The organism is Brevundimonas sp. UYEF29 (genome assembly GCF_040546195.1).
In the GTDB taxonomy this organism is placed as follows: domain Bacteria; phylum Pseudomonadota; class Alphaproteobacteria; order Caulobacterales; family Caulobacteraceae; genus Brevundimonas; species Brevundimonas huaxiensis.
This window is the reverse complement of sequence record NZ_JBEPNH010000003.1, coordinates 223811-279897: the sequence shown is the minus strand read 5'-3', so window position 1 is coordinate 279897 and position 56087 is coordinate 223811. Positions and strand designations below refer to the sequence as shown.

Sequence of the window (56087 nt, the reverse complement as noted above, 5' to 3'; positions counted from 1 at the left end):
GGGGTGCAGCACTGGCGAGGAAGTCTACTCCCTAGCCATCCTGTTCCGGGAGGAAGGGCTGTATGATCGCACCCTCTTCTATGCCACCGACATCAATCCCGATGCGCTCCGCGCAGCAGAAGCCGGGGTCTACGCCCTCGATCGGCTGCGCAAATTCACCGAGAACCACCAGAAGTCGGGCGGACGTTCGTCCCTGTCCGACTACTATACGGCCGACTACGGGCGGGCCGTCTTCGACCGTAGCCTCAGCGCCCGGGTCGTCTTCTCCGATCACAGCCTCGTCACGGACGCGGCGTTCGCCGAGATGCAACTGATCTCCTGCCGCAATGTCATGATCTATTTTGATCGCGCCCTGCAGGATCGCGCCATTGGCCTGTTCAAGGACTCCCTACCACGCGGAGGCTTCCTCGGCCTCGGCTCCAAGGAAAGTTTGAGGTTTTCGGCCCACGCCGGCGAATTTTCTGAGTTCGTCCCCCAGGAAAAGCTCTACCGAAGGCTAGGCGCATGAGTGTCCCATCACAACGCGCGGTGGTGATCGGCGCTTCCGCCGGCGCCGTCCAGGCGCTTTTAGCCATCCTTCCCATCCTCCCAGCGGACTATCCCTTGCCCATTCTGATCGCGGTCCATGTCCCCCCGGATCGAGGCAATGGTCTCGTGCCGCTGCTTCAAGCGAGCTGCGCCCTTGCGGTGCTTGAAGCCGAGGACAAGGAAAGGGTCCTTCCTGGAACCGTCTATTTTGCGCCCCCCGATTATCACCTTCTGGTCGAGCGAGATGGCGGGCTGGCCCTGTCCTCGGATGAGCCGGTCAACTATTCTCGCCCATCGATTGACGTTCTCTTCGAAAGCGCCGCCGACGCCTATAGAGCCGGCCTGATCGGTGTCGTGCTGACGGGCGCCAACAACGACGGGGCCGCCGGCCTGAGAGCCGTTATGGAAAGGGGTGGCGAGGCCTTCGTCGAACGCCCGTCAGAGGCCTATGCGTCAGCGATGCCAGAAGCCGCTCTCGCGGCCTGCGCGGGCGCAACGGCCATGAGTCTGGCGGACATCGCAAACTATCTGGTGGAACTCGAAGCCGCATGACGACCCTCGACACCCCGATAAAGGTTCTTCTTGTCGATGATCTCGAGGAAAATCTCCTCGCGCTTGAGGCTTTGCTCCAGCGCGAAGGTCTCCACCTGCTCAAGGCGAAGTCCGGAGATCAGGCGCTGGAGCTGCTCCTTGCCGAAGACGTCGCTCTCGCCCTCCTAGACGTGCAGATGCCTGGCATGGACGGCTTCCAACTGGCCGAATTCATGCGCGGCAACGCCCGGGTCCGTCATGTCCCCATCATCTTCGTCACGGCGGGCAGCGCAGAACAGCAGCGCCGGTTTCGCGGCTATGAGGCCGGCGCGGTCGATTTTATCCAGAAGCCGATCGAGCCTGATATCCTGCGAATGAAGACGGAGATCTTCATTGAACTCTATCAGCAGCGTGAGCGGATACGCCTGCAACGAGACGAATTGGACGTGCATGCGACGGCCTTGAGCGCCGCAGATCAACGCAAGAACGAGTTCCTGGCGGTCTTGGGTCATGAGCTACGCAATCCCCTCATGGCCCTGAACGCAGGGCTGAAGTTGCTCGATCGCGCCGGCGAGCCAGATCAAGCCGCCGTCATCCGGGAGCGGATGGCGACCCAAGTGTTTCACCTCTCGCGGCTTGTCGAGGATCTGCTTGACGTTTCGAGGATAGATCAGGGCAAGATCGCCCTGCGCCTCGAACGGGTGCAGTTAAAGACCGTGCTGGACTCCGCGATCGATACAAGCCGTCCCAGGATCGACGCGGGTGGGCATGCCTTCACGTTTGACCTACCGACGGAAACCGTATGGGTCACAGCCGACTTCACCCGCCTATCGCAGATCGTCAGCAATCTGCTGACCAACGCAGCCAAATACACCCCGTCGGGCGGGACGATCCAGCTCCGGGCGAACGCCGGGCCCGACTACGTCGAAGTCGCCGTCTCCGACACTGGCGTCGGCATTTCCAAGGATATGCAAGCTCGGGTCTTTGAGCTGTACACGCAGTTGAAGGGGCCCGACGATCGATCCAGCGAAGGCCTTGGCATCGGTCTCGCCCTGGTCCGCCAACTGGTCGATCTGCATAAGGGCGACATCCGCGTGGAAAGCGACGGTCCGGGCGCCGGCAGCTGTTTCACCATACGGTTGCCGCGTTCAGCATAGCATCGACCGTCGGAGTAGGCGCGGCTATTGCCAAACAATGCGGCAGTGAATGTCTGGGACTGGCGCCCAGAAGTTCATTATCTGGAAGCAGGCGTCACGACAGGCAGGCGACCTCAGAGGAGGGGGCATGCGACAGTCTGACCTGTTCCTACAACCGAAGCCCTCAGGGAACGCGCCGTCTAATCGGCCCCAAGGCGCCGCTTAAGCCCAAGCTCATCTGGTCCATCCGACAACAGTTGAGTGTGGCTAGGAGATTTCGCGACCTCGCCGTGTTCAACTGCGCGTTGGATTCGAAACTACGCGCCTGCGACCTGGTCCGACTTCGCGTGAGCGATGCGGCGAGAGGCGGTGTTCTCCGTCAGCGGTCGGTCGTCATCCAACAGAAGACCGGGAGACCTGTGCCCGTTGAGATCACCGAGCCTGCGCGTGATGCGATCGCTGCTCGCCTGAGTGTGCCGCGCCAGCCTGAAGACGACTGGCCGTTCCCAAGCCGGAGCCGGTGCGGCCAGCACATCGGCGCCAGGCCGTATGCTGGGCTGATAGACCGATGGCGCCGTTGATTGACCTAGAGCCCTAAGGGTACGGCGCTCACAGCCTTAGACGCACTAAGGTCTCGCTCATTCACAAGAATGACAGGCAATCTTCGCGCATGCCAGCTCCTGATCGGCCACAGGAGATTGGAGAGCATAGTCAGATATCTCGGTATCGAGGTGGATGACGCCTGGGAGATGTCAGAGCAAATCGACTTGTGACCCTAAGCCGGGCCCTGAAGCAGGCCCGGCGATGGTCAGCTTTGGGTGGGAAGCGGATGTTAGTGGGCAGGCGCCGAGAGGCCGTACCCTCCTGCGGGCGCCGTCTCGGCCACCCTCGACATTCCCGCGATCATCGGTCGCCCTCTCGAGATCGCATCGCGGACCGCCGGAAGCGTGAGTGACGCGCCGTGCGCTTCCTTACTTTGCCATGCCTCTGTGATCCAAATCACCTCCGGCTCTAGCGGGTCCAAAGCAACGATGTAGCTCAAACAGCCCGGCAGTCCGCTTACACCCTCGATGAGGACTCTGACCAGCTCGTCGCGATGACCTGGCTGCGCTGTCATTTTGCCGATCAAGCCGTACATCGATGAACTTTCCATGTCCGCAGCAGACGCGCGAAGCGGTGAAGTGACGGCCAAGCCGACGCCAGCAACGACGATTCTGCGGCTGATTTCCATCGCAATACGTTAGCTGGCCGATAGATCGAGACAAGCGGATAGTTCCGCAACGGGTCGATTTCGGTCCTGGGCTTTGGCGCCGAACGCGGATGTTGGCCGTTAGGCCGGAAAGCAGTCGCCCTTGACGCCAAATCGGGGTGATTAGTGGACGTTCCTCATCGAAACAACGGGGCGTGGAACCATAGCCTCTAGAAACGACCGGTAACCGGACGGGCGTTGCCGCATTAAGGGAACGACGCCTTGTCGATCCTCCGGAGAGCCATGCCCGATCCCTATATCCTCATGCTGTTTGTGGTGGGGGCGCTGGTCGCGCTGGTGGCGTGGCTGCCGCTGGTGTTCCGGCGCGCGCCGCTTTCGCTGCCGATCGTCTGCGTCGGGCTTGGGGCCGCGCTGATCAGCCTGCCGCAGGTAGGGTTCGATCCGCTGCCGCAGACCTATCCCGAGATCACCGAGCGGCTGACCGAGTTCGTGGTGATCATCGCCCTGATGGGGGCAGGGCTGAAGATCGACCGGATCTTCAATCCGAGGCGATGGGGCGTGACCTGGCGGTTGCTGGGCGTCACCATGATGCTGTCGATCGTGGCGATCGTGCTGCTGGGATGGACGGTCCTGGGGCTGGGCCTGGCGGGGGCGATCCTGCTGGCCGGCACGCTGGCGCCGACCGATCCTGTGCTGGCGTCGGACATCCAGGTGGCGGCGCCGGGCGAAGGGCGTGAAGACGAGGTGCGGTTCGGCCTGACGTCCGAGGCGGGGCTGAACGACGGGTTGGCGTTCCCGTTCGTGAACCTGGCCATCGCCCTGGCCCTGGTGGCGGCGGGCCAGAAGGACGACTGGTTCGTAGAGTGGCTGACCGTCAGCGTGCTGTGGGAAATCGGCGCCGGGCTGGGCATCGGCTGGGCGATCGGCTGGCTGTTCGGCTGGCTGACCTTCACCATTCCGGTCAGCACGCGACTGGCCGCGACGCGCGACGGGTTCATCGCCCTGGCGGCGACCTTCATCTCATACTCGGTGACGGAGATGCTGCACTGCTACGGCTTTCTGGCGGTGTTCATCACGGCGCTGGCGTTCCGGCACGCCGACCGGGACCACGATTTCCAAGTCGAGATGCACGACTTCATCGAGCAGATCGAGCGTATGGCGATGATGGTGGTGCTGGTGCTGTTCGGCGGGGCGCTGGCGTCGGGCCTGCTGGCGCCGCTGCGGCCGCTGGATGCGATGGTGGCGTTGGCGATCGTGCTGGTGGTGCGGCCTCTGACCGGGATGATCGGCTTCATCGGCTGGAGGCGGCCGATGCGCGAGAAGCTGATTCTGGCCTTCTTCGGGATCCGGGGCGTGGGGTCCTTCTACTATCTGGCCTATGGGCTGAACGCCGCGCCGTTCGAGAGCGACGACCGGCTGTGGGCCATCGTGGGGCTGATCTGCCTGATGTCGATCCTGCTGCACGGGATCACGGTCACGCCGGTGATGCGATGGTTTGACCGCAGCGAAGGCCGCGATCCGGATGCAGAGGCGGATGGGGTGCAGGCCGAAACGTCGGGGCGAGGAACGTCAGCCTGACTTTGTGACCAAGGCCGATTGGATCAGGCACCTCAAATGTCCGCTACGGGTGGTTAGCGGTCATCGACTGGCGGTAGCCTTCGCTTAGCTTCCGAGATGAGCCACTCCACGACTTCAAGGGGGATGCTTCCTTTATCAAACGTCGCCAAGGTCATCTGACCGTTTGCGTCAGCGTAGAAAACCTCTGCCAAGGGCGCGTGTTCGATCACCCCATCCGACAGTTCGAGGAACATGCCGTCACGCTGGACATCACTGCCCATGGTCAGTTGAAGGATCCAGCAGGCGACTTTGACATGCGAATACCCCAGATCGCACTAGCCTAATCGGCTGGGCCGATGTCCGCCTCGGGTGGGAAGCGGACATCGTCCCAACTTTCAATCAATGAACTCGGTAATGCATAGCGACCGCGCCGTTACTGAAAGGCTTGGTCGAGAGCAGTTCTAGTCTGCGTGTTGCGGACAAGCCGGCGTGATAAAGGGTCGGACCGTGCCCTGCGATCCTTGGATGAACGACGAGCTTGTATTCGTCGATCAGATTCAACCGATCTAGTTCCGTCGCCAGCTTGTCGCTGCCGAGGAGCACGCCAGCCGGCGTAGCGTCCTTCAGCGCTTGCACCGCCGCATGTAAGTCGCTGCCAAGATGGTGGCTGTTTGTCCACGGGAACGTCGTACGAGTCGTTGACGCCACATACTTTGGTTTGTCTTCCAGCTTGACCGCCCACTCGCGGATCGCCGCAGGTGCATCCACCTCGCCACTAGCGACGGTAGGCCAGTATCTCTCCATCATCTCGTAGGTCACACGACCCCAGAGCATCGCGCCGTTCTCGTCCATCAAGCGGGTAAAAAAGGCGTGCGTCTCGTCGTCGGCGATGCCTTCCTGATGGTCGACGCAGCCATCTAGAGTGAGGTTGATGCTGAAGGTCAGAAGTCCCATGAGGCTAGCCTATGCGATCTTGGCTCGAGCTCAACGTCCGCAACGGGTTGGTTTGCGAAGCAGCCATCGCCCCCGAAAGAGGACCTCTGATCCACGCACGGAATGTCGTCTTTCCGGCATGGTCCGCATGACCGCTCCTGGCGCATCTGCGACATTTGCGACACCAGCGAATGATGGCGCCTCGCGCCACGTCAGCTCGGTCGTCAGATTTGAGCTATTCGAGAAGGCTTCCAGGGGAGACAGCTAAGGCCTCCGCCAGCCGGCCTAGCGCACGGACGGTAGGATTCCGCGTCCCTCTCTCAAGATCACTCAGGTAGCTTCTTTTCATGTTAGCGCGAAATGCGAGTTCTTCCTGCGAAATGCCGGAAGCAGTTCGCAGGGCGCGAACATTTCTACCTAGTCGCACCACCAAATCCATGGTGACAGCAGACCGCCGGGCCACTCTGAACGCTGTCCACCAGGCGTGTCATTTTGACCTGGCATCGGGTGTTAAGAGATCGCGAGGATCGACTCTAAGTGCAATAGCCAACCTCTCGAGCGCATTCACGCTGGGTTTTCTTCGCCCGAGCTCAATCCCGCTGAGATAGCTCCGCTTCATGCCAGCTGCGAACGCAACCTCCTCTTGCGAAAGATTGCGGTCGTTTCTGATCCGGCGAACATTCCTGCCCATGAGATCGGTGAGGCTCATTCAGCCTAGTGATCGCGTCAGGACTCTTTTAGCTGTCCCTCAAACGTGTCAAAATGACCCCTGAACGTGTCGTGGGGGTTTTCCGAGTGGTGCCCAGTTTTGACAGATCGGTAGCAGAGGATGCAGCTTTAGCTGCTCTCTATCGACGGTATAGCGACTGGCTCCGCGGCCGTTTGCGGCTTCGCTTTGGTGCCGAGAACGCAGAAGACCTTGTCCAAGAAGCCTATCTTCGCATCGCGCCCTACCAAGCTCGCGGAATCAAATCGCCCAAATCGCTCCTTCTGCGCATCGCCTCCAATCTGGCCCTGGACGGCATCGCGCGTGACACTGTCCGCCAGAAGCATCAACACGAGGCGGTAGCCCACGCCGACGCCTTCGACAGCCCCCACGAAACCCTCCTCCTGAAGGAAATCGTCCGCTCTATCCCCGAAAAAGACCGCGAGGTTTTCCTGCTTTCTCGCTTCGGGGGTTTGACTCACGCCCAGATCGCTGCGCGACTGGGAGTTGCGGTCAAAACCGTCGAGTGGAGGATGGCGCGCGCCCTCAAACACTGCGACGATCAACTGCGCCGCTGATCGGAGGGGCCCGCGATGAGCGCGAGTCAAACACCAGCGACCCCCGCTGACCGCGAGGCTGCGGAATGGTTCGCGCGTCTCAGCGCCACCTCTGTGTCGACCGAGGCGCTGCATGACTTCTTCGAATGGCGCAAAGCGCCGGAGAATGCGGCGGCCTACAAGCGGCAAGAGCAGAACTGGGACCGCTTCGCGCGCCTGAAGGGCGACCCCGAGATCGACGCCATGCTCTCGGCGGCCGGCCAGCCCAAGCCGCGCACCGGCCCGTCCGGCCGCCTGATCCTCTCCGGCGTCGTCGCGCTTCTAATCGCGGGGCTGGGCGTGGGGGTCTATTGGACGCTCAACGCCGCATCGACCTATGGGACCCAGGTCGGCGAGCAGCGCTCGGTCCAACTGGCCGATGGTTCGGTGGTGCGGCTGGATACGAATAGCCGCATTCGGGTCAAACTCTCTGGGTCCGAGCGCCAGATCGACCTGCTCGAAGGTCAGGCGCTATTCGAGGTCGCTCACGACGCCCGCCGACCCTTCCGTGTGCACGCGGACGCCATGACGGTGACGGCCCTGGGCACAGTCTTCGATGTGCGCCTCGACGGCGAAAACGCGCGCGTCGTTCTGGTCCAGGGCAAGGTCAAGGTCGAGGCGCCTGGCGGATCGGATCAGGTCCTGCTGCCGAACCAGACGGCGCGAACGAGCGGGCAGGGGGCCAAGACCCAGCCGATCGACGCCGCTGTCGCCACGAGCTGGGCGGAGGGTCGGCTGACCTTCTCCAACACCCCGCTCCAGGCTGCGGTCGCCGAGGTGAACCGCTACCTGACGGACAAGATCGAGATCGACGCCCCGGGCACCGTGCAGACGCCGATCAGCGGCGTCTTCCGGGCCGGGGATCGGGCGGCCTTCGTCTCTGCGGCTTCGGACGTGTTCGATCTGGAGGCCGTGGCTCAGCCGGGAGGCGCGATCAAACTCGTCCCGCGCCGGACAAAAAATCCCTGACCCTCACCAGGGTCTAGCGGGGTCTGACCCGTCCTTACCCCGACGCACTGCTGCGTCGTCGGGGAGGACATCATGACCTATCACAGTCGCAAAGGGTTCGGCGCCGCCGCCATCGCCGCCTGTATCGCAACCGTCGCCGCGCCGGCTTCGGCGCAGAGCGAGCGGACCTTCACCATTCCCGCTGGTCCGCTGGAGGCGGCGATGGGGCAGTTCGCCGCCCAGTCGGACCACCAGATCCTGTTCACCACCGAGATGGTCGCCAACCGCCGAACGGGCGGTGTGTCGGGCCGGATGACGGTGACCGAGGCGCTGGACCGGCTGTTGGTCGGCAGCGGTCTGTACTGGCGGCAGACGCGGCCCGGCGTCTTCACCCTGCGCCGCGCCAATGGGACGGGCGCCGAGACGGTCGAAGTCCTGACGCCGCCAGCTGCGCTCGACGACATCATCGTCACCGGCAGTCTGCTGAAGGTGTCCGGCGAACTGGCGTCGCCGGTTCGGGTCCTGGGCCGCGACGAACTGGATCGCAGCGGCCGGGCGACGGTGGCCGAGGTGCTGACCGACCTGCCGCAGAACTACGCCGGTTCGGGCACGCCGACGGCGTCCCTGGCGGGGGCGGACAGCGGCGGCTCCAACTCCAGCGTCGCGACCGGCGTCAATTTGCGGGGGCTCGGCCCGGATTCAACGCTCGTCCTGATCAACGGGCGACGCATGGCCGGGACCGGCTATCGCGGCGAGTTCGCCGATCTATCGGCCCTGCCGTCGGCGGCGGTCGAGCGTGTGGACGTCTTGTTGGATGGTGCATCCGCTCTTTACGGCTCGGATGCGGTCGCCGGCGTGGTCAATATCATCATGCGCCGTCGCTTCGACGGCCAGGAGAGCCGGGTCCGCGCCGCCGCCGCCCAAGGTGGGGCGGAGGATCTGATGGCCTCGCATCTGATCGGCAAGACCTGGTCCAGCGGCGGCGTCCTGGCGGCCTATGAGTACCAGCATCTTCAGCCGCTGAGTTCCCTGGATCGGTCCTATACGCGCGACGGCGACCTGCGGCCGTTCGGCGGCTCGGACTGGCGCTCCATCTTCGCCGCGCCCGGCAATATCGTGGACTACAACGCCGCGCTCGGCGCCTATGTCGCCTCTTATGGCCTGCGACCCAACGCCAGCGGCCGGGTCCAGACGCCGGCGGATTTCACGGCGGGGAGCCCGAACCTCGACAGCGTCTCCCAGGGCGTGGATCTGTCGCCCAGCCAGGAACGCCACAGCCTCTATACGCGGGTGACCCAGGCGGTCGGCGATCGGCTGTCGCTGGCGGCGGATGTCCGCTTCAGCACGCGGGACTACGCCTTCGCCACCACCCCGGCCTCGACCGTCTTCCAGGTGACGTCAGCCAATCCCGTCTTCGTCTCGCCGAACGGCCAGTCGGCCCATACGCTCGCCTATTCCTTCCATGACGACCTGGGCGCCAGCCGTTACACCGGCACGTCGCGCAGTCTTGGGGTGAACCTCGGCGGCGACTATGACCTGGGGCGAGGATGGTCGGCGGACGCCTATGTCTCCTATGCCGAGGAGCGGGGCGAAAGCCGTCTGCCCGGTCAGATCCATGCGGGACGGCTGGACGAGGCCTTGGGCAATGTCGCGGACAATCCGGCGACGCCCTATGTCGCCAGCCGCGACGGCTACTTCGATCCGTTCGCCGCAGGCGGGCTCAATACGCCGGAGGTCCTGGCCTTCGTCACCTCAGGCTTCATCAACAGCCTGGATCGCAGCCGCGCCACATCGGCCAACCTCCTGCTGGAAGGGCCGGTCGCGACCCTGCCCGGCGGGGAGGTCCGGCTCGCGATCGGCGCCCAGGTCCGGCGCGAAGCCTTCAACACGCGATCGAGCAGTTTCACCTCGGGCGCCGCGCCGCGCGAAAGCGCGCCGGGCGAACAGTCGCGCGATGTGAGCGCCGTCTTCGGCGAGGCGCGCATCCCCTTTGTCGGCGAAGCCAATGCGCGGCCGGGCGTCCAGCGGCTCGAACTGTCCGTCGCCGGTCGGTTTGAAGAGTATGACGACTTCGGATCGACCACCAATCCCAAGATCGGCCTAGTCTATGCGCCGATCGACGCCCTGACGCTGCGGGCGAGTTATGGGACCTCCTTCCGCGCCCCGGCTCTGCCGCAAATCTTCAGTCGCACCTCCGTGGGGGCGACCCTGGTTCCGACCCCGGCCGGAACCCGCCTGCTGTCCATCTATCTGTCCGGCGGCAATCCCGATCTCGAGCCGGAGACCGCCGACACCTATACGATCGGCTTCGACTATCGTCCGGACAGCGGCCTGCGGCTGAGCGCCAACTATTTCGACACTAGGTTCTCGGACCGGATCGCCCAGCCGGCGCGCGAGGGTTTGGCGAATGTGTTGACCGATCCGGCGTTGGCGCCCTTCGTCAGGACGGTCGATCCCGCCAACAATGCCGCCGACCGGGCGCTGATCCAGGCCTATATCAGCGCGCCGGGATTCTCCCTGGGCAGTCTGTTTCCGCCAGAGTCCTATCGGCTGGTGCTCGACGCCCGCTGGGTCAACGCCGCCTCGGTCCAGGTCCGGGGCTTCGATCTGGAAGCGGCCTATCCGCTGGAATGGCGCGACCAGACCTTCCGCCTGTCGGCTTCGGCTTCCTACCTTCTCGATTATCTGAACCAGACCACCCCGGCGGCGCCGCGTGAGGATCTGGTCGGTCTGGTGGGCTATCCGTCCGATCTTCGCGCCAAGGCGGGCGTGGACTGGTCGAAAGGCGACTGGTCGGCCGGCGCCTATGTGAATCATGTCTCGGACTATCGCGACCGCAACGGCCGCGCGATCGAGAGCTGGAATACGGTGGACGCCCGCCTGGCCTGGACGCCTTCCGTGCATTGGGGCCAGGGGCTGACCGCGACGGTCTCGGTCCGCAATCTGTTCGATAAGGATCCGCCCTTCTACGACTTCTCTTCGGGCTTTGGGTTCGATCCGGCCCAGGCGGACGTGCTTGGCCGGGTGGTGGCGCTCCAGCTGATCAAGCGCTGGTAGGACGCCATGTCCCGCCTGTTCTGTCGCTGCCTTCTGGCGGCGCTGGTGCTCTGCGCCTTTCCGGCCCTGGCCCAGCCGCGCCCCTTCACCGTCCACGAGCTTGTTCGGATGGAGGATGTCGGACGCGCCGCCGTGTCACCCGACGGTCGGACCGTCGCCTATGAAACCTTCGGACCCTGGGACCAGTCGTCCCGCTTCGATCTGGGCCCGAGGTCGAACTGGACCACGGGGCGGATCCATCTGTCCCGAATGGATGGCGGACCCTCGCGTCTTTTGCTGGCGGACCTGCCGCCAGGCCAGGTGCTGGGCGACTGGTCGCCGAGCGGGCGCTATCTGTCCGTCTTCGGCTTCAACGCCGGGCGGTGGGAGGCGGGCGTCTATGATGTCGCCGCCGATCGCCTGCGCTGGACGGGGCTGAGCCCGGAGCTGTCCTTCGAAGGGGCGCGCACGGTCTGGATGGCGGGCGACCGGCTGCTGCTGCCGGTCCGCCCGGGCCGTCCCTCGGCCTGGTCGATGCGGCATGACGGCTACGCCCGCGACGACACCGAAGGCCGATGGGCGGCGCGGGACGGGGGGCGTCTGTCCGTCACCACCCTGGAAACCCAAGGTGGGGTCGCGACCTCGGATGAGGCCCGCCCGACGGTCGAACTCGTCATGGTCGAGGCGGCGTCCGGCGAGACGCGGACTCTGGCGCGCGGCCCGATACTCGATGTCGCGCCTTCGGCGTCAGGCCGCTATGTCGCCGTGCTCGAACGGGGGGAGGGGCTGCCGCCGGAAGAGCCACTGGTGCAACTGGCGGCGACCTGGCGCAGCCGGCTTCGACTCATCACGGTGGAGACGGGCGCGAGCCGGGTGTTTGGGGCCGATCGGGATGTCGCCGCCAACCTTCTGGACTGGTCCCCAGAGGGCGATCGCCTCCTGGTCTGGGCACGCCGCGACGGGACGGCGTGGCGAGACGGAGACCTGTGGCGATGGGACGCCGACACCGGCGCCGCAGACCCTCTCCTCCAAGGACGCCTAGATGCGATCGGCGCGCGCCCGTTCGACCTGACCATGGCGATCCGGGCCACCTGGATGGGCGCGACGCCGGTCGTCTTCGCCGGTCTTGCCGGTGCGGATCGGCGCGACTGGTACGCCCTCGAACGCGGCGCGCCGGTCGCCCTTACCGAACCCTTGGCTCAGCCGACTCCGAGTCTGTCGGCTGTGGCTTCGGATCATCTGCTGACCGTCGCCGACGGCGCCGTTTGGCGGCTACGGCCCGAGGCTCAAGCCGACCGGCTGACCCCGCCGGATCTCAAGGTCCAGTCACGTCCGGCGCCTGACGTCTATGCGCCTCAGCGCCAGCAGTTGAACCGCTATGCCAGACGCGACTGGGCGCCGGTTTTCGATGACGGCGGCGGCGCCTGGATCGTCAGCGGGCACGGGGCGCGTCGCGTCTCCGTTCCCCAGCCCGGCGCCCACTGGTGGGTGGAGGGGACGGCCACGGCCGCCATCATCGAGCGCCGCGCCCAAGGGGTGACGCGTCTGGCGCTGGAAGGCGCCGAGGGGGCGATTGATCTGGCGACGGCGAATGCGAATTTCGCCGACCTCGCCTTCGCCGAGATCGTCGATGTGCCGCATCAGGATCGACATGGACAGGCGGTTACGAGCCGGCTCTTCCTGCCGCCGAATACGCCGATGTCTCAGATCAAGGGCGTGGTCGTGGCGGTCTATCCGGAGTCCCGCGCGACGAGCTGGATCTATGATCCCGGCGTCTTTCTCGCCGGGCTCAACCCGCTGGTTCTGGCCTCGACCGGCTATGCGGTGCTCTGGGCCGCCATGCCCGACGCCCCGGCCGCCGATCGGGCGGACGCTTTCGCACGCAATGTCGATCTGGCGCTGGACGCCGCCGGCGCCACTGTTCCCGGTCTTCCGATCGCGCGTTCGGCGGTGATCGGCCATAGTTTCGGGGGATATTCGGCCATGATGATCGCCTCGGCCACGCGGCGTCACAAGGCCTATGTGTCGTGGGCGGGACCGTCGGATCTGGCCGTGGCCTGGGGGGAGTTCCAGGCGACCGAGCGGTCGGCCCTGACCGACAACCTCTATTTCCTCTATCGCGCCGGCTGGGCCGAGACGAGCCAGGGCGCCTTGGGCGGTCCGCCCTGGGCGAAGGCGAAGACCTATGCGGCGGCCAATGTCCTGAACCGCGCCGACCGGATCGCCGACCCTTTGCTGATCATCGCCTCAGACCGGGATGTCGTGCCGATGTCCTCCGGAGAGCTGATCTTCTCGGCCCTGCATCGTCAGGGCAAGCCGGCGCGTCTGGCGACCTATTGGGGGGAGGGGCACTGGAATTACAGTCCGGCGAACATGATCGATGTCTATCGCGAGATTGCGGCCTGGCTGGATCGCGCCCTGGTCAAGGAGACGACCGACCCAGGGTCTCCAGCCGGGATCGCCAGGTCCGAAGCCAGCTTTCCATCGTCGCCGCCACCATGATGTCGCGATAGCCGCCGCGCCAGATCAGCTGCTCGGCCGACAGGGCCTGGTCGGCGCGGCGCCGGTCGATCAGACCGCGCCCGACCAGTTCGCCGTCCAGCAGCCAGGGCCGCAGGACGTCGAGACTGCGGGCGATCAGCCGGCCGTAATAGGCGGTGAGGTCGCCCTTGGATCGCCGCGTAGCGATCTGGGGCGTCAGGCGCGCGGCGAAGGCCAGGCGGGCGAGACCGCGGTCTCGGCCCAAGGTCAGTACGTCGGCCGGGAGGGCCAGGCAGGCCTCCATGACGGGCTGGCTCAACAGGGGATGGCGGATGTCCGCGACCCGGGTTTGCAGGGAGGCGGCGCTGAAGCCTGCGCCGTCCAGCATGCCGACGATCTGCAGGCGTTTGGCCGGGCCGATGGTCGGGGCGGCCTCAAGCCAGGGATGGGGCGCAAGCGTCGGCGCGTCCGGGGCGAGAAAGCCGGCCTGGGGGTCGGACGGCCGGGCCCGTCGGCCGGCGACCACGGAGAAGATCGACCGGCCCTCCCACCGCGCGACGGCGGGCAAGGTCGATGAGACCAGGGCCCGGAGGCCGCGCCTTTGCCTTAGGTCGGCGAACACCTCCTCGCCGAAGGCTTGGAAAAAGACGGCGTCGCCGCCCTTGCCCGTCAGGACGGTTTCGATGCCCAAGGCCTCTAAACGCTCGGCGGCGATGCCGTCGTTGACGGGGTCCATGGCGTTGAAGCCGGGGCGAAACGCCGAAGACAGGCCTTCGAGATCCTCTTGCGGCGTCGGGCCGTTTCAGCAGATCGAGGGTGACGCCGAGCCGCTCCGCCAAAGGCAGGGCGAAGGCGCGCTCGTCGGACTCGGGCGCGGCGCCGTAGCTGTGCAGCCAGGCCCTGACGGGGGGATCCAGCCGTGCGAGGCTGGTGGCGACGATTCCGGAATCCAGGCCGCCGGACAGCTCCGCCGCCAGGACGCCGGCGCGCTTGGAGAGCTGGGACACGGACTCGTCGACGACTTCACGCAACCCGTCGCCGGCTGCGTCCAGCGTCAGGTCGGCCGCCGTATCGACGAAGGCCGACGGCCGCCAGACCTGTTGGGCGACGGGACGATCCTCCAGGAGCAGACAGCCGCCCGGCGTCACGCTGTCGACGCCGTTCAGGAGGCTGACATCCCATGTCCGGGTCGGATCCTGCAGCACCCCCGCGACCCGGGCGTCGTCGATCTGCAGGGCGGGTCGAACGGCGCCTAGCAACCAATCCGGCAGGTCTGAGGCAACGATCCAGTGATCGGCCGTCTGCAGGAGAAGAGCGTCGAGCGCCCCGGAAGGATCGCGCAGGACGGCGGCCAGCCGTCCATCGTCGCGCAGTCGCAACGCGACATACCGTCCCCAAACCTGGCCGATCAGATCGGCGGCGGACTCTGGCGCTCCCGCCATCCCGTCGCGACGGGGAAAGACGTCGCCGACCAGGCGCCAGGCGCCCATGGTCTGAAAATCGAGAGCGGCCCCCTGTCCGACCGCGAGCACGACCGATCGGCTCAGCGGGATCGCGCGCCAGCCTCGCGCTGCCGCGGCCGCGGTGAACCGGTCGATGCGGTCGGTCGTCTCCACACCGGCCTTGGCGGCGATAAGGGTGAAGGGCGTCATCAGACGACGAGGATGGGGGTGTATCGCGCCACGCGGTGCAGGTCGTCGCCAATGACCGTGTCGCCGATCTGAAGCCAGCAGTGGGCGGCGAACGGCCAGGTGCGCACCCCAAAGACCCAGTCGGCGCACACGCCCAAACCCCGAAGATAGTGCAGGAGCATGAAGCTGCGATGCAGGCACACCTCCTGTCGCGGCGTCCAGGGCAGACCCGAGCGATAGGCGGAGACCATGGCTCGGATGTCGCCGCTCGGGGGCGTCGGCGTCGGACGTTTGATCCGTCGCGCGCGTCCGACGAGTTCCGAAAACGCGCGGCCGTGATAGCGGCGGCTGCTCAGGATGGCGCTGATCAAGAAACCCAAACCCGCCCAACTTCCCACCACGTCAAAGGGCGCGACGGCGGTCTGGGCGGCAAGCGGCCGTTGGTGCGAGGTCGTCGCGGGCGCCGCTTGCGCCAGGCCCGCCGCCGCGAGCAGCTCAAAGACCTCGGGACCGTCTAGGACCACTCGACCGTCGCCGTCGTCCCTGATGAAAACCGCCGCTCCGACGAGGCAGAGATAGGCGTCCTTGCGGACATCGAGGGCGACGATGTCGTCATCGATCCAGGCGAAATGCACGTCGTCTGATAGGAAGGCTTGCATGGAAGAGGCCCCATCAGGCGGCCGCCGGTTAGGGCGGCCGCCTGGGCGTCAGCCGACCGAATGGGCGGGCTGCATGTTCAGTTCGATCTGCTCGCCGGGGAAGCCTTCCGTCAGGCGACGGGCGGTTCCGAGGATCACGATGCTGAAGGACGTCATGGTCAGTCTCCATTGTGAATGCCGAAAGCGGCGAGGGGCAGGAGACGGCGAGCGTGGCGTATATTGAAGCTATATCCGGAATATATTGAAACGCGGGGGCGGCCCGCGGCCGCCCCCGACGCTCAACCGACGGCGCGCGTCGGCTGCAGGTTCGGCTCGATGTCGGGGCCGAACGGTCCGCCATGGGTCAGGGTCTTGGCGCTGCCCAGGACGACGAGCTTGAGGGGGGTGGTCATGGTGGTCTCCTTTTTTCGCCACGGGATGTGGCCCGAGCAGTGAGACCCCGCATGATCGGGAGATGAAGCTATATCCGAACTATATTCATCGACCGGGTTTGGGGCGGCGGGATTTTAGAGACTTCGCTCCATCTGCAAGCCAGCGCTTCGCCTCTGCGTCCCGCTCATCGGCATCCTGGATCAGCCGCTCGAAAAGAGCTTCCACCGCCAGGATCAGGGTTCGGGGATCCTGATCGAGGATGCGATCCCCCATGACGTCGTCATAGTGCTGGAGCCCGATCATCAGGATGGTCATCAGCTTGTTCTCGGCCGTGCGGCGCGCAAAGTGCGGCGAGCCGATCATCAGGGCGCCGAGGAGGGCGAACTCGTCGCTCCCGGTCACTTCGCAGAAGCGATGGATATATTCGAGGTTGGGCTTGTTCCGACCGGCTTCGAAGTGCTGATAGGTGCGAACGCCCATGTTCATCCGCGCGGCGACCTCCCGGGTGCTGAGACGTTTCAGGCGGCGAACGGCCTTTATCGCTTGAGATAAGAGGCGTCCGTCACGCAATGGGTCCGGCGGCGTCCTGGACATCCGTGTTCCTCCTTCGCGGGTCCTGTCTCTCAAGCTTGAGGGTTGGCGATCAACGCTCAGTTGCGATCTTCAGGACTTATTCGCAACAGGTCGAGCAGCCGAAATAGTCAGTGGCGAACAAAACCTGCGCAGGTGTGCGAACAAGATCGGGCGGAATGCCGGCTTAGGACGTCGAAAGACTGACGGCGACCGTCAGCACACGGATAGTCCCGAGATGAACGGTGATTCGAGGCCCCAATGGTGCGTAATCGCGATCCCTTCTCGACCGCTCTTGAGGATCTGCGGGGCCGGCTGACGTCAGGGGTCTACGGCGGCGGTGCGCCGGTCGTCATCCTGGATGAGGCGAAACGCCTCAAGCTTTCGACGACCCCGGTGCGAGAGGCGCTCGCCTGGCTCAGCGGCGCTGGCTTGGTCGAACATGTCTCTACGGGCGGCTATCGGGCGTCACGCATCGAAGCCGGCATCGTGCGCGACCGCTACCGTTTCCGCCGCGACTGCCTTCATCTCAGCCTCGGGAATTTCACCGGGCCGTCCACGCCCACGAACCCACTGACGAGCCCTGAAGGCCTGTTCGACTGGATCGTCGGTCGAGGCGGCGACCTCGCGCTTGGAGACGCCTATCACAGGGTCGCGTTTCATCTGGAGCGGCTGAGAACGGCCGAACGCCAAGTGCTCGGGGATCCGACTCCCGCCTTTGCGGCCATGTCGCAAAGCCTGATCGACGAAAGGATCGACGTCCTCGACGTTCTGGTCCGGGAGTACCATCAAGAGCGGATCGGGGCCGCTGTCGCGATCGCCTTCGAAGCGGACCAGCCGCCGCTCGATCAGGTCTGAGGCGATGCTCACCCGGCATGCGGACATCGATCTGACCTCGCTTCGTTGGTCGATGGCTGTGGCGCGATCAGGCGGTTTTCGTTCCGCAGCCGCGTCTCTGGGCGTCGAACAGTCGGCGATCAGCCGGCGCGTTCGTCGATTGGAGGATGATCTTGGCGTCTCGCTCTTTCATCGCAGCACGAAAGGCGTGTCGCCCACCAATGCCGGCCGGCGCTTCCTGCGGCGCGTGGAGATACTTCTTGATAGTCTCGGACTGGCGGTGGCCGACGCCCGACTCGCAGGTTCAGGGCAGGTTGGACAGCTGCGGATCGGCCTGACCTTCTCGTTTCTGAGCGAGGCCCTTTACCATCTGATCGACCGCTTTCATGGCGCGCACCCTGACGTCTTGATCGAAATGGTCGAAGGGCGGGCCGAAGAGCATCTCCAGGCCGTCGCGGACCAACGTCTGGATATCGCAGTACTGCCGGGCGGCATGACGGTTGCGGGGTTGGACATATCCATCCTTTGGCGTGAACCCCTCCTTGTCGCCCTTCCTCGCACCCACAGACTGGCGGGAATCGATGTCCTTCAGCCGGATGACCTCAGCGGAGACAGAGTTCTGGTGAGCGCGGGAGATATCGGTCTCGCCGTCTTTGAGGCGCTTGGCAGCCATTCGGGAGGGCTGGACATCGTCGTGCAGGAGGCGGGGGCGGTCCTTTTGCTCGAGCAGGCGCGCATGGGACTTGGCGTGACCTTGATTGGATCCGGATCGCTCAAAGGTTTGAGGCTTGAGCCCGATCTCGTTCTGCGCCCCTTATCGCTCAAGGCCGTTGCGCCATTGGCGGTTGCTGCAGCTTGGTGGGCGGGGAACGACAACCCGGTCTTGCGACGGTTCGTCAGCGCCGCCAGACGGCGATGAGTCTCGCCTAGCCCGGGGCAGTTCGGCCCAAGGTCCCGCTGCCCCCCTCCTGGCTTCAGATGATCTGCGCGGCCTGAATGATTTTCACAAAACTTGTCTTTCGTGATCGATATTCGCAACAGGTGATAGGTTTTCACAAGTTGACCTAGGTCGCCTTCAGGCCCTCGTCGATATGCCGATGGCGCAAATCGCACGGCTGCAGAGGTTCCTCGCCCAGAACGGCGGACGCGCGTCCCAACGAGTGCGCACGCGAGCGTTCGCCGCTTTCACAGACGAAGAAAGCTGTCGGATCGAGCGGATATTCGCTGAGACCTTCGGTGAAACCGACGCCCGGACCGTAGTCTCCGGCTTGAACGATCAGCTGCCCTTTTGGACCTGGATCTGGCCGGTCGGTTTCGAGGAGGGACGGAGAGCGATGCGGCGTCAACGCTTCGCCTTGGCGCTGATGAAGCTGCGATCCGTGGCCATGAATCGGCTCAGCATCGGTCCGACCAACTGGGGCGGCGTGAACGCTTGACCTTCGGCCTCGGCCAGCACCTGGGCGTAGAGGGTCAGATCCCGGTGGACATCGGCTGAAAGCTCGAGTGTCAGTTTCACCGGGGTATCATCCTGCAGACCGGCGAGTTTCAGCTTGGACATGATCAGTCTCCCTCAGACGGCAGCGACAGACCGTCCGTCAGAATGATGTGGAAGGGGGAGCCGGGCCGCACGGTCAGGCGCGGCGGAATCGCCAAACCGCGATTGAGTCCGTCCCGCCCGACCTGGTCGATGCTTCGGCCGGCGCCTTCTCTCAAGGCCCTGACGATCCGGTCGTCGTCGTCCCCCTCTGTTGCGGCCGTGCTGATTGACAGAAGGGTCGTGAGGCCCGCGGTCCGAAGCCGCTCGCCCCAGCGATTGTCGACCCGATCCTCGAGCCCCGCGTAGCCCGCCGGGTCGCTGGCTTCGGCTCCGGTCAGGCCAAGACTGCGGCCCTCGGGTGTGACCAGTCGGGTCCACACGATCCGCAGGCGCGACTGGCCATAGACCACCTCGGCGTCATAGGCGCCGATCAGGCGCGACCCGCGTGGAATGACGATGCGCCGCCCTGTCGCGCTGTCGCGGACATCTTCGGCGACCTGGCCCAGGACCGCACCGGGCAAGTCCGAACGCAGCCCCGTGATCAGGACCCCCGTGATGATGACGCCAGGCCACAGGGCGGCGGAGGTCGGGGCCGTCGCCGACACCGTGGGCGTGGCTCCGCCGGACGCCGCCGCGTCCGCCGTGGGGATGTTGCGGGCGGCCTGAAAAAACAGACCGCTCGTCAGTGCGGCCTCGCGGGCCTGCGCCATTTGCTCACGCCGTCGGCGAGCCCCCTGCGCGGCTTCGGTCTCCGCCGCCGAGGGTCGGGATGGGGCGTCCTCGCGGTTTCCGTGCGACCAGTCGTCCGCCTGTCCTGCGGCGAGGATCGGTCGCCCCAGATCCCCGGGTAGGGGTGGACCGAGCCGCGGGCCTGCATAGTCTTTCGGCAGGGCGCTGACGCCCTCGGACGGCGCGGCGGCCGGACGATAGAGGTCTTGCGGCGGCGTCGCTCGGGACGGCGCGCGCAGGGCGACGGCGAATATGAGAGATCCCGCAAGAGCGGCGACGCCGCCGCCGATCCACACGGCCTTTCGCGACAGCCGCATCACCTCCGGTGGGGCAGGCCGCAACCGCATGGCCTTGACGACATCCGCAGGGGCGTCCGACGGCGTCGTCATGGGCGCGATCCCGACCGCAGGATGCGCACGACCCGGTCCTTGCGGCCCTCGACAAGCCTCAGTTCGGCGCGGTGGAACAGGCGATCCACGACCATCCGGCCCGCTTCGACACGGTAGTTCACCAGGGTGACGCCGCCGTCGGCGCTCGTCACAAACAAAGGCGGCAGCCGGGTTTGATCGATATCGGATCCGAAGCTGATGAAGACCTGGCGGCCGTCGTCAAACACGTGGACGGGGCGCCAGGCGACGGCGGGGCCTTCGATGCGGTAGTCGAAGTTCAGGGCGGCCAGGTCGACGGCCGGCTCCCGCTCGCGCGCCTCGGCCGTCACCGCCGCGCGTTCGACCGCCAGAGCCTCCTCGTGCGGATAGCGCCAGGCGACGGCCGCCATATAGGCGTCAGGCCGAGCCTGGAGTTCCAGATGATAGGTGCGGCGATCCGTATGGATCACCAGATTGGTGGCGAGATCGGAGCGGGTGGGTTTAAGCAGCACATGGGTGCGCAGCCGCTCGCCGGCGCCGCTCGTGCTTTCGCCGATGATCCAGCGCGCGGTGTCGCCCGCCGCGATCGCCCCCTGATCGGAGAGCCGCTCGCCCGGCTGGAGGGCGATGTCGGTTACCCGACCCGGGGCGGCGTAGACTTGGAAGAGGGCGTAGGGCGCAAAACTGTAGACCTGAGCGGCCTGATCATAGTCAGGCGCGCTCGGCTCGACACGGGCGGCGGCGTTCGCGTCCGCGATGCGGACGTCGGGGGAGGCCGTTTCCGGCGCGCGCGGCGGCAGGATCCGAAGATTGGGGACGCCCGGTGTCGACGCCGGATCGTCCGATGGCGAGGCGAGGGGCGATGCGGGGGGGCGCGGCGCTGTTGAGGTTTGGACGAGGCGGGCGGGCGCAAACGACGCGGCGTGCGCGGATACGCAACCGCCGGCCGTCAGAGCGGCCAGGATCGCCGAGGCGGCGAGACGGTTCATGAGGACAACTCCTTGGACCAGTTGAGGGCGACGACATAGATGCCGAGCGGATTGCGCTTGAGCGTCTCAGCCGACCGCGGGGGCTGGAGGGCGACGGTCAGGATGGCGGTCCAGCGGCCCGTTTCGGCCAGTTGCCCATCGACGAAGCGGCGCTCGATCCAGGCCACCCGGAATGAGTCCGGCGAAGCGCGGATGACGCTGGAGATTTCGACCGAGACCTGGATGCGGCCGATCTCGGCGAAGGGATCGTTGCGCCGGGCATGATCCGACAGGGCCTGGGCGCCGGAGTCGGTCGCATAGTCATAGGCGCGCAGCCAGTTCTCGCGGACCACGACCGCATCGGCGGAGATGCTGCGCACCTGTTCTATGAATCGGCCGAGATGCCAGGCGATCTGCGCATCGTCGGGCCGGGCCCCGGCCGAAGCGGGACCGACCGCTACCGCTTCGCCGCGCCCATCGACCTCGACGATCCAGGGGGTCACCACGCCGCGCGCGGACTGGACGACCAGGGCGGCGGCCAAGCCGCCGGTGGTGGCCACGGAGAGGAGGGCGATCAGACGCCAGTTGCGGGCCTGGACGCGGGCCGAACCGATGCGGTCGTCCCAAGCCTGCGCCGCGCGCTGGTAAGGCGTCGTCGGGGCCGGTGTCTCGCCGTAATGGGCGGACGCCCGTTTGAAAGGGGTCATCAACGATCCTCCGAAAGGGAAACGGATCCGCCGCCGCCGCCATGGTCGCCGGAGCGGATGACGTGGACGGCGGTCGTCAGGCCGCGGCTGATCGCCTGGCGCTGCTCCATCGCGCGCGCCCAGTCCGGCTTGGCGGTTGAGGGCGACGGTGAAGGCGCAGGGCTGCTCGACCCCTTGGCCTGTGGGTCGGACGGCGGTGTCGGCGAAGCGTTTGCGGTCGAGCCTTCAGGCGGCGACGATGAGGCGTCCTGCGGCTGGGCGGCTGTGGAGGCCGCAGCGCTCCCGCCGGGGTGCGGTGTCGCGCGAGGGCTTGGCGTCGCGCCTTTCGCGGATGTCCCGGCTCCGGACCCGCCCCCAGACGTTGGCGGTGGCGCGCCGCCCGGTTTGGGCGATCCGCCGGATAGTCCTGATCCGCCAGGGCGTGTCGCGGGCGCGCGCGACGCCGCCGCGCCGGCGCCGGTTCGACCCGCCAGCGTCGATCCGCCCGCAGCGGCCAGGCGTGCGCCGGCGACCCCGGCCATGGCCAGGCCGCCGACGGCGAGCCCGGCGCCGACCGCCGCGCCAGCGCCCAACTGTGGGGCGCCCGAGACCAGGCCGGTGGCGATGCCCGGGCCGAAGATGCTGAGCCCCATCAGGGTCAGGGCGGCCAGGGCGATGGCGAGGACATCCTCAAGGGTCGGCGCGACGCCGGCGAAGTCGCGCGTGAAACTGTCGAACAAGGTCGAACCGATGCCGACGATGACGGCCAGCACCAGGACCTTGACGCCGGAGGCGATGACATTGCCGAGCACGCGTTCGGCCAGGAAGGCGGTGCGACCGAACAGGCCGAACGGGACGAGGACGAAGCCAGCCAGGGTGGTCAGCTTGAACTCGATCAGGGTGACGAAGAGCTGCACCGCCAGGACGAAGAAGGCGATGACCACGATCAGGAAGGCGACCATCAGCACAATCACCTGAACGAAGTTTTCGAACAGGCCTGGAAAGCCGGACAACTCCGCGGCCGCTTCCAGCAGAGGCTTGCCTGCGTCCACGCCCGTCTGGGCCAGTCGGCCGGGCCTCATGAAGTCCGCCGCGGACAGGCCGGATCCCGACGCCTTCAAGCCCAGGCCCGAGAAGCTGGCGAAGACGATGTCGGCTAGACGCTGGAAATTGCCGATCAGGAAGGCGAAGAAGCCGACGAACAGGGTCTTCTTGACGAGGCGCGCAAGGATGTCGTCGCCCGGGCCCCAGGCCCAGAACAGGGCGGCGAGGGTGACGTCGATCACGACCAGGGTCGAGGCCAGGAAGGCGACTTCCCCGCCCAACAGGCCAAAGCCGGAATCGATGTAGCGGCCGAAGACCGCAAAGAAGCGGTCGATGACGCCGACGTCGCTCATCGCCCCGCCTCCGCAAGGGACTGGTCGCCCCGGTCGTTCCCCGTTGCGCTCGCGCCGAAGAACCATCGGCGCTGTTCGGTCCAGGCCGTGTGGCAGTCCGGGTCGGCCCCGCCGGCCTCGCCGAGGGCGCGGCAGCGCGCCAGATCGGCGGTCGGGGAGGGTGACGGTTTCGGCCGGGGCGTGGGGGCAAGCGCGCCGCCCGCCGAAAGCGCGGCGCAGGCGAGGGCGGCGATGGCGATGACGGCGGCCGCCGCCCCCATTGGATTGGCGCGTCTCATCGCGGAGTCTCCTCCGCACCCATGAAGCGCGAGAAGCGAACTCGGGCGTCGGCGCGAACGGCGGCGCGATCGGCCGCCTCCAGCGCCTGGGCGCGGCCTTGGGCGGCGAGGAGGGCGGACAGATCGGACAGCTGGCGCGTCTGGAGGGCGAGGAGTTGATTGCCGGCTTGGGAGGCCTGAAGCGCGCCGACCGCACCCTGGCTGGCCTCGACCAGGCGGCGCATCTCGACCTGGGCGCCGTCGAGCCCGCCGACCACTTCGGCCTGAACCTGAAGCGCCCCCTGGAACCCCGCGACGGAATCCTCCCACCGGGATCGCGCCCGCGTCACCAGCGCCTGGTCGTCGGTCGTGAGGGCGGCACGCCCGTACCGGGTCGCAAAGGCTTGGTCGATCTCGGCCACATTATAGGCGAGACCCTTGGCCTCCTCCATCAAGGTGCGGGTCCGGTCCATCTGGCTCTGCAGGGCGGCGAGCGAGGACGTCGGCAAGGCGGTCAGGTCCCGCGCCTGATTGAGGAGGGCCTGAGCCTCGTTCTGCAGGGACTGAATCTGATTGTTCACCGACTGAAGGGCGCGCGCGGCCTGGAGCAGGTTCTGGGCGTAGTTGGCGGGATCATGGACGGCGACCTGAGCGGTCGCGGGCGCCGGGAAGGCGGCGATCCCGCCCAGGCCGAGGGGGACGGTCAACTGGACCACGGCGAGCAGGGGGGCGGATCGTGAGGGGTGGCGGATCATGGTGTCGGCTCCTGGGGGGTGAAGGGGGACCGGGGGGCGACGACGGGCAGCAGATCGGCGGCCCAGGGCAGGCCGCGATGGCGAAGCCAGGCATTGGCGAAGTTCGCCGGTCCGAAGTCGGCGAGCAGGCGCGCGATCACGCCCTGGTCTTCGCGCGACGAGGCCGCGCAGAAGGCGAGCGCGACCGGCCCCAGCCCCAGCTCGAACAGTCGGTCGCCCACGCGGGACTGGGTGTAATAGTCGCGCTTGGGCGTCGCCTGGGCGAGGATGTCGATCTGGCGGTCGCTGAGCCCGAAGCGTCGGTAAACGGCCTGGATCTGGGGCTCGCGGGCCCGGGGGTTCGGTAGGAAGACGCGGGTGGGACAGCTCTCGATCAGCGCCGGCGCCAGGGCGCTGTCGGCGATGTCGGCCAGGGACTGGGTGGCGAAGACGACCGAGGCGTTCTTCTTGCGCAGGGTCTTCAGCCACTCGCGCAACTGGGTGCCGAAGGCGGCGTCCTCAAGCGCGAGCCATCCCTCATCGATGATGATCAGTGTGGGGCGACCGTCGAGGCGGGCTCCGATCCGGTGAAAGAGATGGGCCAGGACGCTCGCAGCGGCGGCGGTCCCGGCAAGGCCTTCGGTCTCGAACACCTGAACGGGGCTCACGCCGAGATGTTCGGCCTCGCCGTCCAGCAGGCGGCCCCAGGGGCCGGCGATCGTATAGGGCGCGAGGGCCTGTTTGATCGCCTGGGATTGGACCAGGGCGGCCAGGCCTGAAAGCGTCCGCTCCTCGGCGGGCGCGCCGGCCAGGCTGGCGAGCGCGCTCCACAGCCGATCCTTGAGGTCCGGGGTCACAACGACGTCCTCGCGCGCGATCAGGTCGGCGAGCCAGGCCGCCGCCCAGGTCCGTTCGGCGGGATCGTCGACGCCTTCCAGCGGCTGCAGGCTGAGGCCGTCGCCGTCGCCGTCGGCGCTCAGCGCTGCGCCCAGGTCGTGATAGTCGCCGCCCATGGCCAGGGCGGCGGCCCGGATCGACCCGCCGAAGTCGAAGGCGAAGACCTGGGCGGCGGGGTAGCGTCGGAACGACAGCGCCATCAGGGCCAGCAGCACGCTCTTGCCGGCGCCCGTCGGGCCGACGACGAGGGCGTGGCCGACGTCGCCGACATGGGTCGAAAAGCGGAACGGGGTCGAGCCTTCGGTGCGCGCATAGAAGAGGGGCGGTCCGCCGAGATGAGGATTGTCGCTTGGGCCGGCCCAGACCGCCGACATCGGCAGCAGATGGGCCAGGTTCATCGTCGAGATCGGGGCCGAGCGCACATTGGCGTAAAGGTGGCCTGGCAGACCGCCCAGCCAGGCGTCGACGGCGTTGAGGCTTTCGACGGTGCAGGTGAAGTCGCGGCCCTGGATCAGTTTTTCGGCCTCGCGCAGGCGCGCGTCGGCCACGGCGGCGTCCTCATGCCAGACGACCAGGGTGGCGGTGACGATCGCATAGCCGACGCCGTCCGCGCCCAGATCCTGCAAGGCTTCGTCGGCGTCCTGCGCCTTGTTGCCGGCGTCGCTGTCAACCAGGGCCGAGGCTTCCTGGGTCATCACCTCCTTGATCAGGCCGGCGATCGACTTGCGCTTGGCGAACCACTGACGACGGATGCGACCCAGCATCCTGGCGGCGTCCGTCTTGTCCAGGCACAGGGCGCGGGTGGACCAGCGGTAGGGGAAGGCGAGACGGTTGAGCTCGTCGAGCAGACCCGGCCAGGTCGCCGTCGGAAAGCCGGTGATCGTCAGGACCCGCAGATGCGCCTCGCCCAGCCGCGGCGCCAGGCCGCCCGTGAGGGGACTGTCGGCCAGGAGGGCGTCGAGATGCATCGGCGTCTCGGGCGGCCGCACCCCCTGTCGCCGGGGCGAGACGGCGCCATGAAGAAAGGTCAGGACGCCGGCGTCGTCCAGCCAGGCGATGTCGGGCAGGAACCCTTCAATCAGGGCGAACAGGCGGTCGGTGCGGTCGAGGAAGACCGACAGATGCGCCCGACCGTCCGCCATGTGCTCGGGTCGCCCGTCATAGAGCCAGCGCTCGACGCGGCGAACGTCTTCGGCCGGAGGCATCCACGCGAACGTCAGGACATAGGTGCTTTCGTAATGGGCGCCGTCGGCCTCAAAGGCTGCGCGCCGTTCGGCCTCCACTAGGGCGGAGACGGGATCGGGAAAGCGGCTGTCGGAATAGTCGGCGGCGGGGTCGCGCCGCGCCTCGACGAAGACGGCCCAGCCCGAGCCGAGCCGTCGCAGGGCGTTGTTCAACCGGTGGGCCGCAGCCGCCAGTTCGGACGGCATGGCCGAATCCAGATCCGGCCCGCGAAACCGCGCTGACCTCTGGAAACTGCCGTCCTTGTTGAGGACGACGCCGGGCGCGACCAGGGCCGCCCAAGGCAGAAAGTCGGCCAGGCGGCGTGGGGCGCGGGCGTATTCTCTGAGGGCGAACATCTCAGGCGTCCAGGAAGGGCGGAAGACGCAGGTGGCGGCGGGCCACCTCGACGAAGTCCGGGTCGCGGCGCGCCGCCCAGACCGCCAATCCATGACCGACGATCCAGACCCCCAGGCCGACGAGCCAGAGGCGCAGGCCCAGGCCGAGCGCGGCGGCCAGGGTGCCGTTGACCATGGCCAGGGTGCGCGGGGCGCCGGCCAGCAGGATGGGTTCGACCAGCGATCGGCGGAGCGGAGCGGTGAAGTCTTCAGGCAGGATTTCGGCCATCAAACCAGAGCTCCGCCGCCGAAGGAGAAGAAGCTGAGGAAGAAGGAGGAGGCGGCGAAGGCGATCGACAGACCAAAGACGATCTGGATCATGCGACGCGCGCCGCCCGAGGTGTCGCCGAAGGCCAGGGTGAGGCCGGTGACGATGATGATCATCACGGCGATGATCTTGGCGACGGGGCCTTCGATCGATTCCAGGATGGACTGCAGCGGGGCCTCCCAGGGCATGGAGGATCCGCCGGCGAGGGCCGGGGAGGCGGCGGCCAGGACCAGGACGAGTTGGATGGTGGCGGCGGCGCGGCGGGACAGGCGGATCATGGATGGCTCCTTCATCGGAAAGCTTCAGGGTTCGAGATGGGTCAGGCGGTAGGCGCCGGCGGAGGACAGGCCGTCGACGGCGGCGAGCTCGACCAGTCGGCGGGCGTCGCCGCGACCGGCGAGCACGGCGATCAGATCGATCGTCTCGGCGATCAGAGCGCGCGGCGCGGTGACGACCGCCTCCTCGATCAGCTGTTCGAGCCGGGCGAGCGCGCCCGTGGCGGAGCCGGCATGAAGGGTGCCGACGCCGCCCGGATGGCCGGTGCCCCAGGCCTTGATCAGGTCCAGGGCCTCGCCGCCGCGCACCTCGCCGATCGGGATCCGATCCGGCCTCAAGCGCAGGGCGGAGCGCACGAGGTCCGAGAGGCTGGCCGATCCGGCCTTGGCGCGCAGGGCGACGAGATTGGGCGCGGCGCACTGAAGCTCGCGGGTGTCCTCGATCAGCACCACCCGGTCGCCGGTCTCGGCGATCTCGGCGAGCAGGGCGTTGACCAGGGTGGTCTTGCCGGTCGAGGTGCCGCCCACGACCAGGATGTTCTTGCGGGTGGCGACCGCAAGGCGAAGATGATCGGCCTGGGCCTTGGTCATGACGCCGGCGGCGACATAGGCGTCCAGACGGAAGACGGCGACGGCGGGTTTGCGGATGGCGAAGGTCGGCGCAGTCACGACCGGCGCGATCAGGCCTTCGAACCTCTGGCCGCCGGGGAGTTCGGCCGAGATCCGAGGCCGTTCGGCATCGACCCGCTCGCCGACCTGATGGGCGACGAGTCGAATCAGCCGTTCACCGTCCGCTGGGGACAGACGATGGCCGGTGTCGGCCAAACCGACACCGAGGCGATCGGCCCAGATCCGGCCGTCGGGGTTGAGCATCACCTCGACCACGTCGTCCTCGTTCAGCAAGTCGCCGATGGCGACGCCGAGCGCGGTCTGCAGCATCCGCAGGCTTCGGTCGGCGATCATGGCGCAGGCTCCGTCGTTGGGGATCGCAACGCGATCTCGGACGGGCGATTAAGAGGAGCGAAATTCCCTCGGCCGCAACAGTCGAGACGGGGGCGTAGGGCGGGGGCGTAGAATGACTTGCGGGCTTCGGTTTTAGCCCTGCGGAGACCGCGTGTCCGACCGCCCGGAAGCGTCCCAGGCAATCGGCGACGGGCCGACTCAGCCTCTGGGCGCCTATGACCGAAGCCGAACTCAACGACCGTCTCGACGCCATGGCGCTGGCCGCGAAAGACCAGGCCGATCTGGCGCCGGGGCTGATTCTTTTCGAAACCGATGTCTGGATCGACCGGCTGTCCGCCGTTCGGGCCACCTGCAGCGCCTTGCACGACGGGCTGCGGCATCGCGACATCCAGATCCATATTGGCGCTGGTCTCGAGACGTCCGTCCTGACGCGGGCCGCGGCCGGCGGGCGCGGCGAGCCCTATCGCGCGCTCGGCCCGCGACCCCAGGCGTGAGACGGCGCTCACCGTCACCGCCCTAAGACCGAGGCGGTTGAGCCGGCCCGCCTGAGACCGGGACGCCGGGCGCCGATCCGGCGGGTGAGGCGGGATTCGCCTGCGCTCAGTCCGGCGGAGTCGGCGGTGTCGTCGCCCCGCCCGAAGGCGTCGCCTCTTCGAGCACCTCCCTGGCGAAGGCCCGGCCGTTCGCCAATCGCCGTCCCAAGGCTTCGACGAAGCCGGCATAGCGTTCGCGGCCCTTGGCCCGAGCGGCCGCTTGTGCACCCTCGGGCAAGGCGGGGGTGGCGGTCAGCCAGAACCGGATGAACAGGGCCAGCATCTCGACGGCAATCCCGAGATCCCGCTCCAGCCGATCCGTGCGGCGATCCAGCCGATCGAGCCTGCGGCTCAGAGCGGCTTCCTTCTGATCCGAGGCGTCGGGCGTCAGGAAGCTGGCGATGGCGGCTTCGGCGACCGTGGACTTGGGCGCCCCGCGGGTCTTGGCGTAGGTCTCAAGCGCTTTGAGGAGGTCCGGGTCGAGATAGACAGTGAGGAAGGGTTTGCGCATGGCGAGCCTCAGAGCGGAATGCCGTCGTCGGGGTCGAGCGCCGCCTGACGCGCGACCCGCCGCAGATCGGTGTCGGCAGCTTCGATCACGGGGGCCTCGTCGTCTTCGATGAAGAGCGCATCGGTCGGGGCGGGCGGGGTGGTGGGCACGGGCGGGGGCTCCAGGTCCGGCTCCTGGCGCGGGCCACCCTCGGCGGCGGCGTCGCGCCAGGCGTCCGCCGCGCCCGCCAATGTCGGGCGGCCCGCCTCGTCATCCCCGCCCAGGCCTGGTCTCGGCGCATCGCCGTCGGACGCGGTTAGGCGTGGGGGAGGGGGCGGCAGAACCCGACGGTTCAACTCGCGATCTCGGTAGTAGCGGGCCTTGCGGGCGCGAATCGGGGCGCAGCCGGAGACCAAAACCAGGGCTTCGTCGGGCGGCAGCTGCATCACCTCGCCGGGAGTCAGGAGCGGCCGCGCGGTTTCCTGGCGCGACACCATCAGATGACCGAGCCAGGGCGACAGACGGTGGCCGGCGTAGTTGCGCATGGCCCGTAGTTCGGTCGCCGTGCCCAGGGTGTCGGAGATCCGCTTGGCGGTGCGCTCGTCATTGGCGGCGAAGGCGACACGGACGTGGCAGTTGTCGAGAAGGGCGTTTGAGGCGCCGTAAGCCTTCTCGATCTGGTTCAGCGATTGGGCGATCAGGAAGGCCTTGATGCCATAGCCGGCCATGAAGGCGAGGGCGGTCTCGAAGAAGTCGAGCCGGCCGAGCGCCGGAAACTCGTCGAGCATCATCAGCAGCCGCCGGCGCCGCTGACCCGCCTCCAGGTCCTCGGTCAGGCGGCGGCCGACCTGGTTGAGGATCAGGCGCACGAGAGGTTTGGTGCGGCTGATGTCGGAGGGCGGCACGACCAGATAGAGGCTGACGGGCCGATCGCCGCCCACGAGGTCGTCGATGCGCCAGTCGCAGCGCGCCGTCGCTCGCGCCACGATCGGGTCGCGGTAGAGACCGAGAAAGCTCATGGCGGTGGACAGGACGCCGGAGCGTTCGTTTTCGCTCTTGTTGAGGAGTTCCCGGGCGGCGGCGGCCACGACCGGATGAGGGCCGTCCTTGCGGTGCTGGGCCGTCATCATCCGCCGAAGCGTGGTCTCGATCGGCTGGCGGGGATCGGACAGGAAGGCGGCGACCCCGGACAGGGTTTTGTCCGGCTCGATATAGAGGACGTGGAGGATGACGCCCACCAACAGGGCGTGGCTGGTCTTCTCCCAGTGATTGCGCCGTTCGAGCGCGCCTTCGGGATCGACCAGGATGTCGGCGATGTTCTGGACGTCGCGCACCTCGCGCTCGCCCAGACGCACCTCGGCGAGCGGGTTGTAGGCGCTGGAGGCGGGGTCGGTCGGATCGAACTTGATCGCCGGACCGAAGCGGGCGCGCCAACCGGCGGTCAGGGTCCAGTTCTCGCCCTTGATGTCATGGACCAGGACGGAGCCGGGCCAGGTCAGCAGGCTGGGCACCACCAGGCCGACGCCCTTGCCCGACCGGGTCGGCGCAAAACACAGCACATGTTCGGGGCCGTCATGACGAAGATAATGGTCGTCGAGCCGACCGAGCACCACGCCGTCCTCGCCCAGCAGCCCGGCCGCACGGGCGTCGGTCGTTCCCGCCCAGCGCGCGGTGCCGTAGGTGGTGGCCGCCTGCGCCTCGCGCGATCGCCACACCGCCATGGCGAAGGCGCACGACACGGCGAGGGCGACGCCGGACACCACGACGCCCGCGCCTTCGAGGAAGATGTCCGGGGCATAGGCGTCATAGACGAACCACCACCAGAAGAAGGCGAAGGGGGGGTAGATTCGCACGTCGCCGACAGCGAACCAGGGCGCGCCGAGCGCGGCCTGGTAACCGAGCCGCCAGGCCGTCCATTGGCCCGCACCGATGACGCCGGCGAGGACCAGGGCGAGGACCAGGCCGATCTGGCCCCAGAGAATGCGTCCGGCGGACATGGGCGGTTCCTGTGCGGAGGGTCAGACCGAGGGGCCCCGGCTGCGGTTGGGGACGGGAGGCGCGCCGGGGCCGCTGCGACCGCGAAGTTCGAACGGCAGGGCCTGGCCGATATGGCGGTCCATGGCCGGACGCCAGGGCACGAGGGTGAACCCCAGGCCGTCGTCGAGCAGGGCGAACCGGCCCGAGGCCAGGATCAGACGCCGGCGATAGACGGCGTCTTCAGAGGCGAGGGCGTCCGGGCGATAAGGCTGGCCTGTCTCGTTGGAGAGACGGGCGGCGGCGGCCTGGAGCTCGCGCGCGGACAGTTTGGCCAGCAGATGAGGGCGGGGCGTCACGCCGTCAGCGGTGCGCGTCGCCAAACCCTGGGCGACCAGCCAGTCGCCTCGTCGTTCGAAGGCCTCGGCGACTGCAGCGCCGAATCCGGCGCCGAAGGCCGGCCGGTTCGGATCGACGCGGAGGCGATCGAGCCAGGTTGCGCCGTCCGCCTCGACCTGACGGTCCAGGGCCAGATCGGTGCGGACGCGCAGATGCTGATGGCGCAGGCCCGCGCCCTTGGCCGGCGCCGCCTCGACGATGGCGCCGATGGGGGGATCGGGCAGGGCGGCGTCATGGACGGTGCGGTGGTGGAGGCTGCCGTCGAGCCCTTCGATCAGCACATAGCCTGTGCCCGTCAGTTCGTCGTCCAGACCGCGCGCGGCCACCCGTCCGATCACCGTCTGGGTGGTCTCCTCGGCGGACCAGACCGGCGGGGTGAAGGCGCGTCCGTCCGCCGTCATCGCGTCATGCAGGCGGGCGATGAAGTCGCCTTGGCGCGCCAGGGCCTTGAGCGTCGGCTCGGCCTCCGGCGACAGGCGCCAGCGTCCGACGCCGGCGGGCCGCGCCAGGCCCAGGGCCTCGAGCTTGCGAAGCCGCGCCAGCCTTACGGGCGAGGGCGCCGGCGCCGCCTCGCGACCGACCGGCCGCAGGTCGATCAGGCCGTCGTTGCGCCCGGCCTCCGCAGCGAGGAGGCGGTCGAGCCGGGTCCAGCGATCGGCCGATGCGTCCTTGGCCAGGCCTCGGGCGATCTCGCGTTCGCTGCGGGGACCGAGCTCGCGCTCGACCAGGGCTTCGGCGCGGCCGCGCAGACCCTGGGCGATATAGTCGCGGCTGATGACCAGATCGGCGCCGGTATCGTCGACGCCGCGCACGATCAGATGGACATGGGGATGGGGCGTGTTCCAGTGATCGACGGCGACCCAGTCGAGGCGCGTGTCGAGATCGGCCTCCATGGTCTTGACCAGGTCGCGGGCGAAACTCCGCAGATCCGCTATCTGGTCGGCGTCTTCGGGCGAGACGATTAAGCGGAAATGATGCCGGTCGTCTCCGGCCCGTTCGGCGAACCCCTTGCGGTCCACGCCGTCGGCCTCGGCGTCGAACAGCTGGCCTGCAGCGCCGTCGCGTGTGGTCCCGTCGCGCACCAGATATCGCAGATGGGCGCCAAGGGTGGCGCGACCGGCCGCCTGCCGCACCACCCGCGCCTTGATCACCACGGTCCGGCGGGCGGCGACGTGGCGGGCGAGCAAGGCGGCGGGGCGACCGCGGCCGAAGGTGCTGGGCCCGGCGCCGGGCGCGCGTCCTGAGCCGGAGCCGCGTCCGCCGGCGCGCTGGGTCGCCGCCTTGATCTGGTTGAGGGCGGTGGGCAGGCGCGAGACGCCCCGATCACGGATTCGGCCGGGCGTCGGCTCGAACTCCTCGTCGCGGCTCATGACGCCCTCGACAAGGTGCGCATTTTCCAACGATTTCCGTCGGTTCGGTCTCCCCGCAAGGTGCGGCTTCGACGCGCGCCTTGCGCCAAGCGGTTGAAACGGCGAGGAAATCCCACCCCCACCCCAGGCCGCACCTTGCGGCTTTTATCTTGCCCTCCCTGTCTTTCGGGCTTTCTGACCACCTTGGGGTTCATTCCCGGTCACCCAGAGGAAGCGACCGAGCCGTCGACGGCGCCGCGCCGATGGAGGCCGCCATAGGGGTGGGGACGGCGGCGGCGGCGGCGGGGGCGGCGAGCGACGCCGGCGCCGCACGACGGACGAACAGAGGCGAGGCATAGGGATCAGGCGGCGTTGTGGGCGGCGTAGGCGAGGGATTCCCGACGCCCGAGGCCGCCTCGATGCGCCCCTTCCGCGCGAGCGCGCGACGCACGCGCTGTTCGTAGATCCGGGTCTCGGCGGGCAGGGCGCGGCCGGTGCGCAGATGCTCGGCGTAGCGCCCTGGGCCGGCGTTATAGGCGCCCAGGACGCCGCCCGAGCCGAAGCGATCATGCAGATGGCGCAGATAGGCGGCGCCGGCGAGTATGTTGTCGCGCGGGAGAAAAGGGTCGGCGCCGAGGCCGTGAAGGCTGCGCATCTCCGCATAGGTGGCGGGCATCAGCTGCATCAGGCCGAGCGCGCCAGCCGACGAGACCGCGTCCGGATCGAAGGCGCTTTCGGCGTGGATCACGGCCCGGATCCAGGTCTCTGGCACGCCGAAACGATTGGCCGCCTCGGCGATCAGCGCCTCGTAGGGTTGCGAGGACGACGCCCGATCCGTCGTCCAGTCCGACGGCGACGCGGCGTGGACCGGCGCCGGGGCGAGGGCGCCCGGCGCGGTCGCGATCCCGGCTATCACCAGGATCAAACCCCAAGAGCGGCGCCTCATCGGCCCGATCCATTCAGCCACAGCGGCGTCACCAGGCCGAGAATTCGCGTTCGGGAGACCGGCCCGAAGTATCGGCCGTCGAGCGAGTCGGGGTTGTCGGGCGCCAGCAACAGGAGTTGGTCCGCGCTCAAGGTCCGGCAGCCCGACCAGACCGGCAGAAGGCGGCCGGCTCGATCGGTTCGCCGCGCTTGGGCGACGATACGGTCGTCGATCGTGAGGGTCTCGCCTTTGCGGCAGACGACCGAAGGCGCGACGGCGGCGACGGGTTTGAGCAACGGCAGGCCGTCGGGGAGATAGCGGCGATGCGCGAACAGCCGGGCCTGGTCCGGCGTGGGGCGATAGGCGACGCGCGCGCCGACGGCGAGGGGCGCGTCGGGGAACAGCCGATAGAGGCCGATCGGCGCGCTGGCGCTGGCGTTCCAGATCAGGCGCGGCGTCGGCGGCGCGACGACGGAAAAGGCGACGGCCGCGACGCCGACGGCGGCTGCGCCGAGGATCGAGACGCGGCGAGCCGACGCAGGACGCGCGCTCACGAGCGACCGTCCCCGCCCAGAACCTGGCGCAGTTTCAGGGCCCGGTGTCGCGCCGTGCTATAGGCCTGAGGTAGAAGTCCGGCGGTCATTCGGTTGTGGACGTGACGCCAATGATCCGGCGCGACCGCCTCGAGCGCGACGCCGGTTTCCGCGACCGCGTCGATCACCGCCAGGGCGTGACGGACACGCGCCCAGCCGTTCAGCCGCAGCAGGCTGACGGCGCCGGGCGTGACGCCGGGGATGGCGGTGCGGGCCGCGCCGCGCTCCACCGCCTGCAGGATATCCAGCCTCGCGCCCACGGCGCCGCGCGGGCCGCAGGCCCAGCGGACATAGGCGAAGACGGCGCCCGGCGCGAAACCGACGAACTGATTATGGGCGCTGACCCTGTGGGTCTCGACCACGGCGCCGAAGCGGATCCAGCGTTCGGCGCGGCCTTCGTCGTCGATCAGTTCGACCCAGGTGAGGGCGTCGCGCGCGACGGAAGCTGTGTCTGCGACGAGCGCGAGCGGCGGTGCGGGACGGGGGGCGCGCACCGGATCGGACCCGTCCGACTTGCGCGGCGGGCCGCTCATCGCCGCAGTCCCGAGGACGAACCGACCGTCGATCCCGGGCGCCGCGCGGGCAGAACCGGATCGTCTACGGCCGCCTCCGTCGAGGTTCGCGCGCCGCGATCGGCCCAGGCTTGAAGGTCGGACAGGGCATAGACGACCCGGCCGCCGATCTTGCGATAGATCGGGCCGGTGCCGTAGCAGCGGTGTTTCTCCAGGGTGCGGCCGGACAGGCCAAGATGGCGAGCGGCCTCGGGGGTGCGCAGAAAGCGCGGCGGCATGGGGGTGACGGCGTCGGTCATGGCGGTCTCCTGAGACGGGAGGCGCGGCGCTGAGCGGCGACGCACCGGACGCGCGCAGGATTTCGCGAGGCGGCGTGTGCGGGTAGACGGCCGGCGGGCATCGGCCGATGCCGGGCGGGCATCGGCCGTGTGGCGCGCCTCAGCCTGGATGATCGAGCGTTCCGGCGAGGGCGCTCAACAGGGCGACGGCCCGCTCGGCATGGGCGGCGGCGGCGACGATGAACCGTTTGTCGTCGCCGAGCACCTTCAGCCAAGAGGCCAGATAGGCGGCGTGGTCGGGGCGGGGTTCGAGCGACAGGCCCAGGTCGGCGCAGAGGAAGGCGGCGCCCAGTTCGGCCACCAGTTCCTCGCGCGCATAGGCGCTGTCGCCGAAACGGACGAGGCCGCCCAGACGGTCCAGCCGGCTGGCATGGCCGGTCCAATGGATCAGTTCATGGGCGAGGACGGCGTAATAGGCTTGGTGGGTTTCGAAGCGTGCGCGGTGCGGCATGCGCACCCGATCCTCGCGTGGCAGATAACAGGCGGTGTCGCCGCCGTGTCGAATGTCGGCGCCGACGGCGCAGAGGAAGTGTTCGGCCCGCGCGTCGCGCACGGGTTCGGGGAGCAGCGCCGGCGCAGGATAGCGGGCCTCCAGACCGTCGATCTGCTCGAGGTTGAAGACGGTGTAGCGTTTCAGGAAGACGGCGCCCCTGGCGTCAGCGGCGGGGCGGACGTCGTCCGACGCGGCCGCGTCTTCGGACGGTGACGCGGGACCTTCGCGGCATCCGGCGAAGACGATGCGTGTTCCGGTCTCGCCGCGTCGGACGCAGCCGCCGAGCGCGAGGGCCCGACGAAAGGTCATCCAGGTGGGCCGTTCGAAGCCCTGATCGGCGGCGCTGGCCCACAGGAGGAGGACATTGATCCCGTGATAGGGCTGGCCGTCGTGGCGTCGGGGCCGTTGGGCGGCGCCGGTCCAGGCGCGGGTCCAGGGGCGGACGCCGCGTTCGAGATCGGCGAGGATGGCGGTGGTGATGTCGGCGTGGACATCGGGGCGAGCGGAAGGGGTTGGACGGGTCATGACATCCTCTCCAGACAAGGGTTGAAAGGGAGGGCGGCGGCGCCTCGGCGCCGCCGCCCGTGCGCTCAGTTGCGCGACCAGATCAGGCTGAAGCCGCCGTCCACCTCGACCAGGGAGGCGTAGATCGGGGCGGGGAAGCTGGGATCGTCCAGCTTGACCGACAGATAGTCGCGGTTGGCCTGGGAGGTCTTTTTCCAGGCGGCGCCGAACTCGATGGCGCCGGAGAACATCCGATAGTCGGGGGCCTTGTCGTCGGTCTTGTCGTTCGGCCGGAGCTGGGCGTTGCGCACATTCAGGCTCAGGGTCTTGATGGCGCCCGCGTAGGCGTCGTCGTTGCGGGTGAAGGTTCCAATGGTCGCCATGTTCGTCTCTCCTTTTGCGGATCGGGCCGCGCCAGCCGCGGCCTCGATGGCGATCGGCAGGCGAGCGGACGCCGGTCCGCAGCCCCGCAGCCGCAGGCGCCACGGGGCCCGAAGCCTTGGCGAAGGACCAGGAGGCAACGTCTTTCTTGTCTCGCGAGGAGGCCGAAAGGCCGGGGAAGAAAGTCGTCGTCGACGGTTGCGAAGACCGGGGGACGATTGGACAGATCAAGCCAGGAGAGGCCGCGCGCGGCGTGATCGGGCCGTCCGAGAGAGGCGGACAAGGCGAGGCTTGGAGCCTTCATCGGCGCAGGCGACGGCGTGGATGCGGGGGGCTGACCACAGGCGCGTGTGCACCAGACCACCTGCCGGATGATGATCGCGACCGCAGGACGCGGCGCTCCGGAACCGGGGCGGCGAAGGCGGCGCGGGACCGCCGATGGGGAAGACGACCGCTCAGACGAATCGCAACGATCTACAAGGCGGATCAGGCGATCCCAGCTTCCCCGCCCCGATCTGCATCCTGCGCGGGGGACGGCGATTTCAGCCTGCTCAGGGCGAGTTGTGGTGCAGGCGGCGAGGTCGTGTCGCTGGGGCCGGGGTTCAGGGCGCGTCCGGTCCGAATAGTCGCACGACCTCGGTCCGATCCGCCTGTCGCTCGTCGGTCAGTTGCCACGCCTGACCATCGAACCAGACGAGATCGACGAAGGCGGCGTGGACGTCCTCGAACTCGAAAATCTCGCCCGGCATGACGTCGCGAAGCTGAGGCGGCAGGCGCGACAGGACGGCGATCAGCTGTTCGACGGTCATTCCCTCTCCTGTCGGCGGACATCGGCGAGGCGGGCGCGGTCGGCCTGAAGGCGCGTCGAGGCCCGCTCGGCGACTATCTGCGGGGCGCGCGGATCGTGCAATCCTTGGGCGCGTAGCATGGCCCCGGCCGCGTCAGCTATGGCGGGGGTTTACGACTGGTCTTTTGGGGGCGCGACGCGCGACGCGCGCCGCCGCGTCGGGCGTGACGGGGCCTGACGATGACGCCGCGAGGCGACGACGGTCTCCCGGCGCTCGAGGACTCGGCGCGGACGCGTGACGGGTCACGCCTGTTGGTCGTCTGGCCTGTCTTGACTGCCCGCCCGCCGGGTTTGACCGTCGGCCGGTTGGTCCGTCCGTCCGCCGGTCGGGACGGTCGGGGCGGTCGCGCACCCGCGCGGCGGGCGCACGGATGAGGCTGACCCCTTTCCGGCGGAACGCCGGATCGACCCCATCGACAGAGGACTGGCAGGGCGGCGGATAGGCGGCTGGACAGATCAGGGCCGCGCCCTCTCGGGCGCGGCCCCTTTCTCAAACCTCGCGGCGTCCTATTCCGCCGCGAAGGGATAGGCGTCGGGATCGACGGCCGCCGAATCCGCCTCGTCCTCTGACGCGCTGGCGTCGTTCGGCTCCGAGATTGTGTCCGCCTCGGCGGGTGCCGTCCGGAGCAGGATCGGCAGCCAGCCCGTGCCTTCGACCAGCCGTTCGGCGGCCTCGGCCATGTCCATCTTCCTGAACCCGGCGATCCGCTCCGGCTCGGCGGCGTCGCGGGCCTCGGCCACGGCCTCCAGCATCCGCGCCTTGGAGATGCGCGAGAAGTAGGACGCCGCCGTGGGCGACCAGACGGCGGTCATGTCCAGCGACAGGGCCGTCGCCAGAACGTCCGCCTGCGCCCACGCCGCCGGGCGCCGATCATGCGGGTCGCGCACGGCGTTGAGGCCGAGCGCCGCGCAATAGGCGAGCAGGTCAAGCACCTCCGAGCCGGGCAGGGCCGTCAAGACCGCCCACAGGTACTGCGGCTTGGCGGGCAGGCGCGCGGCCCACGCCTCGCCCTGTTCGGCGAGGGCGCGGCCCGCCGGACCCTCCATGACGCCGGGCGCGAGCCGCTCCAGTCCGGTCCGGACCAGCCGCACCTGCAGCGGCGTGGCCTGCTCATGGCCGGGATAGAAGACCTGCAGGGCCAGCGCATGGACGACGGCGGTCAGGGCGACGGTCGGCGCGGCGGCGAGCGCGGCGCGAAGACCGGCGGTGCGATGGGCCGTCAGGTCCATCACCAGCCGCTCCGAAAGCGGCGCCAGCCCCTCGTCGGGCTCGTCGCCGGGCGCGTCATCGCCGGTCCCCGTCGCCGCGTCCTCGGCCGTATCGATCCCGGTATCGGCGCCGGTCGCGTCCGGATCGGAGGGCCGCAGCGCGTCCTCGGCGCGGACCAGACCCCGCTCGAACCGCGCCAGACCGTCGTGGCCGAGGGTGACGATCAGGCCCGAGCGGGCGAGGTCGTCCGGCCGATAGGCGACGTCGGGGCCGTGGTCCTGCAAGGCCTTGTCGATCTCTTCCAGCCGGGCGTCCTGATCGGGCGTCAGGCCGTCCTCGTCCGCCTCTGCGACCAGACGGTCGTACGCCTCCGCCAGGGCGGCGACGGCCGAGATTTCCGCCTCGGACCGCTCGACCGGTTCGGGCCAGACCCGGCCGTAGCCGGTCCCGTGTGGAAAGTCGGCGTGGGCCTCGACCCAAGCCCAGCCCTCGCGCACGCGGGCGTCTTCAGCGAGGTCCGCCAGCTTTTCGGCCACCAGCCGGTCGAGCAGGGCCGCGTCCTCCAGCCAGCCGCCGCCGTCTTCGGTGAAGAGGTCTCGGAGGATCACGCCGCCCGCCGCCTCATAGGCGGCGTGCCCGATGAAGCGGGCGCGCCGGTCGTCCGCGCGGACCTTGGTCTCGGTCATGGCGCGACGGATGGCGTAGGGCGGGGCGTGGGGTCCGATCTGCTCGAACACCTGTTGCTGGCGCGCCCCGTCGTCGCTGACGCCGAAAGCCATCAGCTGGTCGAGCGAGACATCGCCTGCCCGATAGGCGGCGATCAGATCGGGCGCGACGGCGCCGAGCCGCAGCCGCTGACGCACCGTCTGCGCCGACACGCCGAACCGGGCGCCGATCTCCTCGGCCCCCCAACCCTTCTCTTCGGCGACGCGTCGGAAGGCTTCGAACTGGTCGGCGGGATGCATGGCTTCGCGGGTGACGTTCTCGTCCAGCGATATTTCATGGGCGTCGTTGGTCTCGTCCACGGTCACGCGCACCGGATGGGTCCGCTTGATCGCCTTGCGCTTGACCAGCAAGCGCAGCGCCTGCCGCCGCCCTTCGCCGATGGTGACCAGATAGGCCCCGGTGGGTTGGCCGTCCGGCTTCCGCTCGATTTCGACCACGGGCGGCTGCAAGACGCCCTTGGCTCTGATCGAGGCGGCAAGCGCTTCGAGGGTCGCCGATGCATGCGGCGTCTTGCGGGCGTTGCGCGGCGAGGCCTTCAGCCGGTTCAGCGGCACGACGAGGGTCGCGCCGAGGAGCGTTCCGGCCGCCGTCGCGGGCGTCGCCGAGGTCGGGGCGGTCTGAGGGGAGTGAGCAGTCATGTCTGCCTCCTTGGGCATGGGTTGCAGACGCGCAAGGCGCGCGCCAGAAACCCTGCCCGTCGGCGAGACCGGGGTAGCAAGGGCCAGGGCGGACCGGCCGGAGGGGGATCGCCCGACCTGCACAAGCCTGACCCTGAGGATCATCATGACGGCAATCGCCGGCGCGGAAGGCCGGGGAGACCGGCCGGTCCGGCGGCGAAGCCGCTTCACCCTGGCCCGCGCGAGGGCGGAGCCCTAAGAGGGTCCTTCTTCCGAGCCGACCATGCGCAAATCGCGCTGCGATCCGAAGCCTGGAGTGACGGGCGGCGGATTGCGTCTAATCGCGCTTGAGCGCGACGTCGCCGCCGCCGTCCTCTGATCAAGCTTGCCGTTGATGAGGGAGGTCGAACCTGTGGTCGGTGCGGGCCGCCCGGGCGAGGCGGCGGTGCGGCGGGGCTGCTCCAGCCGGTACGGGCGAGGGCGGGCGTCAGGTCTATTGGACGACCCGGCGTGCCTATGGCCTCACCGACCCGCTGCCGTCGATCTCGGCGCCGAAGTCCGGTCTGTCCAGGCGGATAACGCCCACTTCGTCCGCCCCCCGGACGACATCAGTCTTCTGCAGCGGGCCGCCTCATCTGATCATGAATCGATTGCACGCTGCTGCGCAACGCCATGCGGTCCAGGTTCGCCACATGGAGCTGCGCCAAGAGGCTGATCCGCGCCAACAGCTCCTTCAACGTCCTCCCGAACGCCCGTTCGATTTCGATGTCAGTTCCGGCAACGGCGGCCGGATCGTCGAGACCATAGTGCGCTGAGACGGGATGCCCCGGCCAGACGGGGCAGACCTCGCCCGCGGCGTTGTCGCAGACGGTGATGACGATATCGATGGGAGGCGCGCCGTCCGCTCCGAACTCGTCCCAGCTTTTTGAGCGCAGGCCCTCGGTCGGATAGCCATGATCAGACAGAACCTTCAAGGCCATGGGATGAACCTGACCTTTCGGCGTCGAGCCGGCGGAGAAGGCCTCAAAGCGATCGGCGCCGATCTTGCGCAGAACCGATTCCGCGATGATCGATCGTGCTGAGTTGCCGGTGCACAGGAACAGGACCGAGTATTTGCGATCGGACGAGGCAGGCATGGGCGGCTCCGGGCGGCTTGAACTAGCGGATGGCGATGGCTGAGAGGTCGGCGGCGGCGTCGATCGGGGTTCCGGCCGCCTTGCGTTCGGAATACCGGTCCACCAGCCGCTGCGCGTGCGGCCGGGTGAGGATGGTGAATCGGACCAACTCCTCCATCACATCGACGATGCGGTCATAGTAGGCGGACGGCTTCATGCGTCCGGCGTCGTCGAACTCCATGAAGGCCTTGGCGACGCTGGACTGGTTGGGGATGGTGATCATCCGCATCCAGCGCCCGAGCAGGCGCAGGGTGTTGACGGCGTTGAAGCTCTGCGAACCGCCGGACACCTGCATGACCGCAAGGGTCCGTCCCTGTGTTGGGCGCATGCCGCCCATGTTCAATGGCAGGTGGTCGATCTGGAGCTTCATGATCCCGGAGACTTGGCCGTGGCGTTCCGGGCTGCACCAGACCATGCCCTCGGACCACAGGGCGTGCTCGCGCAGCTCATGCACGGCGGGATGATCGTCGCCCGCCACTTGGTCGGTCAGGGGCAGGTCCGACGGATCGAAGATGCGGATCTCGCACCCCATGCGGCGCAGCAGACGGGCCGCCTCCTCGACGCAGAGACGTGAGAAGGACCGCTCACGCAGCGAGCCATAAAGCAGCAGCATGCGGGGCGGCGGATTGCCGGCGCCGAGGCCCAGCGCCGGGGTATTCGAAAGATAGGCCGGATCGAGCGCCGGCAGATGGTCGGCATCAGGCAGATCGCGAAGTCGGCTCATCCGCGCACGCGGCGCCCGTCGGCGTCGATGACGACTTCGCCATCTTCCTTGGTAAAGGGTTTCAGCCCTTCGTCGGGCAGCAGGTCCAGCACCACCTCGGACGGTCGGCACAGCTTCACGCCCTTGGGCGACACCACGATGGGACGGTTCATCAGTATGGGATGCGCTTCGATGGCGTCGAGCAACTGGTCGTCCGACAGGCCTGCGTCGCCCAGGCCCAGTTCGGCATAGGGGGTGCCCTTCTCGCGCAGGATGTCGCGCACCGAAACGCCCATCCGTTCGACCAGTTGGGCGACCAGGGCCCGGCTGGGCGGGGTCTTCAGATATTCTATGACGTGGGGCTCTATGCCGAGGTGGCGGACCAGTTCGAGCGCGTTGCGGGACGTCCCGCAGGCGGGGTTGTGATAGATGACAACGTCCATTGGGGGCTCAATCGCAGCAAGGGGCCAGTTCGGCCAGAAGAGGTTGGCACAGGTCCGCGCGGCCTTCGCAGCAATCCTTGAGCAGGAACAGCACGAGCTCCCGCAGTCGATCCAGATTGGCCCGATAGATGATCGAACGGCTGCGCCGAATGGAGGTGATAAGGCCGGCGCGGGCCAGCACGGCGAGATGGGCCGACATGGTATTGGCGGGCACGGCCAGGGTGTCGGCGATTTCGCCTGCCGCCATCCCGTCCGGCTCATGCCGGACGAGAAGGCGAAACGCATCAAGCCGCGTCGATTGCGCCAAGGCCGCGAGGGCCAGGATAGCGGGTTCGGATTCCATAATTCCAATTTAGTGGAAATGGCGTCGGCGTCAAGATGGCGTCCCCGCGCTTAGTCTGCGGTGGAAGGCGCGGTCATGGGCGTCAGCGAAGTCGCCAGCGCCCGTTGCGCGGCCAGGTCGTCGGCCCGCAGGGGGATCATGCCTCGGTCGGCGAGATAGCCGCTGGGCGCCATGGCGCCGTCAGACAAATATTCGCGTACAAAGTCTTGGAGCCCTGGTGTGACGCCGATGTGGGCCTTCTTGACGTAGATGAACATGCTGCGCGCGAGGGGGTAGGAACCGTCGGCGATCGTTTCGATCGACGGCATGACCCCGTCGATCGACGCCGCCTTCACGGACGAGGCGTTCTGATTGAGGAAGGAGAAGCCGAAGACGCCGAGCGCGCGAGGCGTACGGGTCAGGGTCTGGACGATGGCGTTGTCGTTCTCGCCCGAGTCGATCCAGTGGCCGTCCTCACGCAGCGTATGCGCCACGGCTTCGAAACGATCCTCGTCCGAGGCTTTGAGCGCGGCTAGAGCTGGGATTTTTTCGGCGCCTGCGGACATGCCCAGTTCAAGGAAGGCGTCTCGCGTACCGGACGTCGGGGGTGGGCCGTAAACCTGGATGCGATCAGTCAAAAGTGCGGGATTCACGTCGGCCCATGTGGTGGCCGCGTTGGCGCGGAAGCCGGCGCCTTCCGGGACTTCCTTGGCGAGGCCGAGGTAAAGGTCCTGGATGCGCAGATCATAGTCCGAGCCGTCACGGGCCGTGGCGACGACGATGCCGTCATAACCGATCTTGATCTCGACGATGTCCGCAACGCCGTTTGTCTTGCAGCGTTCGAACTCGCCGGACGTCATCGGGCGGGAAGCGCTGGCGACATCGGGCGTCTGAGGGCCGATCCCGGCGCAGAACGCCTGTATGCCTCCGCCGGTCCCCATCGACTCGACGCGAGGGGCGCCGCCAGGCGCGTTGCGTCCAAAGTTTTCAGCCACCCGCGTGGTGAAGGGAAAGACCGTCGATGAACCGACCGCCCAGATTTGGGTGCGCGCACGCTCGCCTGATGCGCCGTCGCTGCATCCGGTCAACAAGGCGGCGGCGGCCAGGCTTGTCAGAATGGTCCGAGGCGTCATGATCAATCTCCTTTGCTCGATACAGGCTTAGCAAGACTTTGTGACAAATTTCCAAAATGTTGGAAATCCGGAATTATGGATTGATATCCGAGGGCTCGCCGCTATGACGGCTGGGAACCAGGAGATGTCCGATGAAGTCTGTGTCGAGCGCCATTTTCTTCGTGGGGCTTATGGCTCCCGCCCTGTCGGCTCAGACGGCGATGAGTCAGCCCGCTCAGTCGTCCGACGCCTATTTCATCGCCGCCCAGGCCGATCTAGCGACGCGCCTTGTGGTCACGCCCAACACCGACCGCGCTCGCAACATTATTCTGTTTGTCGGCGACGGGATGGGGACGAGCACCCTCACGGCGGCGCGTATTTTCCAAGGTCAAAGCCGGGGCGTCGACGGGGCCTCGACCTGGACGACTATGGACCGGTTGCCCTACGCCGGTCTGGTTCGGACCTATTCTCATGACAGTCTGGTTGCAGACTCGGCGCCTAGCGCCACGGCGCTGCTGAGCGGAGTGAAGGCCCGCAATGATACGGTGGGGGTGGATCACACGGTGGCGGTCGACGACTGTGCGGGCTCTGTGGGTCATGGCGCCGTCTCCCTCTTCGAAACCGCCGAGGCAGCGGGTCTGGCCACGGGGATTGTCTCTACAGCGCGTATCACCCACGCCACGCCGGCGGCCGCCTATGCCCACACGCCGCAGCGTGACTGGGAACACGACGCAGAACTGCCGGCCGCCGCCGTCGCGGCGGGATGCAAGGATATCGCCAGCCAGCTGATCGCCTGGCCCCACGGCGACGGCTTTGAAGTCGTCCTCGGCGGCGGCCGCGCCGCCTTTCTGCCCGAGACTGCAGCCGATCCCGAAGACCCGCTCGCGCGAGGCCTGAGGCAGGACGAGCGGGATCTGATCGCAGAGTGGAAGCTCAAACATCCCGCCGGAAGCTACGTCTGGAATCGTGCGCAGTTTGAGGCGGCGACGCCGGAAAGAGGCGCGCCTCTGTTGGGGCTCTTCGAGCCGGACCATATGAAATATGAGGCCGAACGCGATCAGGATGTCGGCGGGGAGCCTTCGCTTGCGGAGATGACGCAAAAAGCGATCGCGGCGCTGCAGCAGCAGGACAAGGGCTATGTGCTCCTGGTCGAGGCCGGGCGCATCGACCACGCTCACCATGTGGGCCGCGCCGATCTCGCCCTTGCGGATACGGTCGCGCTCGATGACGCCGTCGCCGCCGCCCTGGAGATGGTCGACACGTCGGACACTCTGGTGATCGTCACCGCCGACCACAGTCATAATCTGACGATCAGCGGCTATCCGCCCCGCGAAGCGCCGATTCTCGGATCGGTGACGCGGGTCGACGGCGCCCGCTCGATCGCTTCAGACGGCAAGGGTTACGCGATTCTCAGCTATGCGAGCGGACCCGGCGCCGTCGACGGTTCGCGTGCGGACTTCGCCGACGAGGCGCATGACCAGACGCCCCATCCGGCGCTGGTGCCAATGCGGTCAGCCGCCCATGGCGGCGAGGATGTCGCTGCGCGAGGCGTTGGACCTTGGGCTCATCTGCTGTCCGGAACGATCGAGCAAAACCTGATCTATCACATCATGGTTCACGCCCTGGGCGCGGGCGCGGGCGAGGACGAAGCGATCGCCCAGGTCCAAGACTGATCGGCGGCGCGCCTCGCCGTGGGCGTCACACCGGCTGATCTCCGGCTATCCGGGCAGGTTGACGAAATCGTCGCCGACGACGCAGGTCTCCGGGGGCGGGGCGGGGTGCGGAGGCAAGCGATGAATGATGAGAATTCCCTCTGCGCCGAGGCGCTCGCACCGCCCGTGCGGGCCCGACGTTTCAACGCCTGGTCTATCGACCCCAAGAAGGCTTCAACATGATCCTCGCGGTTCTAATCTTCATCGCCACCATCACCCTGGTGATCTGGCAGCCCAAGGGTCTGCAGATTGGCTGGAGCGCACTGGGCGGAGCGGCTGTCGCGCTGTTGCTGGGCGTGGTGTCATTGGGCGACATTCCGGTGGTCTGGAACATCGTCTGGAATGCGACGGCGACCTTCGTCGCCGTCATCATCATCAGTCTCCTGCTCGACGAGGCGGGGTTCTTCGAATGGGCGGCGCTCCACGTTGGGCGGTGGGGCGGCGGCCAGGGGCGACGGCTCTTTGTGCTGTTTGTGCTCCTGGGCGCCGCGGTGGCGGCCCTGTTCGCCAATGACGGCGCGGCCCTGATCCTGACGCCCATCGTCATCGCCATGCTGCTGGCCTTGGGGTATGGGCCAAAGGCCACCCTGGCCTTCGTCATGGCGGCCGGGTTCATCGCCGATACGGCCAGCCTGCCGCTGGTGGTCTCCAACCTGGTCAATATCGTCTCGGCCGACTTCTTCGACATCGGCTTCGGCGACTACGCCTCTGTGATGATCCCGGTGAATCTGGCGGCGATCGCTGCCACCCTGGCCGTGTTGCTGCTGTTCTTCGGGCGCGACATCCCGCCGGCCTATGAGGTGGATCGCCTGGCCTTGCCGGCGACGGCGATCAAGGATCGGGCGACGTTTGTCGCAGGCTGGGTGGTCCTGGCGCTTCTGCTGATCGGCTTCTTCGCCCTCGAGCCGATGGGCGTCCCTGTTTCGGCCGTCGCCGCCGTGGGCGCTGTCATCCTGCTCATCGTCGCCGGACGAGGGCCGACGATCAGCACGACCAAGGTGCTGCGCGAGGCGCCCTGGCAAATCGTGATCTTTTCGATCGGCATGTATCTGGTGGTCTATGGGCTGCGAAACGCTGGCCTCACCGATCACATTGCCGGCCTGCTCGATCGTTTCGCAGAAGGGGGCGTATGGACGGCGGCCTTCGGGACCGGCTTCCTGACCGCCTTCCTGTCGGCCATCGCCAACAATATGCCGACCGTCCTGATCGGGGCGTTGTCGATCGACGCCTCGTCCGCGACGGGTCCGGTCAAGGAGGCCATGATCTACGCCAATGTCATCGGCAGCGACCTGGGCCCGAAGATGACGCCCATCGGCTCCTTGGCGACCCTGTTGTGGTTGCATGTGCTCGCCAAGAAAGGCGTGCGCATCGGCTGGGGCTATTATTTCAAGGTCGGGGTGGTGCTGACTATTCCCGTCCTGGCCGTAACCCTGGCGGCGCTGGCGATCCGGTTGACGCTGTGAGCGGTCTCCTGAACGTCCTTGTGCTGGGGGGCGGGCAGTCGGGCTTGGCGACAGGCTACTTCCTGCGCCGCACCGGCAGGTCCTTCGCCATCCTTGACGGTGAGGCGGGGCCGGGCGGAGCCTGGCGGCACGGCTGGGACTCGCTGCATCTGTTCTCCCCGGCGGAGTGGAGTTCGCTGCCGGGATGGCAGATGCCGCAGCGTCCGAGCCAAACCTACCCTGACCGTGATACGGTGCTCGCCTATATGGCGGACTATGAGGGCCGATACGGCTTGCCGGTCGAAAGACCCGTGGAAATCCTCTCCGTTACGCGCGACGACGGCGGCTTCGTCGTCGAAACAGACAAGGGTCAGAGGCGGTCACGCGCTCTGGTTGCCGCGACGGGGACATGGCGCAAACCCTTCGTGCCGGACTATCCTGGCGGTGATGATTTTCACGGCGTGCAGCTTCACTCGGCCGCCTATCGCAACGCAGAGCCTTTCGCTGGGAAACGCGTGCTTGTGGTCGGGGTCGGCAACTCCGGGGCGCAGATTTTGGCGGAGGTGTCGCAGGTCGCCGACGCGACCTGGGTCACGCCGCAGCAGCCGATCTTCCTGCCTGACGATGTGGACGGACGCGTGCTTTTTCAGCGGGCCACCGAGCGATGGCGCGCGGCGCAGGAAAAACGGTCGGTGGATCTACCGGCCGGCGGCTTCGGGGATGTCGTGATGGTCCCGCCCGTAAAAGAGGCGCGCGCGAGGGGGGTGCTGCACGCCGTCCGGCCTTTCGACAGGTTGACCGCCCAAGGCGTCGTCTGGTCAGACGGCGCCGAGACAGCGGTCGATGCCGTCATCTGGTGCACGGGGTTTCGTCCAGCAACCGACATCCTTAAGCCTCTGGGCGTCGTTGATGACAGCGGACGGATCAGTGCGGACGGGACGCGCTCCACAGCCCTCCCGGGGCTCTGGCTGGTGGGCTACGGAGAATGGACGGGAACCGCCTCGGCGACCTTGATCGGCGTGATGCGCACCGCCCGCGCGACGGCCAAGGAAATCGACGCCTTCATGGCTTCGCAAATCCCACCCTAGTGTCGGGTTCGTGCTTTTGGGTCCTGAGCGTAGCCACGTCGCCGACGTCGCGTTTGGGACTTGCCGACAGAAGACGGCGGAGACAGGAGGTTCGAAATTGGATGGGCTGAGGCGCATCGCTGCGATCGGTTACGAGTCTGCGGTGATTCGCAGCAATCCAAGTCGCGCGTTACATTCTTTCCACAGGCTTTCGGAAACCAATGGTTGCACCGGAACAGAAGCCACAGATAGCCCATCAATGGCAGGATCGTATTCAGGTTTTCGATTGCCCCGGTACACGCCTATGGAAACCGGATCTTGAAGAATACGTCTGACGTCAGCAGGCGTGAAACGTTTTCTTTGCCTCAGCCTTCGTCCTCTTGCGTTTAATGTTGACGCGACCTTAGCGAGATCCGGCAAAGTGACGAAGAGAGTATAAACTTCGGCACGGATTGGAGCCTCTCGAGGATGCGGTTCCAGCCTTCCCTCGCTCCACCAGTAGCCAAACGGCGCTGGGGTACGGATTCTGACGTGAGCGATTGTATGCGACTGAAGGGGCGATAAGGCTGTCGTGTCGTCGATTGATCGCCGCCACGCTGCCGTCGCGAGGATCGCGGCTGCAAAAGCTGGCGCACCCGAGCGGTCGGTGTCGATATCGTCGTCACATAGAATTAGGCGTCCGTCAGAACGCGCTAAAGCATTGGTTATATCCAGCAGGTCGGAATTGCCCTGGGCGATGACGGTGAGATCGGCCGCAATAAGAGCGGAGATGTTGCCGCACTCTAGATCCTGAATGACCTGAAGGCGTGTGGATTTGCGTCCGTCTAGCGTATCAGGACAGGCGTATTCACGAACGATCAGAAGTTCACATTTGCTCGCAAAGCCCGTGAGATTTGCGGGGACAAAAGCGGCGTCGCGGTCTCCGACAATGAACCATGCCCCCGCACGCCTTGCGCGGGGTGTTCGGGAGAAGGTCAATGGGTCGATCATTCAAATATCAATGGAGACGATAGAAGATCAACAGCGATGCCCTTGCAAGGGGTTCTTGGCGACCGACCTAGTCTGAAAGCGCTTCTAGAAAGGGCTTTGCGTAGGCGATCTCTACGATTTGCAAGGTTGAATTCCATAGTTCCAACATAAGCGAAGCAAGATTTCGAGCAGCTCCGATTGTCGTCGTCCGAGCTGAATTTTTGCATATTTGTGAATATTGATGTGACTGCGGATTAAGTAAATCGAATTATGCGATTAAAGAAATAAAAATAGATCTTTAATTTTATACGATCATGATTCTTCCAAACGTGTGTCTAATTGTCCGCATAAAGATGAATTGGAAGTAAGAACATTGGATGTCATGAGTCTATTACAATAAAAGCATAGACCCTGTGGAGGGGGTGCTGGACTGCGTCAGACTGATGCGCAGTGGCCCGTGCATATTTCCAGGGGATCTCGATGCTTCGCTTGAACAACATTCTTTTGGCTGGAACCTGCGTTCTCGCCCTCTCCGCCTGCGGCTCGGCCGAGGTGGCTTCGCCTGGCGAAGGAGACTTCGGCGGCGGCAATGGCGGTGGCGGCGGCCCGACCACTCCGGCTCCGGGTAATGGCACGCCGGCGAGCGATTGCCCCACGGGCTTCGCCAACGTCGGTCTGATCGCCAACGGCACCCTGCGAGTCTGCCAGCTTCCCCAGCAAATCCTTGGCGCGCTGACCGTGCCGTTGCGCGCGGGCACCATCTATTCGATCTCCGGCCGCACCGAAGTCGGCACGGATCGGGGGCCTGACGCCGCCGCTCCGACCGCCGGTTCGACCCAGGGCATCCTGACCGTGGAAGCGGGCGTCAAGGTCTTCGCCTCGGGCGGCACCGACTATCTGCTGGTCAATCGCGGCTCGCAAATCTTCGCTGAAGGCACCGCGACCAGCCCGATCATCTTCACGAGTCGGCAGAATGTCGAAGGCACCACGACCCCGACGTCGCAAGGGCAGTGGGGTGGCCTTGTCATCGCCGGTCGCGCGCCGACTGCCGTCTGCCCCGTGGGCGTCACGGCGCCGAACGCAGCCTGCGTCGGTCAGATCGAAGGCACCAGCGCAAACTATGGCGGCAACAGCCCCGCCGACAACTCGGGCCGCCTTCGCTATGTTCAGGTCAACTATTCGGGCTTCGAGATCTCGCCGAATAACGAGCTGCAGGCCCTAACACTGGCCGGCGTCGGATCGGGCACCACGGTCGATCACTTCCAGTCCTACAACTCGTCGGACGACGGCATCGAAATCTTCGGCGGCAACGTCAACCTCAGGTATCTGGTCATCAACGGCGCGGACGATGATGGTCTGGATACCGACACCGGCTGGCGCGGTGGCGCGCAGTTCGGCATCATCACCCAGAAGCCAACGGCCGTAACCAACGGCAGCCGTGGTTTCGAATGGTCGGCCGCGCCGTCGGGCACGACCTACTTCGCCCAGCCGAAGGTTTCGAACTTCACCATCGTGGGACGTAACGCCGCTGTGGCGGCCGACGCGATCATTACACTGAACACCGGCACGTCGCCGTCGATCATCAACTCGGTCTTCACCAACCCGACCACCTCGGCGGCGGCTTGCCTCGACATCGACGACGCGCAGACGGTGACGAATGCGCCGATCTTCCGCTCGGTCTATTTCGCGTGCTCGCGTCCTTATGAGAACGACAGCAACGTGAACGCGGCTGCGACGGAGGCGGTGTTCATTAACGCCACCAACGTCAACAACACCGCAACCGGCACGTCGACCATGACGGCCCCGGCGGGGGCGACCATGACGAACAACGGTCTGACCTTCATCAACGGCGCCAATGAGACAGCGGTCACGGCCGCCAATGCGCCTGCGCTGTATCCGTTCTTCACCTCGGTCACCTACATCGGCGCCGTCAGAAACGCTGCCGACACCTGGTACCTCGGCTGGACCTGCGGCCTGGTAGCCGGTTCGACCTGCTGATGACGAAAAGGCGGACGGGGGGCCAGTCGGGTCCTCGTCCCATTTCGCCTGCTTTCGTCACACCCCCTTCAAGGCGCAGATCATGAAGACTCTTACTCTGACCCTGACAGGGGTCCTGCTAGCCACGAGCGCGATGGTCGCGCCTGGCATGGCACTCGCACAAACCGAAAACCCTTCGGCTCCGGTCGAGCAGACCCCGGCGGCTCAGTCGCAAACCGACATCGATCAGACGCTGTCCACCGTCGATGAGATTGTGGTTCTTGGCCGGTTCATCCCCGAGCCAAACCGCGCCAGCCCCGAGGTGGCCGCCTTCCTCACGGCCGAGGACCTGCAGCGTACGGGCGATTCCACCGCCGCAGCGGCCCTGACCCGCGTCACCGGCCTGTCGGTCGTCGAAGGCCGGTTCGTCTATGTTCGCGGTCTGGGCGAGCGCTATTCCTCTGCGCTGTTGAACGGTTCCCCGCTTCCCAGCCCCGAGCCGCTGCAACGCGTGATCCCGCTGGACCTCTTCCCGTCGGACATCCTGAAGGGCGTCACCGTTCAGAAGACCTATTCCGCCAGCTTCCCCGGTGAATTCGGCGGCGGCGTCATCGACCTGCAGACCCTGTCGACGCCGACGCGGCCCTTCTTCACGATGAAGGCTTCGGTGGGTGCAGACACGGAGTTCACCGGCCGCAACAACCTGATCTATTATGGATCACGCACGGACTTCACGGGCTTTGACGACGGCACCCGCAGCCTTCCGGACGGCATCGACTTGGCGTTTAGGTCTGGCAACCGGATCCAGGCCGGCCCCAACTATACGGCGGCCCAACTCAGGACCCTCGGCCAGTCGCTGGAAAACGCTCCGCTGCGTCTTCTCCAGAAGGAGCAGACCCCGGCGAACCTCGGCTTCAGCCTGACCGGCGGCAACGCGATGCAGACGTCATGGGGCACGCTCGGCGCCGTCTTCGTGGCGGGCTATGACAACAGCTGGAAGGGTCGCCAAGGCGTGCGGCAATCCGGCCGGATCGACAGTGGTGAGCTGGTCCTGGCCGACGACTATGTCTTCCGGTCCAACGAGAACAACATCGGTCTCAATCTGTTCGGCTCGCTGAGCCTCGCGAACGACGACAACGAGATCAAGTGGACCAATTTCTACGTCCGAAACGTCACCAAGGAAGCCCGTTCGGTCGCGGGTTTCGACGATCTGGGCGGCGGCGCCTATCGCCGCACCGACTATACGGAATGGTTCGCCCGTCAGCTCTTCACGACCCAGCTGTCCGGCGATCACACGGCGGGCGCCTGGGACTTCACCTGGCGCGCGGCCTACGCCAAGACCTCGCGCGACGCGCCGTATGAGACCCAGTTCGGCTACGGCAAGAACGCGGCCGGCGACATCATCCATAATCTCCAGGCCAACCGGATCTCGTTCAGCAATCTGGACGACACCATCGTCTCGGGCGGCGCGGACGTCAGCTACACCCTGCCGCTTTCGGAAGCGCGCGAAGCCAAGTTCACCCTGGGCGTGGCGAGCAGCGACAACGATCGTTCGTCGCAGCAGCGCCTCCTGCACTTCATCGCCCCCAACGGTCTGACCCCCGAACAGCAGCTTTCGCGCGTCGATTATCTGTTCTCGGATTTCAACATCGGCTCCACGCTGCAGCTAGAAGAAATCACGGGCTCGAACGGCGCCTCGGCCTATGATGCGAATCTGAGGATCAATGCGGTCTACGGTCAGGTCGAAGCCGAGATCATCCCTCTGGTGAACCTGAACCTCGGCGTCCGCTTCGAGGACGGCAAGCAAAGCGTCAATCCGTTCGATCTGTTCGGCGCCGCGACCGGCTTCCTTCCGACCGAAATCGACGAAAGCTATGTGCTGCCAGCGGCGACGGTGACCTGGAATTTCGCCGAGGACATGCAACTGCGGTTCGGCGCGTCCAAGACAATCGGACGCCCTCAGTTCCGCGAACTGGCGCCGCAACAATATACGGACGTCGAAAGCGACAGGACCTTCATCGGCAACCCGTATCTGGTGAACACCGAGTTCCTGAACCTGGATGCGCGCTACGAGTGGTATTTCGCCCGCAACCAGTATGTGACGTTCGGCCTGTTCTACAAGGATCTGGACAAACCGGTTGAATCCAGCGTCGTCGATCAAGGCGCCAGCATTTCCCAGACCTTCATCAACGCTCCCAAGGCCATCGTCCAAGGGGTCGAACTGGAGGCCAAGAAGTTCTGGGAGTTCCCCGACAACGGCCTGCCGTTCATCGCCAGCAAGCGTTGGCTGGTCTCGGGCAACTACACCTACTCCAACTCCGAGGTTAAGGTCGAAGACGGCGACACCGTCACGACCCAGTCCAGCCTCGGCGTCGCCCAACCGGCCTCCTTCTACGTCATCGATGGAAGCCGCCTTCAGGGCCAGTCGGACCACGTCGCCAATCTTCAGTTCGGCTGGGAGGACGACGCGGCCAAGTCGCAAGCCACCATCATCGTGAACTACGTCTCCGAGCGTACCTCGGCGCGTGGCCGTCCCGGCGAGCCGGATCTGATTCAGGATCCGGGTGTGTTTCTCGACTTGGTGTATCGCAAGGACTTCACCGTGATCGGGCAGGACCTGGGTCTCGCCATCGAGCTGCGCAACCTCCTCGGCACCGACTACGACGAATATCAGGAACAGGGTCGCAAGATACGGATCAACAACTACGATCTCGGATCCAGCGCCTCGGTCAGCCTGACCGCGCGCTTCTAGAACAGTCTGTCAGGGGTCGGTCCCGTATCGACCCCTGACGTTTTTAAGACATTCCATCCGCAGACCTCGCAAGTGTCACGCGAGGTTCTCGCGGTTGTCGCATACCAGTGAAGCCGCCTTACGCCGATTGGTCTAGGAGCGTGATCTTGCCGCGCGCATTGGACGCGACGGCGAGTGTCGGGCGCGCAAACGTGATCTCTAAACTCCGCCAATGGACATCCGCGACTGCGCAGTCGGTGCGCGGTCCCGATCGCGCCGCGCATCTGCGGGTGGTGGTCGAGGCTGTCCTGATCGGCCTGCTGCTGCTTCAGGCCGGACGTCTGGTCTGGATCGTGGTCGATCCGAAGGCGCCGTCGATGGCGCCGCTCGCGCAGGCGCAGATAAAGCCGGCCGACCTCAATGTCTTTCAGCGTTTCGACGCCTTCTTCCGCACGGGCGGCCTGAGCAGCCTGGCGGATGTGACCAATGCGGACACGGCTCAGCTGCGCCTGTTCGGCGTGCGCAGCGGCGGCGCGGGCGACGGGTCGGCGATCATCGGCTTGGCCGACGGGCGTCAGGTTTCCGTGGGCGTCGGCGAGGAAGTCGAGCCGGGTCTGGTGCTCAAGGAGGTCGGACAGGACTACGTCACCCTGGCGCGGAGCCTGTCCGTCAGCCGACTGGTCTTCTCCGAAGTCCCGGTCGGGGCGCCGCCTCCGCCGCCGCCGCCGCCGGGCGAGCAGGTCGTCGGTCCTGCGGCGCCCGCGTCCGCGCCCTCCGCCCCGGCAGCCGCCGTCGATCCGTCCAGACTGATGGCCCAGGCCTCCTTGCGTCCCCGGATGCAGGGCATGGCCATCAAGGGTTTCACCGTCTCGGGTTCCGGAGACCAGTTGGCCGCAGCAGGTCTTCAGGCCGGCGACGTGATCTTGTCCGTCAACGGCAACGAACTCACCGGCCTCGACCGGATCGCCGCTCTTCGGGGCCAACTCGCCAACAGCGCCAATGCCGAGGTCCGTTTCGAACGGGCCGGGCAAGTGCAGACGACCACCATAAGGACAACTCGGTGAACCGACGCAGTTCCACCTTCCTTGCCGGCGTTCTTTCGGCGATCCTGCTGGCGCAAGGTCCGCTGACGGCGGCGCCTGCCGTGGCCCAGTCCGCCGGGCGGCAAACCCTGAACGTCCAGGGCGCCGACATCCGCGCCTTCATTCAGGATGTCGCCCGTATGACCGGGCGCACCTTCATCGTCGATCCTGCGGTGACCGGGACCGTCACGGTGACCAGCGACAGACCCCTTGGCCGTGCCGAGTTGTTCGAGGTGTTTCTGTCGACCCTGCGCGCCAACGGTCTGGTCGTGACGCCGACGGGGTCGGGCGCCTATCGCATCAGTCCCGCGACCGGTGCGGCCCAGGGGCCGTCGACCGTCGGGACCGAACGGTTCTCGACCGAAGTCTTCCAGCTTCGCAACATCGATGCGGCCTCGGCGGCGGAAACCATTCGGCCGCTGGTGGGAGCGCAAGGCCAGGTCCTGCCCAATCCCGCCGGCAACAGCGTGGTGGTCGCGGACTTCGCCGACAACCTGACCCGTATCCGCGCCCTGATCGCGCGCATCGACGTGGACCGCGCCAGCTTCGACGTCCTGACGCTGGAAAACTCCTCCGCCCGTGAGATCGCGGCTGTTCTTCAGACGGTTCTCACCCCGCCTGGCGGGCAGCCCGGGCAGGGCATGGTGTCCGTGACCCCCGTCGAAAGCTCGAACTCCGTCATCTTGCGTGGCGACCCTGCCGCCGTGGCGCGCATTCGCCCCCTGATCGAAGACCTCGACCGGCGCGCCCAATCGGCCGACGACGTCAAGGTCGTCTTCCTCGAACATGCTAACGCGGAACAACTGTTGCCCGTCTTGCAGCAGATCGTCGGCCAGCAGGTGACGGCGGCCAGCGCCAACGCCACGCCTGCGAGCCAAAGAGGCTCTGGCGGGATCGGTCAGACGGCGCCCATCGAGGCTCCGGCTTCGGCGCCGACCGTCTTGCCTGGCCAGAAGGCGACGATCGCGCGCTTCCCCGGCGCCAACGCCCTGGTGATTTCGGCGTCTGCCGACACGCAACGGATGCTGGCCG

Annotated in this window: 54 protein-coding genes and 1 pseudogene (2 of these 55 running past the window's edge); 18 read left to right on the top strand and 37 right to left on the bottom strand. The window is 67.0% G+C overall.

Annotated features, from left to right (window positions below):
* The 3 genes in view from ABIB58_RS06965 to ABIB58_RS06955 are tightly spaced (at most 20 nt apart) and all read left to right on the top strand, a layout consistent with a single transcriptional unit that may run on beyond the window.
* On the top strand, positions 1 to 508 hold the 3' portion of the coding sequence (locus ABIB58_RS06965) for a CheR family methyltransferase (RefSeq protein WP_152950508.1). The gene continues 317 nt to the left of window position 1, outside the view; 508 of the gene's 825 nt are visible here — the last part of the coding sequence; its start codon lies off the left edge, out of view; the stop codon is at positions 506 to 508.
* 20 nt (positions 509 to 528) lie between these two features.
* Positions 529 to 1080 (top strand): chemotaxis protein CheB, encoded by a 552-nt coding sequence (locus tag ABIB58_RS06960; RefSeq protein ID WP_354039938.1) that lies wholly within the window; start codon positions 529 to 531, stop codon positions 1078 to 1080.
* Complete coding sequence (locus ABIB58_RS06955) at positions 1077 to 2216, top strand: hybrid sensor histidine kinase/response regulator (protein ID WP_354039936.1); 1140 nt, start codon at positions 1077 to 1079, stop codon at positions 2214 to 2216. Before ABIB58_RS06960 ends, ABIB58_RS06955 begins: the two co-directional genes overlap by 4 nt.
* Positions 2217 to 3027: 811 nt before the next feature.
* Here ABIB58_RS06955 and ABIB58_RS06950 read toward each other — a convergent pair.
* Entirely contained in the window at positions 3028 to 3333 is a 306-nt protein-coding gene (locus ABIB58_RS06950) for a putative quinol monooxygenase (RefSeq protein WP_152951143.1), read from the bottom strand.
* A gap of 354 nt (positions 3334 to 3687) precedes the next feature.
* Here ABIB58_RS06950 and ABIB58_RS06945 point away from each other — a divergent pair, with 354 nt between their 5' ends.
* Positions 3688 to 4983 carry a cation:proton antiporter gene (locus ABIB58_RS06945; protein ID WP_354039934.1) on the top strand — a complete coding sequence of 432 codons (1296 nt, stop codon included), beginning with the start codon at positions 3688 to 3690 and terminating at the stop codon, positions 4981 to 4983.
* Between the two features lie 378 nt (positions 4984 to 5361).
* On the opposite strand, the gene ABIB58_RS06940 is transcribed toward ABIB58_RS06945, so the two are convergent.
* The 3 genes from ABIB58_RS06940 to ABIB58_RS06930 form a co-directional block, all read right to left on the bottom strand.
* Complete coding sequence (locus ABIB58_RS06940; RefSeq protein ID WP_354039932.1) at positions 5362 to 5916, bottom strand: dihydrofolate reductase family protein; 555 nt, start codon at positions 5914 to 5916, stop codon at positions 5362 to 5364.
* A gap of 214 nt (positions 5917 to 6130) precedes the next feature.
* Entirely contained in the window at positions 6131 to 6334 is a 204-nt protein-coding gene (locus ABIB58_RS06935) for a helix-turn-helix domain-containing protein (RefSeq protein ID WP_354039930.1), read from the bottom strand.
* A 48-nt stretch (positions 6335 to 6382) separates the two neighbouring features.
* The gene (locus ABIB58_RS06930) at positions 6383 to 6586 is read right to left on the bottom strand and encodes a helix-turn-helix domain-containing protein (protein ID WP_354040143.1); all 204 of its coding nucleotides are present in this window, start codon (positions 6584 to 6586) and stop codon (positions 6383 to 6385) included.
* Positions 6587 to 6657: 71 nt separating this feature from the next.
* Between ABIB58_RS06930 and ABIB58_RS06925 the strand changes: the two genes are divergently transcribed.
* From ABIB58_RS06925 to ABIB58_RS06910, 4 genes are all read left to right on the top strand, one after another.
* Positions 6658 to 7179, top strand: a complete 522-nt coding sequence (locus ABIB58_RS06925; RefSeq protein WP_354039928.1) for an RNA polymerase sigma factor — start codon at positions 6658 to 6660, stop codon at positions 7177 to 7179.
* A gap of 15 nt (positions 7180 to 7194) precedes the next feature.
* Complete coding sequence (locus ABIB58_RS06920) at positions 7195 to 8166, top strand: FecR family protein (RefSeq protein ID WP_354039926.1); 972 nt, start codon at positions 7195 to 7197, stop codon at positions 8164 to 8166.
* Between the two features lie 72 nt (positions 8167 to 8238).
* On the top strand, positions 8239 to 11202 hold the full coding sequence (locus ABIB58_RS06915; RefSeq protein ID WP_354039924.1) for a TonB-dependent receptor domain-containing protein: 2964 nt from the start codon (positions 8239 to 8241) through the stop codon (positions 11200 to 11202).
* A 6-nt stretch (positions 11203 to 11208) separates the two neighbouring features.
* Positions 11209 to 13683, top strand: coding sequence for a S9 family peptidase (locus tag ABIB58_RS06910; protein ID WP_354039922.1), 2475 nt, complete (start codon positions 11209 to 11211; stop codon positions 13681 to 13683).
* On the opposite strand, the gene ABIB58_RS06905 is transcribed toward ABIB58_RS06910, so the two are convergent.
* The 4 genes and pseudogenes from ABIB58_RS06905 to ABIB58_RS06890 form a co-directional block, all read right to left on the bottom strand.
* Positions 13604 to 14398 (bottom strand): asparagine synthase-related protein, encoded by a 795-nt coding sequence (locus tag ABIB58_RS06905; RefSeq protein WP_354039920.1) that lies wholly within the window; start codon positions 14396 to 14398, stop codon positions 13604 to 13606. The genes ABIB58_RS06910 and ABIB58_RS06905 overlap by 80 nt on opposite strands.
* A gap of 139 nt (positions 14399 to 14537) precedes the next feature.
* Positions 14538 to 15104 (bottom strand): annotated as a pseudogene (locus ABIB58_RS06900) (asparagine synthase-related protein); the annotation flags it as partial.
* Between the two features lie 209 nt (positions 15105 to 15313).
* Complete coding sequence (locus ABIB58_RS06895) at positions 15314 to 15952, bottom strand: lasso peptide biosynthesis B2 protein (RefSeq protein WP_354039918.1); 639 nt, start codon at positions 15950 to 15952, stop codon at positions 15314 to 15316.
* 477 nt (positions 15953 to 16429) lie between these two features.
* Positions 16430 to 16918 carry a helix-turn-helix domain-containing protein gene (locus ABIB58_RS06890; RefSeq protein WP_354039916.1) on the bottom strand — a complete coding sequence of 163 codons (489 nt, stop codon included), beginning with the start codon at positions 16916 to 16918 and terminating at the stop codon, positions 16430 to 16432.
* 237 nt (positions 16919 to 17155) lie between these two features.
* On the opposite strand from ABIB58_RS06890, the gene ABIB58_RS06885 reads away from it, so the two are divergent.
* On the top strand, positions 17156 to 17752 hold the full coding sequence (locus ABIB58_RS06885) for a GntR family transcriptional regulator (protein WP_354039914.1): 597 nt from the start codon (positions 17156 to 17158) through the stop codon (positions 17750 to 17752).
* A gap of 4 nt (positions 17753 to 17756) precedes the next feature.
* Entirely contained in the window at positions 17757 to 18650 is an 894-nt protein-coding gene (locus ABIB58_RS06880; RefSeq protein WP_354039912.1) for a LysR family transcriptional regulator, read from the top strand.
* Between the two features lie 145 nt (positions 18651 to 18795).
* Here ABIB58_RS06880 and ABIB58_RS06875 read toward each other — a convergent pair whose 3' ends face one another.
* From ABIB58_RS06875 to trbB, 12 genes are read right to left on the bottom strand one after another with little or no spacing between them, the layout of a single operon-like run.
* Entirely contained in the window at positions 18796 to 19077 is a 282-nt protein-coding gene (locus tag ABIB58_RS06875; protein WP_354039910.1) for a hypothetical protein, read from the bottom strand.
* On the bottom strand, positions 19074 to 19289 hold the full coding sequence (locus ABIB58_RS06870) for a DUF2274 domain-containing protein (RefSeq protein WP_354039908.1): 216 nt from the start codon (positions 19287 to 19289) through the stop codon (positions 19074 to 19076). Before ABIB58_RS06870 ends, ABIB58_RS06875 begins: the two co-directional genes overlap by 4 nt.
* A 2-nt stretch (positions 19290 to 19291) precedes the next feature.
* A complete protein-coding gene (locus ABIB58_RS06865) occupies positions 19292 to 20386 on the bottom strand; it encodes a TraB/TrbI/VirB10 family type IV secretion system protein (RefSeq protein ID WP_354039906.1) in 1095 nt (364 codons plus the stop codon).
* Positions 20383 to 21354: a P-type conjugative transfer protein TrbG gene (gene trbG / locus ABIB58_RS06860; protein ID WP_354039904.1), complete on the bottom strand. Its 972-nt coding sequence runs from the start codon at positions 21352 to 21354 to the stop codon at positions 20383 to 20385. The genes ABIB58_RS06865 and trbG overlap by 4 nt, the downstream gene beginning before the upstream one ends.
* Positions 21351 to 22040 (bottom strand): conjugal transfer protein TrbF, encoded by a 690-nt coding sequence (gene trbF / locus ABIB58_RS06855; protein WP_354039902.1) that lies wholly within the window; start codon positions 22038 to 22040, stop codon positions 21351 to 21353. The genes trbG and trbF overlap by 4 nt, the downstream gene beginning before the upstream one ends.
* Positions 22040 to 23416: a P-type conjugative transfer protein TrbL gene (gene trbL / locus ABIB58_RS06850; protein WP_354039900.1), complete on the bottom strand. Its 1377-nt coding sequence runs from the start codon at positions 23414 to 23416 to the stop codon at positions 22040 to 22042. The genes trbF and trbL overlap by 1 nt, the downstream gene beginning before the upstream one ends.
* The gene (gene trbK-alt / locus ABIB58_RS06845) at positions 23413 to 23694 is read right to left on the bottom strand and encodes a putative entry exclusion protein TrbK-alt (protein WP_354039898.1); all 282 of its coding nucleotides are present in this window, start codon (positions 23692 to 23694) and stop codon (positions 23413 to 23415) included. The genes trbL and trbK-alt overlap by 4 nt, the downstream gene beginning before the upstream one ends.
* Positions 23691 to 24428, bottom strand: a complete 738-nt coding sequence (trbJ, locus tag ABIB58_RS06840; protein WP_354039896.1) for a P-type conjugative transfer protein TrbJ — start codon at positions 24426 to 24428, stop codon at positions 23691 to 23693. Before trbJ ends, trbK-alt begins: the two co-directional genes overlap by 4 nt.
* Positions 24425 to 26884, bottom strand: a complete 2460-nt coding sequence (gene trbE, locus ABIB58_RS06835) for a conjugal transfer protein TrbE (protein ID WP_354039894.1) — start codon at positions 26882 to 26884, stop codon at positions 24425 to 24427. The genes trbJ and trbE overlap by 4 nt, the downstream gene beginning before the upstream one ends.
* Before the next feature lies 1 nt (position 26885).
* Entirely contained in the window at positions 26886 to 27152 is a 267-nt protein-coding gene (locus ABIB58_RS06830; RefSeq protein WP_354039892.1) for a VirB3 family type IV secretion system protein, read from the bottom strand.
* Positions 27152 to 27469 (bottom strand): TrbC/VirB2 family type IV secretion system protein, encoded by a 318-nt coding sequence (locus ABIB58_RS06825; RefSeq protein WP_354039890.1) that lies wholly within the window; start codon positions 27467 to 27469, stop codon positions 27152 to 27154. Before ABIB58_RS06825 ends, ABIB58_RS06830 begins: the two co-directional genes overlap by 1 nt.
* A 24-nt stretch (positions 27470 to 27493) precedes the next feature.
* Entirely contained in the window at positions 27494 to 28429 is a 936-nt protein-coding gene (gene trbB / locus ABIB58_RS06820; protein ID WP_354039888.1) for a P-type conjugative transfer ATPase TrbB, read from the bottom strand.
* Between the two features lie 215 nt (positions 28430 to 28644).
* On the opposite strand from trbB, the gene ABIB58_RS06815 reads away from it, so the two are divergent.
* Entirely contained in the window at positions 28645 to 28923 is a 279-nt protein-coding gene (locus ABIB58_RS06815) for a hypothetical protein (RefSeq protein WP_354039886.1), read from the top strand.
* Between the two features lie 106 nt (positions 28924 to 29029).
* Here the strand turns inward: ABIB58_RS06815 and ABIB58_RS06810 are convergent, their stop codons facing one another.
* The 16 genes from ABIB58_RS06810 to ABIB58_RS06735 all read right to left on the bottom strand — a co-directional run bounded on the left by ABIB58_RS06810 (position 29030) and on the right by ABIB58_RS06735 (position 44096).
* Positions 29030 to 29473, bottom strand: a complete 444-nt coding sequence (locus tag ABIB58_RS06810) for a CopG family transcriptional regulator (RefSeq protein ID WP_354039884.1) — start codon at positions 29471 to 29473, stop codon at positions 29030 to 29032.
* 8 nt (positions 29474 to 29481) lie between these two features.
* Positions 29482 to 31449: a conjugal transfer protein TraG gene (locus ABIB58_RS06805; protein WP_354039882.1), complete on the bottom strand. Its 1968-nt coding sequence runs from the start codon at positions 31447 to 31449 to the stop codon at positions 29482 to 29484.
* 21 nt (positions 31450 to 31470) lie between these two features.
* Positions 31471 to 33195: a DUF3363 domain-containing protein gene (locus tag ABIB58_RS06800; RefSeq protein ID WP_354039880.1), complete on the bottom strand. Its 1725-nt coding sequence runs from the start codon at positions 33193 to 33195 to the stop codon at positions 31471 to 31473.
* Positions 33196 to 33385: 190 nt separating this feature from the next.
* Entirely contained in the window at positions 33386 to 34120 is a 735-nt protein-coding gene (locus tag ABIB58_RS06795) for a lytic transglycosylase domain-containing protein (RefSeq protein WP_354039878.1), read from the bottom strand.
* Positions 34117 to 34653, bottom strand: a complete 537-nt coding sequence (locus tag ABIB58_RS06790) for a S26 family signal peptidase (RefSeq protein ID WP_354039876.1) — start codon at positions 34651 to 34653, stop codon at positions 34117 to 34119. The genes ABIB58_RS06795 and ABIB58_RS06790 overlap by 4 nt, the downstream gene beginning before the upstream one ends.
* Positions 34650 to 35225, bottom strand: a complete 576-nt coding sequence (locus ABIB58_RS06785) for a DUF2840 domain-containing protein (RefSeq protein WP_354039874.1) — start codon at positions 35223 to 35225, stop codon at positions 34650 to 34652. The genes ABIB58_RS06790 and ABIB58_RS06785 overlap by 4 nt, the downstream gene beginning before the upstream one ends.
* Entirely contained in the window at positions 35222 to 35503 is a 282-nt protein-coding gene (locus ABIB58_RS06780) for a helix-turn-helix transcriptional regulator (RefSeq protein WP_354039872.1), read from the bottom strand. Before ABIB58_RS06780 ends, ABIB58_RS06785 begins: the two co-directional genes overlap by 4 nt.
* A gap of 139 nt (positions 35504 to 35642) precedes the next feature.
* Entirely contained in the window at positions 35643 to 36560 is a 918-nt protein-coding gene (locus ABIB58_RS06775) for an ArdC family protein (RefSeq protein ID WP_354039870.1), read from the bottom strand.
* A gap of 65 nt (positions 36561 to 36625) precedes the next feature.
* Positions 36626 to 36922: a DUF736 domain-containing protein gene (locus tag ABIB58_RS06770; RefSeq protein ID WP_354039868.1), complete on the bottom strand. Its 297-nt coding sequence runs from the start codon at positions 36920 to 36922 to the stop codon at positions 36626 to 36628.
* 600 nt (positions 36923 to 37522) lie between these two features.
* Positions 37523 to 37729, bottom strand: a complete 207-nt coding sequence (locus ABIB58_RS06765) for a hypothetical protein (protein ID WP_354039866.1) — start codon at positions 37727 to 37729, stop codon at positions 37523 to 37525.
* Between the two features lie 545 nt (positions 37730 to 38274).
* On the bottom strand, positions 38275 to 40341 hold the full coding sequence (locus tag ABIB58_RS06760; RefSeq protein ID WP_354039864.1) for a ParB/RepB/Spo0J family partition protein: 2067 nt from the start codon (positions 40339 to 40341) through the stop codon (positions 38275 to 38277).
* Between the two features lie 587 nt (positions 40342 to 40928).
* A complete protein-coding gene (locus ABIB58_RS06755; RefSeq protein ID WP_354039862.1) occupies positions 40929 to 41456 on the bottom strand; it encodes an arsenate reductase ArsC in 528 nt (175 codons plus the stop codon).
* Between the two features lie 22 nt (positions 41457 to 41478).
* Entirely contained in the window at positions 41479 to 42219 is a 741-nt protein-coding gene (gene arsH / locus ABIB58_RS06750) for an arsenical resistance protein ArsH (protein WP_354039860.1), read from the bottom strand.
* Positions 42216 to 42641 carry an arsenate reductase (glutaredoxin) gene (arsC, locus tag ABIB58_RS06745; RefSeq protein ID WP_298745537.1) on the bottom strand — a complete coding sequence of 142 codons (426 nt, stop codon included), beginning with the start codon at positions 42639 to 42641 and terminating at the stop codon, positions 42216 to 42218. The genes arsH and arsC overlap by 4 nt, the downstream gene beginning before the upstream one ends.
* A gap of 7 nt (positions 42642 to 42648) precedes the next feature.
* Positions 42649 to 42984, bottom strand: a complete 336-nt coding sequence (locus ABIB58_RS06740; protein WP_354039857.1) for an ArsR/SmtB family transcription factor — start codon at positions 42982 to 42984, stop codon at positions 42649 to 42651.
* 50 nt (positions 42985 to 43034) lie between these two features.
* Complete coding sequence (locus ABIB58_RS06735; protein ID WP_354039855.1) at positions 43035 to 44096, bottom strand: substrate-binding domain-containing protein; 1062 nt, start codon at positions 44094 to 44096, stop codon at positions 43035 to 43037.
* Positions 44097 to 44227: 131 nt separating this feature from the next.
* Here ABIB58_RS06735 and ABIB58_RS06730 point away from each other — a divergent pair, with 131 nt between their 5' ends.
* The 3 genes from ABIB58_RS06730 (at position 44228) to ABIB58_RS06720 (ending at position 48317) form a co-directional block, all read left to right on the top strand.
* Positions 44228 to 45748: an alkaline phosphatase gene (locus ABIB58_RS06730; RefSeq protein ID WP_354039853.1), complete on the top strand. Its 1521-nt coding sequence runs from the start codon at positions 44228 to 44230 to the stop codon at positions 45746 to 45748.
* Positions 45749 to 45966: 218 nt separating this feature from the next.
* Complete coding sequence (locus ABIB58_RS06725) at positions 45967 to 47250, top strand: arsenic transporter (protein WP_354039851.1); 1284 nt, start codon at positions 45967 to 45969, stop codon at positions 47248 to 47250.
* Positions 47247 to 48317 (top strand): ArsO family NAD(P)H-dependent flavin-containing monooxygenase, encoded by a 1071-nt coding sequence (locus ABIB58_RS06720; RefSeq protein ID WP_354039849.1) that lies wholly within the window; start codon positions 47247 to 47249, stop codon positions 48315 to 48317. Before ABIB58_RS06725 ends, ABIB58_RS06720 begins: the two co-directional genes overlap by 4 nt.
* Before the next feature lie 129 nt (positions 48318 to 48446).
* On the opposite strand, the gene ABIB58_RS06715 is transcribed toward ABIB58_RS06720, so the two are convergent.
* Complete coding sequence (locus ABIB58_RS06715; protein ID WP_354039847.1) at positions 48447 to 49286, bottom strand: recombinase family protein; 840 nt, start codon at positions 49284 to 49286, stop codon at positions 48447 to 48449.
* Positions 49287 to 49745: 459 nt separating this feature from the next.
* Between ABIB58_RS06715 and ABIB58_RS06710 the strand changes: the two genes are divergently transcribed.
* The 4 genes from ABIB58_RS06710 to gspD all read left to right on the top strand — a co-directional run.
* Positions 49746 to 51263 carry a beta-helix domain-containing protein gene (locus ABIB58_RS06710; protein ID WP_354039845.1) on the top strand — a complete coding sequence of 506 codons (1518 nt, stop codon included), beginning with the start codon at positions 49746 to 49748 and terminating at the stop codon, positions 51261 to 51263.
* Between the two features lie 148 nt (positions 51264 to 51411).
* Positions 51412 to 53994, top strand: a complete 2583-nt coding sequence (locus tag ABIB58_RS06705) for a TonB-dependent receptor domain-containing protein (protein ID WP_354039843.1) — start codon at positions 51412 to 51414, stop codon at positions 53992 to 53994.
* A 146-nt stretch (positions 53995 to 54140) separates the two neighbouring features.
* Positions 54141 to 55037 (top strand): type II secretion system protein N, encoded by an 897-nt coding sequence (locus ABIB58_RS06700; RefSeq protein WP_354039841.1) that lies wholly within the window; start codon positions 54141 to 54143, stop codon positions 55035 to 55037.
* Positions 55034 to 56087, top strand: partial view of a type II secretion system secretin GspD gene (gspD, locus tag ABIB58_RS06695; RefSeq protein ID WP_354039839.1) — the start only. Its footprint extends 1061 nt past the window's final position; the window shows 1054 of its 2115 coding nt (coding positions 1-1054); its start codon is at positions 55034 to 55036; the stop codon falls past the right edge of the window. The genes ABIB58_RS06700 and gspD overlap by 4 nt, the downstream gene beginning before the upstream one ends.

Coding starts and splice junctions, on each gene's coding strand:
- ABIB58_RS06955 (WP_354039936.1), top strand. CDS start 1,077: ATGACGACCCTCGACACCCCGATAAAGGTTCTTCTTGTCGATGATCTC.
- ABIB58_RS06950 (WP_152951143.1), bottom strand. CDS start 3,333: ATGTACGGCTTGATCGGCAAAATGACAGCGCAGCCAGGTCATCGCGAC.
- ABIB58_RS06945 (WP_354039934.1), top strand. CDS start 3,688: ATGCCCGATCCCTATATCCTCATGCTGTTTGTGGTGGGGGCGCTGGTC.
- ABIB58_RS06940 (WP_354039932.1), bottom strand. CDS start 5,916: ATGGGACTTCTGACCTTCAGCATCAACCTCACTCTAGATGGCTGCGTC.
- ABIB58_RS06935 (WP_354039930.1), bottom strand. CDS start 6,334: ATGGATTTGGTGGTGCGACTAGGTAGAAATGTTCGCGCCCTGCGAACT.
- ABIB58_RS06930 (WP_354040143.1), bottom strand. CDS start 6,586: ATGGGCAGGAATGTTCGCCGGATCAGAAACGACCGCAATCTTTCGCAA.
- ABIB58_RS06925 (WP_354039928.1), top strand. CDS start 6,658: ATGACCCCTGAACGTGTCGTGGGGGTTTTCCGAGTGGTGCCCAGTTTT.
- ABIB58_RS06920 (WP_354039926.1), top strand. CDS start 7,195: ATGAGCGCGAGTCAAACACCAGCGACCCCCGCTGACCGCGAGGCTGCG.
- ABIB58_RS06915 (WP_354039924.1), top strand. CDS start 8,239: ATGACCTATCACAGTCGCAAAGGGTTCGGCGCCGCCGCCATCGCCGCC.
- ABIB58_RS06910 (WP_354039922.1), top strand. CDS start 11,209: ATGTCCCGCCTGTTCTGTCGCTGCCTTCTGGCGGCGCTGGTGCTCTGC.
- ABIB58_RS06905 (WP_354039920.1), bottom strand. CDS start 14,398: ATGGACCCCGTCAACGACGGCATCGCCGCCGAGCGTTTAGAGGCCTTG.
- ABIB58_RS06895 (WP_354039918.1), bottom strand. CDS start 15,952: ATGCAAGCCTTCCTATCAGACGACGTGCATTTCGCCTGGATCGATGAC.
- ABIB58_RS06890 (WP_354039916.1), bottom strand. CDS start 16,918: ATGTCCAGGACGCCGCCGGACCCATTGCGTGACGGACGCCTCTTATCT.
- ABIB58_RS06885 (WP_354039914.1), top strand. CDS start 17,156: ATGGTGCGTAATCGCGATCCCTTCTCGACCGCTCTTGAGGATCTGCGG.
- ABIB58_RS06880 (WP_354039912.1), top strand. CDS start 17,757: ATGCTCACCCGGCATGCGGACATCGATCTGACCTCGCTTCGTTGGTCG.
- ABIB58_RS06870 (WP_354039908.1), bottom strand. CDS start 19,289: ATGTCCAAGCTGAAACTCGCCGGTCTGCAGGATGATACCCCGGTGAAA.
- ABIB58_RS06865 (WP_354039906.1), bottom strand. CDS start 20,386: ATGACGACGCCGTCGGACGCCCCTGCGGATGTCGTCAAGGCCATGCGG.
- trbG (WP_354039904.1), bottom strand. CDS start 21,354: ATGAACCGTCTCGCCGCCTCGGCGATCCTGGCCGCTCTGACGGCCGGC.
- trbF (WP_354039902.1), bottom strand. CDS start 22,040: ATGACCCCTTTCAAACGGGCGTCCGCCCATTACGGCGAGACACCGGCC.
- trbL (WP_354039900.1), bottom strand. CDS start 23,416: ATGAGCGACGTCGGCGTCATCGACCGCTTCTTTGCGGTCTTCGGCCGC.
- trbK-alt (WP_354039898.1), bottom strand. CDS start 23,694: ATGAGACGCGCCAATCCAATGGGGGCGGCGGCCGCCGTCATCGCCATC.
- trbJ (WP_354039896.1), bottom strand. CDS start 24,428: ATGATCCGCCACCCCTCACGATCCGCCCCCCTGCTCGCCGTGGTCCAG.
- trbE (WP_354039894.1), bottom strand. CDS start 26,884: ATGTTCGCCCTCAGAGAATACGCCCGCGCCCCACGCCGCCTGGCCGAC.
- ABIB58_RS06830 (WP_354039892.1), bottom strand. CDS start 27,152: ATGGCCGAAATCCTGCCTGAAGACTTCACCGCTCCGCTCCGCCGATCG.
- ABIB58_RS06825 (WP_354039890.1), bottom strand. CDS start 27,469: ATGATCCGCCTGTCCCGCCGCGCCGCCGCCACCATCCAACTCGTCCTG.
- trbB (WP_354039888.1), bottom strand. CDS start 28,429: ATGATCGCCGACCGAAGCCTGCGGATGCTGCAGACCGCGCTCGGCGTC.
- ABIB58_RS06815 (WP_354039886.1), top strand. CDS start 28,645: ATGACCGAAGCCGAACTCAACGACCGTCTCGACGCCATGGCGCTGGCC.
- ABIB58_RS06810 (WP_354039884.1), bottom strand. CDS start 29,473: ATGCGCAAACCCTTCCTCACTGTCTATCTCGACCCGGACCTCCTCAAA.
- ABIB58_RS06805 (WP_354039882.1), bottom strand. CDS start 31,449: ATGTCCGCCGGACGCATTCTCTGGGGCCAGATCGGCCTGGTCCTCGCC.
- ABIB58_RS06800 (WP_354039880.1), bottom strand. CDS start 33,195: ATGAGCCGCGACGAGGAGTTCGAGCCGACGCCCGGCCGAATCCGTGAT.
- ABIB58_RS06795 (WP_354039878.1), bottom strand. CDS start 34,120: ATGAGGCGCCGCTCTTGGGGTTTGATCCTGGTGATAGCCGGGATCGCG.
- ABIB58_RS06785 (WP_354039874.1), bottom strand. CDS start 35,225: ATGAGCGGCCCGCCGCGCAAGTCGGACGGGTCCGATCCGGTGCGCGCC.
- ABIB58_RS06780 (WP_354039872.1), bottom strand. CDS start 35,503: ATGACCGACGCCGTCACCCCCATGCCGCCGCGCTTTCTGCGCACCCCC.
- ABIB58_RS06775 (WP_354039870.1), bottom strand. CDS start 36,560: ATGACCCGTCCAACCCCTTCCGCTCGCCCCGATGTCCACGCCGACATC.
- ABIB58_RS06770 (WP_354039868.1), bottom strand. CDS start 36,922: ATGGCGACCATTGGAACCTTCACCCGCAACGACGACGCCTACGCGGGC.
- ABIB58_RS06765 (WP_354039866.1), bottom strand. CDS start 37,729: ATGACCGTCGAACAGCTGATCGCCGTCCTGTCGCGCCTGCCGCCTCAG.
- ABIB58_RS06760 (WP_354039864.1), bottom strand. CDS start 40,341: ATGACTGCTCACTCCCCTCAGACCGCCCCGACCTCGGCGACGCCCGCG.
- ABIB58_RS06755 (WP_354039862.1), bottom strand. CDS start 41,456: ATGCCTGCCTCGTCCGATCGCAAATACTCGGTCCTGTTCCTGTGCACC.
- arsH (WP_354039860.1), bottom strand. CDS start 42,219: ATGAGCCGACTTCGCGATCTGCCTGATGCCGACCATCTGCCGGCGCTC.
- arsC (WP_298745537.1), bottom strand. CDS start 42,641: ATGGACGTTGTCATCTATCACAACCCCGCCTGCGGGACGTCCCGCAAC.
- ABIB58_RS06740 (WP_354039857.1), bottom strand. CDS start 42,984: ATGGAATCCGAACCCGCTATCCTGGCCCTCGCGGCCTTGGCGCAATCG.
- ABIB58_RS06735 (WP_354039855.1), bottom strand. CDS start 44,096: ATGACGCCTCGGACCATTCTGACAAGCCTGGCCGCCGCCGCCTTGTTG.
- ABIB58_RS06730 (WP_354039853.1), top strand. CDS start 44,228: ATGAAGTCTGTGTCGAGCGCCATTTTCTTCGTGGGGCTTATGGCTCCC.
- ABIB58_RS06725 (WP_354039851.1), top strand. CDS start 45,967: ATGATCCTCGCGGTTCTAATCTTCATCGCCACCATCACCCTGGTGATC.
- ABIB58_RS06715 (WP_354039847.1), bottom strand. CDS start 49,286: ATGATCGACCCATTGACCTTCTCCCGAACACCCCGCGCAAGGCGTGCG.
- ABIB58_RS06710 (WP_354039845.1), top strand. CDS start 49,746: ATGCTTCGCTTGAACAACATTCTTTTGGCTGGAACCTGCGTTCTCGCC.
- ABIB58_RS06705 (WP_354039843.1), top strand. CDS start 51,412: ATGGCACTCGCACAAACCGAAAACCCTTCGGCTCCGGTCGAGCAGACC.